This window comes from Vibrio sp. C8 (assembly GCF_054051265.1).
In genome coordinates, this window is the sequence record NZ_JBPAOE010000015.1 from 1 (window position 1) to 57,671 (window position 57,671).

At 44.2% G+C, this 57,671-nt stretch carries 48 protein-coding genes and 1 riboswitch; of the genes, 19 read left to right on the top strand and 29 right to left on the bottom strand.

Annotation, left to right across the window (positions count from 1 at the left end; translation table 11 throughout):
- The first annotated feature begins 445 nt into the window (after nucleotides 1-445).
- A complete protein-coding gene (locus ACRQQK_RS10105; protein ID WP_457511259.1) occupies nucleotides 446-907 on the top strand; it encodes an RNA recognition motif domain-containing protein in 462 nt (153 codons plus the stop codon).
- Here the strand turns inward: ACRQQK_RS10105 and murI are convergent.
- Nucleotides 876-1,676 carry a glutamate racemase gene (gene murI, locus ACRQQK_RS10110; RefSeq protein WP_457511298.1) on the bottom strand — a complete coding sequence of 267 codons (801 nt, stop codon included), beginning with the start codon at nucleotides 1,674-1,676 and terminating at the stop codon, nucleotides 876-878. The two genes, ACRQQK_RS10105 and murI, sit on opposite strands and share 32 nt — an antisense overlap.
- A 117-nt stretch (nucleotides 1,677-1,793) precedes the next feature.
- A complete protein-coding gene (locus tag ACRQQK_RS10115) occupies nucleotides 1,794-3,743 on the bottom strand; it encodes a TonB-dependent receptor (protein ID WP_457511260.1) in 1,950 nt (649 codons plus the stop codon).
- A gap of 49 nt (nucleotides 3,744-3,792) precedes the next feature.
- A riboswitch (cobalamin riboswitch) is annotated at nucleotides 3,793-3,994 on the bottom strand.
- 153 nt (nucleotides 3,995-4,147) lie between these two features.
- Between ACRQQK_RS10115 and trmA the strand changes: the two genes are divergently transcribed.
- On the top strand, nucleotides 4,148-5,257 hold the full coding sequence (trmA, locus tag ACRQQK_RS10120; protein ID WP_457511299.1) for a tRNA (uridine(54)-C5)-methyltransferase TrmA: 1,110 nt from the start codon (nucleotides 4,148-4,150) through the stop codon (nucleotides 5,255-5,257).
- 66 nt (nucleotides 5,258-5,323) lie between these two features.
- Here the strand turns inward: trmA and ACRQQK_RS10125 are convergent, their stop codons facing one another.
- The gene (locus tag ACRQQK_RS10125; protein WP_457511261.1) at nucleotides 5,324-5,698 is read right to left on the bottom strand and encodes a YijD family membrane protein; all 375 of its coding nucleotides are present in this window, start codon (nucleotides 5,696-5,698) and stop codon (nucleotides 5,324-5,326) included.
- Nucleotides 5,698-6,339 carry an HTH-type transcriptional repressor FabR gene (fabR, locus tag ACRQQK_RS10130; RefSeq protein ID WP_042489723.1) on the bottom strand — a complete coding sequence of 214 codons (642 nt, stop codon included), beginning with the start codon at nucleotides 6,337-6,339 and terminating at the stop codon, nucleotides 5,698-5,700. The genes ACRQQK_RS10125 and fabR overlap by 1 nt, the downstream gene beginning before the upstream one ends.
- 281 nt (nucleotides 6,340-6,620) lie before the next feature.
- On the opposite strand from fabR, the gene sthA reads away from it, so the two are divergent.
- Nucleotides 6,621-8,021: a Si-specific NAD(P)(+) transhydrogenase gene (sthA, locus tag ACRQQK_RS10135; RefSeq protein WP_457511262.1), complete on the top strand. Its 1,401-nt coding sequence runs from the start codon at nucleotides 6,621-6,623 to the stop codon at nucleotides 8,019-8,021.
- Nucleotides 8,022-8,278: 257 nt separating this feature from the next.
- Here sthA and ACRQQK_RS10140 read toward each other — a convergent pair whose 3' ends face one another.
- From ACRQQK_RS10140 to ACRQQK_RS10150, 3 genes are all read right to left on the bottom strand, one after another.
- The gene (locus ACRQQK_RS10140) at nucleotides 8,279-9,097 is read right to left on the bottom strand and encodes a class I SAM-dependent methyltransferase (protein ID WP_457511263.1); all 819 of its coding nucleotides are present in this window, start codon (nucleotides 9,095-9,097) and stop codon (nucleotides 8,279-8,281) included.
- 116 nt (nucleotides 9,098-9,213) lie between these two features.
- Complete coding sequence (lexA, locus tag ACRQQK_RS10145) at nucleotides 9,214-9,834, bottom strand: transcriptional repressor LexA (RefSeq protein WP_457511264.1); 621 nt, start codon at nucleotides 9,832-9,834, stop codon at nucleotides 9,214-9,216.
- A gap of 77 nt (nucleotides 9,835-9,911) precedes the next feature.
- Nucleotides 9,912-10,247: a diacylglycerol kinase gene (locus ACRQQK_RS10150; protein ID WP_180980177.1), complete on the bottom strand. Its 336-nt coding sequence runs from the start codon at nucleotides 10,245-10,247 to the stop codon at nucleotides 9,912-9,914.
- Between the two features lie 255 nt (nucleotides 10,248-10,502).
- On the opposite strand from ACRQQK_RS10150, the gene plsB reads away from it, so the two are divergent.
- On the top strand, nucleotides 10,503-12,941 hold the full coding sequence (plsB, locus tag ACRQQK_RS10155) for a glycerol-3-phosphate 1-O-acyltransferase PlsB (protein WP_457511265.1): 2,439 nt from the start codon (nucleotides 10,503-10,505) through the stop codon (nucleotides 12,939-12,941).
- 49 nt (nucleotides 12,942-12,990) lie between these two features.
- Here the strand turns inward: plsB and ubiA are convergent, their stop codons facing one another.
- Entirely contained in the window at nucleotides 12,991-13,845 is an 855-nt protein-coding gene (gene ubiA / locus ACRQQK_RS10160) for a 4-hydroxybenzoate octaprenyltransferase (RefSeq protein ID WP_457511266.1), read from the bottom strand.
- Between the two features lie 13 nt (nucleotides 13,846-13,858).
- Entirely contained in the window at nucleotides 13,859-14,389 is a 531-nt protein-coding gene (locus ACRQQK_RS10165) for a chorismate lyase (protein ID WP_457511267.1), read from the bottom strand.
- A 167-nt stretch (nucleotides 14,390-14,556) separates the two neighbouring features.
- Between ACRQQK_RS10165 and ACRQQK_RS10170 the strand changes: the two genes are divergently transcribed.
- Nucleotides 14,557-14,961, top strand: a complete 405-nt coding sequence (locus ACRQQK_RS10170) for a flagellar basal body-associated protein FliL (RefSeq protein WP_457511268.1) — start codon at nucleotides 14,557-14,559, stop codon at nucleotides 14,959-14,961.
- Between the two features lie 37 nt (nucleotides 14,962-14,998).
- Here ACRQQK_RS10170 and glpG read toward each other — a convergent pair whose 3' ends face one another.
- The 6 genes from glpG to ftsY form a co-directional block, all read right to left on the bottom strand.
- Nucleotides 14,999-15,850 carry a rhomboid family intramembrane serine protease GlpG gene (gene glpG, locus ACRQQK_RS10175; protein WP_457511269.1) on the bottom strand — a complete coding sequence of 284 codons (852 nt, stop codon included), beginning with the start codon at nucleotides 15,848-15,850 and terminating at the stop codon, nucleotides 14,999-15,001.
- An 8-nt stretch (nucleotides 15,851-15,858) separates the two neighbouring features.
- Nucleotides 15,859-16,179 carry a thiosulfate sulfurtransferase GlpE gene (glpE, locus tag ACRQQK_RS10180; RefSeq protein WP_457511270.1) on the bottom strand — a complete coding sequence of 107 codons (321 nt, stop codon included), beginning with the start codon at nucleotides 16,177-16,179 and terminating at the stop codon, nucleotides 15,859-15,861.
- Between the two features lie 396 nt (nucleotides 16,180-16,575).
- Nucleotides 16,576-17,433, bottom strand: coding sequence for an RNA polymerase sigma factor RpoH (gene rpoH, locus ACRQQK_RS10185; RefSeq protein ID WP_457511271.1), 858 nt, complete (start codon nucleotides 17,431-17,433; stop codon nucleotides 16,576-16,578).
- A 164-nt stretch (nucleotides 17,434-17,597) separates the two neighbouring features.
- Complete coding sequence (gene ftsX / locus ACRQQK_RS10190) at nucleotides 17,598-18,566, bottom strand: permease-like cell division protein FtsX (RefSeq protein WP_457511272.1); 969 nt, start codon at nucleotides 18,564-18,566, stop codon at nucleotides 17,598-17,600.
- On the bottom strand, nucleotides 18,556-19,230 hold the full coding sequence (gene ftsE / locus ACRQQK_RS10195) for a cell division ATP-binding protein FtsE (RefSeq protein ID WP_042489747.1): 675 nt from the start codon (nucleotides 19,228-19,230) through the stop codon (nucleotides 18,556-18,558). Before ftsE ends, ftsX begins: the two co-directional genes overlap by 11 nt.
- A gap of 79 nt (nucleotides 19,231-19,309) precedes the next feature.
- On the bottom strand, nucleotides 19,310-20,509 hold the full coding sequence (gene ftsY, locus ACRQQK_RS10200; RefSeq protein ID WP_457511273.1) for a signal recognition particle-docking protein FtsY: 1,200 nt from the start codon (nucleotides 20,507-20,509) through the stop codon (nucleotides 19,310-19,312).
- Between the two features lie 217 nt (nucleotides 20,510-20,726).
- Here ftsY and rsmD point away from each other — a divergent pair, with 217 nt between their 5' ends.
- Both rsmD and ACRQQK_RS10210 read left to right on the top strand, forming a co-directional pair.
- The gene (gene rsmD / locus ACRQQK_RS10205) at nucleotides 20,727-21,326 is read left to right on the top strand and encodes a 16S rRNA (guanine(966)-N(2))-methyltransferase RsmD (protein ID WP_042489751.1); all 600 of its coding nucleotides are present in this window, start codon (nucleotides 20,727-20,729) and stop codon (nucleotides 21,324-21,326) included.
- Nucleotides 21,323-21,589: a DUF1145 domain-containing protein gene (locus ACRQQK_RS10210; protein ID WP_457511274.1), complete on the top strand. Its 267-nt coding sequence runs from the start codon at nucleotides 21,323-21,325 to the stop codon at nucleotides 21,587-21,589. The genes rsmD and ACRQQK_RS10210 overlap by 4 nt, the downstream gene beginning before the upstream one ends.
- A 41-nt stretch (nucleotides 21,590-21,630) precedes the next feature.
- On the opposite strand, the gene fhuB is transcribed toward ACRQQK_RS10210, so the two are convergent.
- From fhuB to ACRQQK_RS10230, 4 genes are all read right to left on the bottom strand, one after another.
- Nucleotides 21,631-23,598 (bottom strand): Fe(3+)-hydroxamate ABC transporter permease FhuB, encoded by a 1,968-nt coding sequence (gene fhuB / locus ACRQQK_RS10215; protein WP_457511275.1) that lies wholly within the window; start codon nucleotides 23,596-23,598, stop codon nucleotides 21,631-21,633.
- On the bottom strand, nucleotides 23,595-24,527 hold the full coding sequence (locus tag ACRQQK_RS10220; RefSeq protein ID WP_457511276.1) for an iron-siderophore ABC transporter substrate-binding protein: 933 nt from the start codon (nucleotides 24,525-24,527) through the stop codon (nucleotides 23,595-23,597). The genes fhuB and ACRQQK_RS10220 overlap by 4 nt, the downstream gene beginning before the upstream one ends.
- Nucleotides 24,518-25,303 carry an ABC transporter ATP-binding protein gene (locus ACRQQK_RS10225; RefSeq protein ID WP_457511277.1) on the bottom strand — a complete coding sequence of 262 codons (786 nt, stop codon included), beginning with the start codon at nucleotides 25,301-25,303 and terminating at the stop codon, nucleotides 24,518-24,520. The genes ACRQQK_RS10220 and ACRQQK_RS10225 overlap by 10 nt, the downstream gene beginning before the upstream one ends.
- 104 nt (nucleotides 25,304-25,407) lie before the next feature.
- The gene (locus ACRQQK_RS10230; protein ID WP_457511278.1) at nucleotides 25,408-27,513 is read right to left on the bottom strand and encodes a TonB-dependent siderophore receptor; all 2,106 of its coding nucleotides are present in this window, start codon (nucleotides 27,511-27,513) and stop codon (nucleotides 25,408-25,410) included.
- Nucleotides 27,514-27,653: 140 nt separating this feature from the next.
- On the opposite strand from ACRQQK_RS10230, the gene ACRQQK_RS10235 reads away from it, so the two are divergent.
- Complete coding sequence (locus ACRQQK_RS10235; protein WP_457511279.1) at nucleotides 27,654-29,483, top strand: ABC transporter ATP-binding protein; 1,830 nt, start codon at nucleotides 27,654-27,656, stop codon at nucleotides 29,481-29,483.
- A 143-nt stretch (nucleotides 29,484-29,626) separates the two neighbouring features.
- On the opposite strand, the gene ACRQQK_RS10240 is transcribed toward ACRQQK_RS10235, so the two are convergent.
- Nucleotides 29,627-29,941, bottom strand: a complete 315-nt coding sequence (locus tag ACRQQK_RS10240; protein ID WP_457511280.1) for a DUF3630 family protein — start codon at nucleotides 29,939-29,941, stop codon at nucleotides 29,627-29,629.
- Nucleotides 29,934-31,769 carry an ATP-dependent DNA helicase RecQ gene (gene recQ, locus ACRQQK_RS10245; RefSeq protein WP_457511281.1) on the bottom strand — a complete coding sequence of 612 codons (1,836 nt, stop codon included), beginning with the start codon at nucleotides 31,767-31,769 and terminating at the stop codon, nucleotides 29,934-29,936. The genes ACRQQK_RS10240 and recQ overlap by 8 nt, the downstream gene beginning before the upstream one ends.
- A gap of 313 nt (nucleotides 31,770-32,082) precedes the next feature.
- On the opposite strand from recQ, the gene rarD reads away from it, so the two are divergent.
- Together rarD and ACRQQK_RS10255 are read left to right on the top strand one after the other, a co-directional pair.
- Nucleotides 32,083-33,000 (top strand): EamA family transporter RarD, encoded by a 918-nt coding sequence (gene rarD / locus ACRQQK_RS10250; RefSeq protein WP_457511282.1) that lies wholly within the window; start codon nucleotides 32,083-32,085, stop codon nucleotides 32,998-33,000.
- A 24-nt stretch (nucleotides 33,001-33,024) separates the two neighbouring features.
- Entirely contained in the window at nucleotides 33,025-33,684 is a 660-nt protein-coding gene (locus ACRQQK_RS10255; protein WP_457511283.1) for a LysE family translocator, read from the top strand.
- Nucleotides 33,685-34,416: 732 nt separating this feature from the next.
- Here ACRQQK_RS10255 and uvrD read toward each other — a convergent pair.
- Nucleotides 34,417-36,591, bottom strand: coding sequence for a DNA helicase II (uvrD, locus tag ACRQQK_RS10260; protein ID WP_457511284.1), 2,175 nt, complete (start codon nucleotides 36,589-36,591; stop codon nucleotides 34,417-34,419).
- Nucleotides 36,592-36,901: 310 nt separating this feature from the next.
- Here uvrD and ACRQQK_RS10265 point away from each other — a divergent pair, with 310 nt between their 5' ends.
- The 4 genes from ACRQQK_RS10265 to ACRQQK_RS10280 all read left to right on the top strand — a co-directional run bounded on the left by ACRQQK_RS10265 (nucleotide 36,902) and on the right by ACRQQK_RS10280 (nucleotide 39,362).
- Complete coding sequence (locus ACRQQK_RS10265) at nucleotides 36,902-37,162, top strand: BufA1 family periplasmic bufferin-type metallophore (RefSeq protein WP_167412582.1); 261 nt, start codon at nucleotides 36,902-36,904, stop codon at nucleotides 37,160-37,162.
- 100 nt (nucleotides 37,163-37,262) lie between these two features.
- A complete protein-coding gene (bufB, locus tag ACRQQK_RS10270) occupies nucleotides 37,263-38,108 on the top strand; it encodes an MNIO family bufferin maturase (RefSeq protein ID WP_457511285.1) in 846 nt (281 codons plus the stop codon).
- Nucleotides 38,105-38,887 (top strand): HvfC/BufC N-terminal domain-containing protein, encoded by a 783-nt coding sequence (locus ACRQQK_RS10275; RefSeq protein WP_457511286.1) that lies wholly within the window; start codon nucleotides 38,105-38,107, stop codon nucleotides 38,885-38,887. The genes bufB and ACRQQK_RS10275 overlap by 4 nt, the downstream gene beginning before the upstream one ends.
- A gap of 10 nt (nucleotides 38,888-38,897) precedes the next feature.
- Nucleotides 38,898-39,362, top strand: a complete 465-nt coding sequence (locus ACRQQK_RS10280; protein WP_457511287.1) for a DoxX family protein — start codon at nucleotides 38,898-38,900, stop codon at nucleotides 39,360-39,362.
- On the opposite strand, the gene ACRQQK_RS10285 is transcribed toward ACRQQK_RS10280, so the two are convergent.
- Together ACRQQK_RS10285 and prlC are read right to left on the bottom strand one after the other, a co-directional pair.
- Nucleotides 39,334-39,543 carry a hypothetical protein gene (locus ACRQQK_RS10285; protein ID WP_457511288.1) on the bottom strand — a complete coding sequence of 70 codons (210 nt, stop codon included), beginning with the start codon at nucleotides 39,541-39,543 and terminating at the stop codon, nucleotides 39,334-39,336. The genes ACRQQK_RS10280 and ACRQQK_RS10285 overlap by 29 nt on opposite strands.
- A gap of 102 nt (nucleotides 39,544-39,645) precedes the next feature.
- Nucleotides 39,646-41,688, bottom strand: coding sequence for an oligopeptidase A (gene prlC / locus ACRQQK_RS10290; RefSeq protein WP_457511289.1), 2,043 nt, complete (start codon nucleotides 41,686-41,688; stop codon nucleotides 39,646-39,648).
- Nucleotides 41,689-41,894: 206 nt separating this feature from the next.
- On the opposite strand from prlC, the gene ACRQQK_RS10295 reads away from it, so the two are divergent.
- The 5 genes from ACRQQK_RS10295 (at nucleotide 41,895) to ACRQQK_RS10315 (ending at nucleotide 50,991) form a co-directional block, all read left to right on the top strand.
- Entirely contained in the window at nucleotides 41,895-42,734 is an 840-nt protein-coding gene (locus ACRQQK_RS10295) for a 23S rRNA (adenine(2030)-N(6))-methyltransferase RlmJ (RefSeq protein WP_457511290.1), read from the top strand.
- Between the two features lie 129 nt (nucleotides 42,735-42,863).
- Nucleotides 42,864-44,219, top strand: a complete 1,356-nt coding sequence (gene gorA, locus ACRQQK_RS10300) for a glutathione-disulfide reductase (protein ID WP_457511291.1) — start codon at nucleotides 42,864-42,866, stop codon at nucleotides 44,217-44,219.
- A 296-nt stretch (nucleotides 44,220-44,515) separates the two neighbouring features.
- Nucleotides 44,516-46,216 carry a chromosome partitioning protein ParA gene (locus tag ACRQQK_RS10305; protein WP_457511292.1) on the top strand — a complete coding sequence of 567 codons (1,701 nt, stop codon included), beginning with the start codon at nucleotides 44,516-44,518 and terminating at the stop codon, nucleotides 46,214-46,216.
- A 494-nt stretch (nucleotides 46,217-46,710) separates the two neighbouring features.
- Complete coding sequence (locus tag ACRQQK_RS10310; RefSeq protein ID WP_457511293.1) at nucleotides 46,711-47,862, top strand: efflux RND transporter periplasmic adaptor subunit; 1,152 nt, start codon at nucleotides 46,711-46,713, stop codon at nucleotides 47,860-47,862.
- Nucleotides 47,863-47,865: 3 nt separating this feature from the next.
- Nucleotides 47,866-50,991: an efflux RND transporter permease subunit gene (locus ACRQQK_RS10315; protein ID WP_457511294.1), complete on the top strand. Its 3,126-nt coding sequence runs from the start codon at nucleotides 47,866-47,868 to the stop codon at nucleotides 50,989-50,991.
- A gap of 72 nt (nucleotides 50,992-51,063) precedes the next feature.
- Here ACRQQK_RS10315 and ACRQQK_RS10320 read toward each other — a convergent pair whose 3' ends face one another.
- The 5 genes from ACRQQK_RS10320 to ACRQQK_RS10340 all read right to left on the bottom strand — a co-directional run bounded on the left by ACRQQK_RS10320 (nucleotide 51,064) and on the right by ACRQQK_RS10340 (nucleotide 57,639).
- A complete protein-coding gene (locus ACRQQK_RS10320; RefSeq protein ID WP_457511295.1) occupies nucleotides 51,064-51,996 on the bottom strand; it encodes an SPOR domain-containing protein in 933 nt (310 codons plus the stop codon).
- A gap of 185 nt (nucleotides 51,997-52,181) precedes the next feature.
- On the bottom strand, nucleotides 52,182-53,120 hold the full coding sequence (locus ACRQQK_RS10325; RefSeq protein WP_042489789.1) for an ABC transporter permease: 939 nt from the start codon (nucleotides 53,118-53,120) through the stop codon (nucleotides 52,182-52,184).
- 2 nt (nucleotides 53,121-53,122) lie between these two features.
- Nucleotides 53,123-54,100 carry an ABC transporter permease gene (locus tag ACRQQK_RS10330; RefSeq protein WP_102964137.1) on the bottom strand — a complete coding sequence of 326 codons (978 nt, stop codon included), beginning with the start codon at nucleotides 54,098-54,100 and terminating at the stop codon, nucleotides 53,123-53,125.
- Nucleotides 54,101-54,269: 169 nt separating this feature from the next.
- Nucleotides 54,270-55,829 (bottom strand): ABC transporter substrate-binding protein, encoded by a 1,560-nt coding sequence (locus tag ACRQQK_RS10335; protein ID WP_457511296.1) that lies wholly within the window; start codon nucleotides 55,827-55,829, stop codon nucleotides 54,270-54,272.
- A 94-nt stretch (nucleotides 55,830-55,923) separates the two neighbouring features.
- Entirely contained in the window at nucleotides 55,924-57,639 is a 1,716-nt protein-coding gene (locus ACRQQK_RS10340) for an ABC transporter ATP-binding protein (protein WP_457511297.1), read from the bottom strand.
- Nucleotides 57,640-57,671 lie beyond the last annotated feature (32 nt).

Sequence of the window (57,671 nt, forward strand, 5' to 3'; positions counted from 1 at the left end):
AAGAGAGAAGACTTAACTTTGATTTTCATCAACGAGTGCCCACACAGATTGATAGGTTTAAATTGTTAAAGAGCTTTTCTATCGATTCCAGCCGTTAAAGCCTCATCTCTAGGGGTGCGTATAGTACGCTTTAATTTTTGAGAGTCAATGTTTATTTCAAACTTAACTTTTTCTCTTAATCGATACGTTGTGATATTCGTCTCACTCCGTGTCGGTGTGGCGGCATTATAGGGAGGTACGAGATTAAGACAAGCACTTTTTTCAAATAAATTTTCGTTCGATTAAAAAGCAAGCAAAGCACTGTTTATCGAATAAAATTTCAACATTTGAGGGGGGTCACAGCAATTGGTTGGAAAAAACTCAAGCATGTACGTAAGATTGATGTATCTATTTTGTTAATCATAGATACGCATCTAATTTTTATTCTTACAAGTAGTATTCTTTTATGAACTTAAATAAACCAATGTTTTTAAATATCGCGATTGCGATTATTGGCGGTGCAATAATTTCTCTAATTCCAAGCATTCCTTCAGCTGTAAGTTTTATTGTGGGTGTTGTGGCAGCAACTATTGTATTTAAACTTTTCCTATCAACCCCATCTATTACTAAAGAAGAAGATGATGATTCAGCCTTACCAACCAAGACACTTTATGTAGGCAATTTGCCATACAAAGCAAACGAATCTCATGTACGTGATTTATTTGCCCAGCATGGTGATGTGTTTGCGGTTCGCCTAATGAAAGATAAGCGAACAGGTAAACGTCGAGGATTTGGCTTTGTAGTTATGGCGGCAACACATGCTCAATCTGCGATTGATGCATTAAATGAGCACGATTACATGCAGAGAACGCTTAAAGTTAGAATTGCAAATGACCCTAAACACTCAGAAGAGGATATGGACGAATAGCAGAGAACCCAAGCTGTTCTAATCTTTCATTCAGTGCACTTTCTTCCCAAGGCGGTGCACTAGAATAAATGGTGTGTTTGTTCTCTGAGCAAACACTTCCTTCTATACCAAGTAATGATTTTACTCTTCTCGCAATAGCCTCACCTGAATCCACCAGCAGTACATCCCTTCCTAACACCTGCTGGATCTCATCCCTGATTAGAGGGAAGTGAGTACACCCCAGTACCGCGACATCTATATGGCTGATAAGTGGACTTAAGATATTTTGCAGTTCCTGCAAATCAATCTCTTTGCCTCTCAGTTTTTCTTCAGCCATATCAACAAGGCGTGTCGAACCCAGCAACTCAACATTTTTATCCGCTGAGAAGCTTCGAATAAGATCATGTGTATATTGGCGAGTAACAGTAGCGGGGGTGGCAATTAACCCAACAGCTTTATTCGCTATAGAAGAAGCGGGTTTAATCGCAGGAACAACACCTACCACGGGTATAGACAGTTTTGAACGTAATGTAGGAAGTACTATGGTACTTGCTGTATTACACGCAATGACCACTATGTCGAAACCCTCTTCCTCTACTAGCCCTGTTATTAACCGTTCAACTCTTTGTAATAAGACTTGTTGGTCTAGCTCTCCGTATGGATAGGCCTCGTTATCAAATAAATAGGTATAAGAAAGCTGCGGCAGGCGCATTTCAATTTCTCTATAAACAGATAAGCCACCAACACCAGAGTCGAAAATTAAAACTTTAGGAACAGATTGATTAGACACAATGGGAACCAGATAGAACAACGATAACGCAGCGATCATACTCGCTCTATATCAATTGGCAATGATTGTTAAAACACCAAATAGCGAAAAACCGCCCGAAGGCGGTTTAAGGATTCGTTAGAACTGGTATGCAGCAGTCAGTTTATACTCACGTCCACTACCAGGGTAATAAGAACCATAGCTATTCACACTGGCTGCATACCCTTCATCAAAAACATTATCTACTCGTAATTTAAATGATAACGAGTCTTGTACATAGTTTATCGCCAAGTTACCTAGCCAATAATCATCCAATTTACCAAGAGTATTACTCTTATCGCCGTCTTTATATTTATCACCAACATAAACGCCCTCTAACCACAAGTTCCAGTCAGCCATAAACTCATAATTAACGAACCCGCGCCCTGTATGCTTAGCGACCCACGATAGCTGCTTTCCTTCGTTATCTCCTGTTGTAAACTCAGCATCAACGTAGCTATATTCCGCACCAACTAAAATAGTATCGGTCACATATTTATCAACATACAAGCTACCACCTAGGCGCTCAGATTCATCTGCATTCACATTCGCGCCTGACGTAGACCCTGACCCACTTGGAGCTGGAGCGCTAGGATCATAAACAATTTCATCTTTCAGAGTCAGACGATAAAAATCAACTTTGACTGAATAACCATTAATGACGTAATCCGCTCCGGCTTCCAGAGAAAGTCCTCGCTGAGGTTTTAAACTGTCCACATCATCCGGAGTGTAATTTTGTTCATCGACATCAGCAAAACGGAAGTTGCTTTCACCACGGAAATAGAAACGAACATTCTGGTTAGGTTTAACGTTGATACCTAGCTCCAATGCCGAAGCATCTTCTTTTAATGTTTCACCATCAGAATACGTTGTGGCGTTTTGGATTTGATCTTCAACTCTACTGTAGCGACCACCAGCAATAAGAGTAGTAGTTTCTAGTAGAGGATAATTCAATTGAGAATAGACATTCCGTTGGTTTTGCGTATTGGTTACCGTTCCACCACGTTCTGCAACATAATCGCTATTATTCAACTCAGTACCAAATAGAAAATTACCTTCTCCTGCATCCGTACTAATAGATTTTTCAATAGCCAGTTGAAGTTCCAACAGATCACTTTCTATCGCACTCTTTGATACACCCCAAGAGGATGTCAACAGACTATCAAGCTCCGTGTCCGAATAACTGATATTTCCTTTTACTGACCAATCTGACGCAAATGATTGCTGATAACCGGCACGAAATGCTGAAGTAATTTCATGCCCATAATCAGTATCGGTCAGAGCTTGTTTAGGCTCTTCATTATATTGCTGTTCTGTTAAAGCACCGGCGTATTGTCGATAGTTATCGTAGTAACTCGCTTCCACATAAAATTTCTTATCTTGCTGATTGAAATCGAGACGACCAAGCACATTCCCTGTCTCGCGTGTATTATGATCACGATAATTGTCACTATTATCCTGACTCGCGCTAACAGAAATACTCCAATCATCATTTAATTGATTAGAGACAAAAACACTACCAGCATATGAATCATTATTTCCGACAGAACCACTTACTTCTCCGTGTGACTCAACATCTTTTTTGGTAATGATATTAATAACACCACCTACCGCCTGATCGCCATACAGCACTCCAGCACTGCCTGAGAGAATTTCAATTCTTTCGATTTGGCTAAGTAGAATAGAAGACAGTTGAGGAGCAGATTGATCAGGTTTATTCAGCTTACGTCCATCCACTAAAACCAATGTAGTATGCATGGCTTGAGATCCTGAAAAACCTCGCATTGAAAGGGATGCTCCTGAGTTTGTATCAGAAACTTGGATGCCCGCTCTACCTCTCAGCAGTGATGTCAAAGACGATGCACCACTTCTTTTTATATCGTCCTGATCGATAACAAAAATATTCGCTGGAATGTCAGAGATAGAATTCACATTGTCGCTTTTCGCCGTTACAACAATAGTCTCATCAGCTGTTGCTTCTTGTGCGTATGAAAAAGAGGTATGAGAAAACAGCGACGCCACTGCCACCGCTAGAAGGGATTTATTCATTATATTGTCCTAAATCGCGTTAATCCTACCGAGCATGGGTCCATCCCATTGATTTGCTCAGCTGCTGGCAGGTGTTCGGACTTGAGAGCTGTTAACCTACTAACTCGACTTCCCACAAATTGCAGTGTCATTTGAGTATTCGTTCTCTCTTACCGCTGCGCGTCAGTTCTGGATTTTCACCAGATTCCCTTTTAAGTTTGTTTATTTAGCCATCTAGGCTTCTAAATAACACCAGCTTGCGGTTGATAGTATTGAGCAATCGATAACTTGTCTAGCTTAGATTGGTATAAGCTATAGTTTTTACGATCGATAAAGCTATCAATTTAGTCAGAGTACTGGACATGAGCGGGAGATTGAATAAAATCTGCGCTCTTTATTTGAACGTACCAGAAAAAGGTAAAGCAATGGCGACTCTTGATGTAAACCCAGACAACTACCAAGCGCAACTGGATGAGAAGATCACTCGACTAGGAGAGATGTTTGAATCTTATGGTGTGCCTGAGTTGGAAGTCTTTGAGTCCCCGGCTCAGTTTTACCGTATGCGCGCTGAGTTTCGTATCTGGCATGAAGGTGATGATATGTACTACATCATGTTCAACCAGCAAACTCGCGAAAAATACCGTGTTGATCAATTCCCTGCAGCAAGTCGCCTTATTAATGACTTAATGCCACTGCTGATAGACGCCATGAAAGGCAACGACACTCTGCGCCGTAAACTTTTCCAAGTGGACTTCTTATCCACTCTGAGTGGTGAAGTTCTGGTATCTCTTCTCTATCATCGCCAACTTGATGAAGAGTGGATTACAGCAGCAAAAGCACTCAAACAAACACTACAGAATGAAGGTTTTAATCTGAACGTTATTGGCCGTGCACGCAAAATGAAGATTGTGCTGGATCAAGATTATGTAGTTGAGAAGCTGAGTGTGAACGGTCAACCTTATATCTACCAACAAGTTGAAAACAGCTTTACTCAACCAAACGGTAAAGTTGCAGAAAAAATGCTGGAGTGGGCTGTCGATTGCACTCAAGAAAGCAAAGGCGATTTGCTAGAGCTTTATTGTGGTAACGGGAACTTCTCATTGGCACTGGCTCAGAACTTCGACCGCGTCTTGGCAACTGAGTTGGCCAAACCATCAGTACATTCAGCACAATACAACATTGCTGCAAACAAGATCGACAATGTACAAATCATCCGCATGTCAGCAGAAGAATTTACCGAAGCGATGGAAGGCAAACGTGAGTTCAACCGCCTGAAAGATGCAGGTATTGATTTAAAAAGCTACAACTGCAACACCATCTTTGTCGATCCGCCTCGCTCAGGGATGGATATTGATACCTGTAAGATGGTTCAGGGCTATGAGCGCATTCTCTATATCTCATGTAACCCAGAAACACTAAAAGAAAACTTAGATGTTTTGTGTGAGACACATAAGGTGACTCGCTTTGCATTGTTTGACCAATTCCCTTACACCCACCATATGGAAGCGGGAGTGATGCTGGAGCGAAAAGCGTAATTCACCAGTTTACAAATAGAAAAACGAGCCAATTGGCTCGTTTTTTTGTATTTAGCTGATGTGTACTTATTCAGAATGGCCAATAAATCCTAGCTTCTTTCCAACCCATAACAAGAGTACTAAAGCTACGATTATCGAAAAGAAGTTAGACCCCGCTTCTGGATACTGAGCCTTAACAAATGCCGAGTGACCAAAAGCACCGACAAAGAAGCACGCCAAACCTACTAATGGAATGTCTTCCGCAACAGGATTACGTAAGTACTCCTGATACAGCGCCTGCACAGACAGCACCAAAGCGATAACAGGGAAAATAGAAAAAGAGACTTCACTGATGGTCATCCAAGACAGTAAAGCATCACCACACATACCCGCGATTAAGGCAAGTATCAGTGTTTTACGTTCTGAACCATGATTGATTGAGCCGCTACTTTCATTTGACATTAATTCATCCCGCCTTTTAGTCGATTTCGTTCACGTTCTTTGCGATACCAGAAAGCCCCTTTGGCTATCATTCGCAGTTGCATGATCAGACGTTCTGCGAGTTCATCGCGATCACGTCGATCTAAGTCTAATGCTTCTGCACCAGAGCTAAATACTAATGTGACTGAAGCACCCGCTTGAGTGATGGCTTCTTCACGATTCATACCTGTCGCTATCAGATATTCAGAAAGTTCGGCAGAAAAATGCTGAATCTCACGCGCTACTGCCGCACGAAACTCAAACGAAGTGCCAGAGCGTTCCCGCAATAATAGACGAAACACGTTTGGGCTACTTTCGATGAACTCCATAAACGTTTCTACGGATGTGCGAATCACACTTCCTTCTTTAACAATACGCTGGCGTGCTTGACGCATGAGCTGGCGCAGTAACAATCCGCCTTCATCAACCATGGTCAAACCCAATTCATCCATATCTTTAAAGTGGCGATAGAAAGAGGTTGGGGCTATCCCCGCTTCTCGTGCGACTTCACGTAAGCTTAAGTTCGAAAAACTACGATCAGCACTTAATTGGCTAAATGCCGCATCAATCAGCGAACGACGCGTTTTTTCTTTCTGTTGTGCGCGAATTCCCGTGGATTTCATTTTAAGCCAAGCCCTGCCAAGTCAGTCACTAAAGTCGCCTACTATAGCGCGATTAACCAACATGTCTAAGAGGCAAAACAGACCATTTTGAAGCATCAGACAATTTCCTAACATAACCGTTGCATTTTTCATCAACTGCCCGACTTAAGCGTTAAATCAGCGATATTTGTTTTAATCTCGTGATCCTCTCCACTCTATAAGGGGTTTAAGTTTCACGCTTAGCACATATCAGTTAAAATCTCGCTATCGCAATGTTAACCAAATTATAACAAGGATCATCTATGGCACTGAATAACCACTTTGACGTCATCGTAATAGGTAGTGGACCTGGCGGTGAAGGTGCAGCAATGGGGTTAACCAAAGCGGGGATGAATGTCGCCATTATTGAAAAAGAAAGCAGCGTAGGCGGTGGTTGTACACACTGGGGAACTATCCCTTCCAAGGCATTGCGTCATGCGGTTAGCCGTATCATCGAATTTAATAGCAACCCTTTGTTCTGCAACAACAACTCCAGTCTTCACTCAACTTTTTCTACTATCCTTGGTCATGCTAAAAACGTTATTGATAAGCAAACGCGTCTACGCCAAGGCTTTTACGATCGTAATCAGTGCAGTTTAATCTTTGGCAAAGCACGTTTTATCGATGCCAATACTGTTGCAGTGACAAAAAGCGATCACACGGTTGAAAATTACACCGCAGATAAATTTGTTATTGCTACTGGCTCACGCCCTTATCGCCCAGACGATGTGGATTTTAGTCACCCACGCGTTTATGACAGTGACTCTATCTTGAACCTTGAACACGACCCACAACACATCATCATTTATGGCGCGGGTGTCATCGGCTGTGAGTATGCTTCTATCTTCCGTGGTTTAGGGGTTAAAACAGACTTAATTAACACACGCGACCGCTTGCTTTCGTTCTTAGACAACGAAACATCAGATGCATTGTCTTACCACTTCTGGAACAGTGGCGTGGTTATTCGTAACGACGAGACATACAGCAAAATCGAAGGCACTGAGGATGGTATTATCGTTCACCTGAACTCAGGTAAAAAGATGAAAGCTGACTGTATGCTTTACGCAAACGGCCGTACGGGTAATACAGACAAGCTGAATCTTGAAGTAGTTGGACTGAAAGCAGATTCTCGTGGTCAGCTAAGTGTTAACAGCAACTACCAGACAGAAGTAAGCCATATTTACGCTGTGGGTGATGTAATTGGTTATCCAAGTCTTGCAAGTGCCGCCTATGACCAAGGTCGTTTCACTGCTCAAGCGATTTCTCAAGGACAAGCCACAAACAAACTGATTGAAGATATCCCAACAGGCATTTACACCATTCCAGAAATCAGTTCAGTTGGTAAAACAGAGCAAGAATTAACAGCCGCGAAAGTGCCTTATGAAGTGGGTCGTTCTTCATTCAAGCACTTGGCACGAGCACAGATCTCAGGCAAAGATGTTGGCAGTTTGAAGATTCTCTTCCACCGTGAAACGAAAGAGATTTTAGGTATTCACTGCTTTGGTGAGCGTGCTGCGGAAATCATCCATATCGGTCAGGCCATCATGGAACAAAAAGGGGAAGCAAATACCATCGAGTATTTCGTCAATACCACTTTTAACTACCCGACAATGGCTGAAGCATATCGCGTAGCTGCATTGAATGGCTTAAATCGCCTGTTTTAGCTTTCATAATTGAGCGGAAAAATCAGTTAAATAAAAAATCGCAGCTCTATGGGCTGCGATTTTTTATTTGGATCAGAAAATAACAGTGTTAAACAAAGAAGATGCCCCGTTTCCACTGCCCTACCAAAACCATAGCCAGACTTAGTCCACGAATTATCATAAAACTGAGCATGGCCAACCATAAAGAATGCCACGACTTTGCTCCTTGCATTAGAGAACAAAATGTAACTAAGTTAAGGACTATCGACTACGGCCGCCTACCAACGCACTTGTACAACAACCGGAGTAAATCGTTGTTTTAACCCAGCAAATTTACTCAACACTCGTTGCCAAAACTTCCAACGCCCACAATTGCTATCGAGAGGGGACGCAATTTTCACTTGTCGCGCCCAAGGTAAACAGTTCATTACCGCCTGTTTTGGTGTGGCAAAACCATGAGCATAAGTGCCTGAACCCATTTTCTGTCCCAAATGGGTACATGTTTTATCTCCTGCCAGCACAAGACAAGCGCTCGCATTAGCAAAACTGAGCCCTAGAGATCGAATAAATCTCGACGCTTGTATCGAATCACAATCAAGTAGCGCATGTTCACATAGAATTAAAACTGGTGCGTACTCTGGGATTGGTAAACGCTCTAACCAATCAATTTCCCCGACACTGCCACACTGATGTAAATAACGTTCACTGCGGTGAAACAGTTTTTGTCGCCACACCAGATTCTCAGTCACATCCAACTCAATCCAATGACAGCGTCCGTTATCAATTCGGTAGAAACGTGTATCCAGACCGGCACCGACGTTAATAATCCATCCATCAGGATGTGCTTCTAAAAATTGATTTACTTGCTTGTCACACAGTTGGGTGAGAGTGACATGAAGAAGTTGCTTCTGATCGATATCGCCACTGATGCAATCCGGCGCTAAATGACAACGTTGGCAGGCGGTGGCTGCAATAGGATCATAAACAAGGCCGTTATCGACCAAACTTTCACGACTACGTAGCCAAAGAGGTTGAACCAAACTGGTAGGGATTTGATAGCGTTGTGAGTTTTGCTTGTGGGGGGAGCGCATCATCATCTTCCTTGTATCGCGACAAAGAAGATGATAATGAATATCAATTAGATTTGCAAACCTTTAAATTTCGGGTACATCGCGCAGATGTGAAACCTAAAAATAACGCCAGAAAGGTATGATTACATCCAGTCAGTATTGCGAATAATACCAACCGCAATACCTTCGATAGATAGATTCTGACAGGTTAAATCGACTTCAATTGGAGAAAACTCTTCATTCTCAGCATGAAGTAGTACTTTTGAGCCGTGACGCTCCAAACGTTTAACCGTCACATCATCTTCAACTCGAGCCACAACAACTTGTCCGTTACGCACGTCTTGAGTTTTATGCACAGCAAGTAAGTCGCCATCCAAAATACCGATGTCCTTCATGCTCTCACCGTGAACGCGTAATAGAAAATCAGCGTGTGGACGGAACATGTTTGGATCCACTTGGTAATGGGATTCTACGTGTTCTTGAGCCAAAATAGGCTCACCAGCCGCAACGCGACCAATCAGCGGTAAACCTTGATCTTCTTCGTTCGCCGCTTCCAGTAGAATACGGATACCACGAGAAGCTCCCGGCACGATTTCAATTGCTTGTTTACGAGCAAGAGCTTTTAAATGTTCTTCTGCTGCATTTGCAGAACGAAAACCCAGTTCACGTGCGATTTCAGCACGAGTCGGTGGCATTCCTGTTTCATCTATTTTGCTTTTGATTAGATCAAAAACTTGTTGCTGGCGTGGCGTTAACGGCTTCATAGTTCACCTGTTTTTTTATACAGTTGACTGTGAGTATATCCAGTAATTAATTAAATGCAAAGCCAATCGATTATTTTTTAGATAAATAGGGCTTCCAGCCAAATGTAACCTGCAATAATCATCGCAATAAATACCGCTGCGGAGCCCATATCTTTGGCTCGTCCTGATAGTTCATGGTGCTCCTGACCAACACGATCGACGACCGCTTCCAATGCGCTATTCAATAGTTCAACCAACACTATCAGTAGCACGCTCGATATCATCAGAATACGCTCGACTTGCGACACATCTAACCAAATGGCGAAAGGAATAGCGACAGCCGCTAGCAATACTTCTTCACGAAATGCCGCTTCATGTTTGAATGCCGCACAAATACCTTTGTACGAATAACCTGTTGCTTTAAAAAGGCGCATTAGCCCTTGGGGGTTCTTTTTATACACACTACTATTCCATGTATTAGCAAAATCAATCTGAGAAAAAATTCAGAATATCCGCGCAAAAAGCAAACATCACTGAATAAAATTAAAAGGTTTGACCAGTTTCTGGTATTCTTGCAGCTCGAAAAATATAGACCTACTTAGGTGCATCTCCATTTTCCTTCTCCTATGGTTTAGGAACACGGAAATACTCTTGAGTTTTTGTACTGATTTTTGAGGCTTTGAACTCTTATGTCTTCTGGACAATCACTATCACGTTCGCTTTTAAAGTTACCGACAACGCTACTCGTCAAAGGGACAGTAATTCCGTCAAATCCGATTGAAGATATCGGCATCGATATTAACAAGCCAATCATTTACGTACTACCTTTCCGTTCAAACATTGATTTGCTGACACTGCAAACTCACGCGAAAGAAGCAGGCTTGCCGGATCCACTGACTCCACTAGACATTCAGGGCAAGACTTTAAAGCGTTACGTGTTTATCTCTTCTCGTCCTACGTTACTACAGAATGATAACCATGTACCAAGCGACTCCATCGCAACTTTCACTGAGCTTCTAGCTCTGCATCACAATGATTTAGAACTTGATGTACAAGTGATTCCGGCTTCGGTTCTGTGGGGAAGAAAACCCGGTAAAGAAGGCAGTGACAAGCCATATCTGCAACCCATGAATGGCTTACAGAAAGCGCAAGCGGTTATTCTCGCTGGACGAGACTGTTTGGTGCGATTTAGCCCAGTGGTATCACTGCGCCATATGGCAAATTCGCACGGAACTGATGAAGCCATTGCACATAAACTCGCTCGCGTGGCACGTATTCACTTCTCTCGTCAGAAACTGGCGGCTTCTGGTCCTAATCTTCCTCAACGAGAAGTACTATTCCGCCGATTGATGCAGTCTCCTGCGATTGATAAAGCCATTCGGGACGAAGCCCAAGCTAAAAACATTTCGATTGAGAAAGCTCGCAAAGCAGCCCATGACATCATGGATGAGATTGCTGCGGACTTCTCATACTCCTTGGTGAAAAAAGGCAGTCGTGTTTTACGCTGGCTTTGGAATCGTTTATACCAAGGCTTAAACATCAACAACGCTTCAACCGTACGTCGCCTAGCACAAGACGGGCATGAGATCGTTTATGTTCCTTGTCACCGCAGTCACATGGACTACTTACTTCTGTCTTACGTTTTGTACAACGAAGGCTTAGTACCACCCCATATTGCCGCCGGTATTAACCTGAATTTCTTCCCAGCCGGCCCTATATTCCGCCGTGGTGGAGCATTCTTCTTGCGTCGCAGTTTTAAAGGCAACAAGCTGTATTCCACCATTTTTCGTGAATACCTAGCTGAGTTGTTTTCTAAAGGTTACTCGGTTGAATATTTCAGTGAAGGTGGCCGTTCACGTACGGGGCGTCTACTGACTGCGAAAACAGGCATGTTGGCGATGACCATTCAAGCCATGCTTCGCGGATTAAATCGTCCCGTAACACTTGTGCCTGTCTATATTGGCTACGAGCATGTAATGGAAGTTAGCACTTACGCCAAAGAACTGCGTGGAAAGCAAAAAGAGAAAGAGAACGCAGGCTTAGTGATACGTACTATTCGTAAACTGCGTAACTTCGGTAAAGGTTATGTGAACTTTGGTGAGCCAATTCCACTGAATCAATTTTTGAATGAGCAAGTACCGACTTGGACTCAAGATATCGATCCTATCGGAGCAACGAAACCACAATGGATGAACCCTGTGGTGAACAAGCTTGCAACTAAGATGATGACGCACATTAACGACGCAGCAGCAACTAACGCGCTAACGTTGTGTGCAACGGCACTGCTTGCTTCTCGTCAACGTGCATTATCAAGAGATACTCTAATCAATCAAATTGATTGCTACTTGAACATTCTGCGCAATGTTCCTTATTCCAACACGTCTACGATTCCTGATGACAATGCGGAAAGCTTGGTAAATCACGCCGAATCGCTCGACAAGTTTGTGATTGAGTCCGATACCATGGGCGACATTATTTCATTAGACCGTAACCAGTCGATTCTGATGACTTACTATCGCAACAATATCATCCACTTACTTGCACTGCCGTCTTTGATTGCTCAAATGCTGATTCGTCAGCAGAAACTCAGCGTTGAGAAAATTCAGGAAAACGTTGCACTTATCTACCCGTTCTTAAAACAAGAGCTTTTCCTAAGTCTTGATAGTGAGCTGTTATCTGAGAAAGTGACACACTACTTGGATGAGTTAGAGCGCCAAGATTTAATCTCAATTTATGATGGTATGGTTACGATCAACCAAGCGAAAACTCAAGTGTTGATGCTACTAGGTCGCACAATTTCAGAAACACTGCAACGTTATGCAATTGCTCTGAACTTGCTGGTAGAGAACCCAGAACTTGGTAAGTCAGATTTAGAAGTGAAGAGCCAAGAAATTGCTCAACGTCTCGGTCGTCTGCACGGCATTAACGCACCAGAGTTCTTCGACAAAGGTGTGTTCTCAGCACTATTTGTAACGTTGAAATCGGAAGGCTACTTAGACAATGATGGTGAATGTAACGTTGAGCAGACAAAACGTCTGGCTAAAAAGTTATACGGCATGCTTTATCCAGAAGTAAGGCTGACCATTCAAGAAAGTATTTATCAATACGACCAACATCTTGTGAAATAAAAATAGCGAAGACAAAAAAGGCATCCACTGGATGCCTTTTGTTTTTAAATCAGAAGTATGAAATCAGCAATCCAGCCGCAACAATCATGCCCACATAGTTATTGTTTAAGAATGCCTGAAAACAAGGCTGTCTTTCTCGGTGGCGAATCAAATGCTGTTGATAAACGAACAACCCACCAGCCACAAGCAATCCCCAATAATAGCTCGCACCCAGCTGATAATAATTGCCCAACATAATCAACATCGCAATCGTCATAAGCTGTAAGCCACCGATGATCATTTTGTCATAGCGGCCAAAGAGAATAGCGGTCGACTTTATGCCAATGACCAAATCATCATCTCTATCGACCATGGCATATTGGGTGTCGTAAGCAACGGTCCACACCACATTAATCGCAAAAACAAACCAGACAATTAACGGCAGTTCATTAGCTTGTGCAGCCCATGCCATCGGGATAGACCAACTGAAGGCTAAACCGAGAAACAGTTGAGGCAAGTGAGTAAACCGCTTCATAAAGGGATAGATGAAGGCAAGCACTAAACCCGCGAAGGAAAGCTGAACTGTCAGTGGGTTCATGGTCAATACCAACAGAAACGACGCAATAGATAACGCGAGGAACAAAATCACCGCCTCTTTTGCTGACACTTTTCCTGATGGTAAAGGACGCTGCGAAGTGCGCTTTACATGTCCATCGACTTTTCGATCGGCGAAATCATTGATCACACATCCAGCCGAACGCATCATAAAGACACCTAAGACGAAAACGATAAGAACCTTGATATCCGGAAAACCTTGAGCCGATAAAATAAGTGCCCAGATGGTAGGCCACAGAAGCAGTAATGAACCAATAGGACGATCCATTCGCATTAGCTGCCAATATGCCTTTGCCTTTACAGCGCTCATTTATACTTGCTCCTTAGAAAAAATAAGCAGGGGAATCACTCAGAAATAATTCAGCCACTAACATAGGTTTATTGTTCATCCATAAACGTGAACGTCGCGCCAAAAGCAAGCCATCTGGTGTTTCAACCCAACCCACTTGCAACTTATCTCGCTTAACATTATCAGTACTGAATACTGTCAGTCCAAGTGGTATTTCACCTTGGTGTTCGAGATTATGCGATTGATCCTGAACTGATGATTTTGGAATCAATGTTCTTCCGACTATCCAAGGCTTACCATCTCCTTGTAGAATGACTTTTCGCAAAAGACACGGTTCTGTTGGCAACAATTCAGATTCACTCTTGTCCAGAAACGAAGACTCCACCCATTGGTTGTGCAGTAGCTCAACCGTCAGTTGTTGACAGTTGTCCGATAATCGACGGGAAAGCGAACCCTGCTCTAGCAACCAAGCTTTTGCATTAGGATCTGGAAATGTGAATTCGTCTGGCGATAACCAGTTCACTTGGCTTAAAGCAGTCAGGTACAGCGAAATTGATTGATTCATACTAATATTCAATACAGCGAGCAGTAGTCTCGAAAGAAAGTCCGCTCATGGTCTCAAACCAAGGACATGAAACCTAATAGAGTATTTTTATTTACAAAAAGATGCTCTATTGTAACAAGACTCGGGCAGTTCGAGTATCTTGAACAGAGAAAAGAATTAATAGACATATGCTTAGAAAATACCTATCTCCGATAATACTCGCATTTGGCCTTTTATTTTCCAGCTTAGCTATTGCTGAAGAAGAAGCACCAAAGCTGGCTTATTTCACTCTCGAGCCGGATGTGACCACGAATTTTTACACCAAGGGTAAAAAGCTGGGGTATATCCAAGTGCGTATTGATGTCATGGTAAGCAACAGCGCCGATTTACCATTGATAGAAAAACACCAACCTTTAATTAGAGATGCGGTTGTCGAGCTATTGGGTAAACAAAACGAAGATGTAATTAAGTCATTAGCTGGTCGCGAAGATATTCGTAAAACCTTAGTAGAGCAGCTGAATAATACGCTATTGCCAGAAACAGGGCGTACCATCATCGCCGATCTGCTGTTCACAAAATATCTATACCAATAGTGAAACGTACAACGAATTATCCCTTAGAAAAAACGGCTCATGAGCCGTTTTTTTGTTTCTTCAGAGAGTATCGACTCGCATCATTGAGCCCTAACAAGACCCCAACCACCAAACCTGCTAAATGAGCACTGTTGGCAATCGCCATAAAGGGTTGCATAAAACCAAGCACCAACCAAACCAGCATAAATGCAACCAGTGGCTTCTGAATGCCTAGCCCCATCTGAGGTACTCGCCAACCTAGCATCCATAAATAACCGACTAAAGCGTAAACCACTCCCGATAGGCCGCCAAAATTAGCGCCTTCTACCCAATATTGCCCAGCACCAGAAAAAGCAGAAGAGACTAAAAAAATCTGCAGTAACTTAAAGCTACCCAAGCGTTTTTCGATATCGCCGCCAAATTGCCACCACCATAGCAAGTTAAACACTATGTGTAAGACAGAAAAATGCAGTAGTGCATGACTTACCCAACGCCACAACTGCCATTGCTGACCGCTTTCTGCTGGGAAATGTAATGCGGAGAACACCGCATCTGACATGCCTATTTGCTGTAAAACAAAGATAACAACACAGACCGTCATGATGGATAGCGTTAATGGACCCGCTTTGGCTTTGAGCATTGCCATCATACTAGGTGAGTGGTACCGGAATTGAGGTTTACGACTTTCTGCCATATCCCAAGACGCAGCCTGATACTTACCGTCATTGGGATTGGCGAGGAACAGCTCTATTTCGTGTTCCACTTCCAGTTGATGTTCATCTTCCATCAACCACAAGGCAAATTGACCACTTCCCTCTGACGTCATTCTTATCTCTATCTGCCGTGACGCCATGTAATCGATAAATGCTTGCGCCATTCGAGGGTTATTTAAAGTGATCAATCTAATCATCTGTTTTTCTAACTCACTTCGACAGGTAAGTTGGCACGATGCCAAGCTTCAAAACCACCATCCACACTATACACCTGTTCAAAGCCTTGGTTAACCAAGTATTGGGCTGCACCCTGGCTACTAATTCCGTGATAGCACATAACCAAAACAGGCTGATCAAATTCAGCCTCTTCCATGAATGAAACGATGCTGTCATTGGTTAAATGGAATGCCGTTTTTGCATGTGCAACAGCAAACGACTGGGGATCTCTGATATCCACTAGCTTGGCATTATTCTGTTCGATGAGGGTTTGAGCGCCCGCTACATCAATGTGCTGAAATTGGTCCATGATTTACTCTCACTTTAGTAATATTTTTTCAGCGCCATTGTAACCTATCCAGAGAATGACAAGTACATGGGCTGAGTAAGGTTATCCACCAGCGATCATTTGTTCATCAACTGTGGATAATCCTGTGGATTGCGGTGATAAAGTGTTTTTCTTAAGATCGATCCACAACATCTAGTGATGATCCTGCTCTTTCTGTGTGTAGATCTAAAAGTATCCCCAAATAAAAAACAGCGTTCATACCTTTATTTACCCTACTTGATGACAGTCAGTAAATAAATTTACCACAGACTTATCCACAGTTAGCGATACTCCGTTAAGGAGCGTTTTCGATCCGGCATAAAAAAACCGAGATCAACAGACCTCGGTTTTTTTTTGTATTTATAGAATGGTTAGGGATTACAACTCGCCTACCGCTTCTTTCAATTTCTTCATCGCATTCTTTTCTAACTGACGAATACGCTCAGCAGACACTTCATACATATCGGCCAATTCCTGAAGGGTTGATTTTTGATCATCCAACCAACGCGAACGCACGATATGTTGACTACGCTCATCAAGAGTTGCTAAAGCAAGACTCAGACGTTTTGTCGTATGTTTTTCCCAGTTCTGCTCTTCTAGGTTGTCGGCTAAATCTGAATGCTTGTCTTCTAGATATAACATTGGAGCCGCGTAAGAGCTGCTGTTGTCATCGTCATCAGCAGAAAACTCAAATGTTGCATCTTGTGCCGCTAAGCGAGATTCCATTTCACGAACTTCTGAAGGCTCTACACCCAGTTCACGAGCAACAGTTTCAACTTCACCGTTGTTAAACCAACCTAAACGCTTTTTCGACTTGCGTAGATTGAAGAAAAGTTTACGTTGCGCTTTTGTTGTCGCAATCTTCACGATACGCCAGTTACGTAATACGTACTCGTGGATTTCAGCCTTGATCCAGTGAACCGCGAAAGATACCAGTCTTACACCCACTTCAGGGTTAAAGCGTTTTACCGCTTTCATCAGACCAATGTTACCTTCCTGAACAAGATCCGCTAATGGCAAGCCGTAGCCAGAATAACCACGAGCAACGTGAACAACGAAACGAAGGTGTGACAGAATCAAGCCTTTAGCCGCTTCGATATCACCTTCATAATGCAACTTCTCAGCAAGCTCTCGCTCTTCCTCTGCGGTCAGCATAGGATAACTGTTCGCTGTGCGGATATAACTATCTAAGCTATCTTGCGAAACAAGCGCTAATTGATATGTTGACGTAGCCATTCAATTCCTCATCAATCTCTGATCTGGAGCCAATTTAATCTAACAATCTTGAACCCAAAATGAACAGTATTCAAGACCGATTGGTTATTATGCATAAACAAATGTTAGTGACAAGTCAACTAGCCCCTCAAATATTGTTTTCACCTAATAATGACAAGGATTCGCTACACAGGTTCAATTTCTTTTAAGTGGCGTTGAGCTGCACTTTTCGCCGCGATACAACCTAAGGCCGTTCCCAGCATAAGTAGTAGTAAAGATTCATCCCAATTTAAACCGATTAACCGGAACTGGCTGTCGTACAACTTAGCTAAATCTTCCACGGCCCCATTCAGCACTATGGTGATAAAGGCTGTTAGTAGCCAAGCAGATACGGCTCCCAAAACACCAAACCACATACCAACGTATAAATAAGGGCGCAGAATAAAGCTATCGGTCGCACCAATCAGCTTCATAGTCTGAATTTCTTCTTTGTTGGCCTGAACGTTAAAACGAAGTGTGTTACCGATAATCAAAAACACCGAAGCCAGCATTAATAATGACAAACTGATAACCACAATCGTAGCTAGATTACGAATAGCATCTAATCGAGCGAGCCAGTCTTCGTCTAAACGTACGTCTGTTACCCCTTCCTGCTCTCGGATGGAATCAGCAATCGCCTTTATTTCCTGGTCCGTTTCCACGTTTGGAGAAACAATCAGCACACCCGGCAATGAATATTCATCGAGCAGACTGATAGCTTGGTCGAAACCTGAATGCTGACTCAAATCCTCAAGACCTTGTTGCGGAGAGATATAATCGACTTTCTCCACTTCAGCACGGCTTTCGATTTCGTCTTTCAACACCATGATTCTTGGCTCAGGCGTATCTTCTTTGATGTAAACACTGATTTGAGAAGGGCTCGCTACATTGCCTGCCACAGACGCAATATTCTTGCTCAGCAAATACATACACGCTGGTAGGGTCAATGCCATAGAGATAACAGCCAATGTGAGAACATTACCCATAGGGCGCTGCCACAGGCTTGAGAAAGAGGCTTTTGCTTGCTTAATGTGCACTTTTAAAAAACCATCGGTTTTCACTCTTTTTGCATCACGAGCTTTGGTCGTTTTTTTGTTTTTAGGATTAACGGCCATAATCTTCAACCTCACTTAAAAAGCCCTGATTTAACTCTAAGTGGCGATACTGAGGGCGAGAATTCACTAAGTTATGATCGTGGGTTGCCAGTAAAATGGTCACTCCAGCGCGGTTAAACTCTTCAAACAGATGCAAGATACGAGTTGATAGTTCTGGGTCCAAGTTACCCGTAGGCTCATCGGCTAATAATAATGTCGGACGATTCACCACGGCTCGGGCAATACCAACACGTTGCTGCTCACCACCTGATAACTGACTCGGCAAACAACGAGCTTTATCCAACAAACCAGTTTTATCTAACGCTGCCGAAACTCGGCGCTTAATATCGTTTTCAGAGATAGACTCAATTCGCATCGGCAACGCAACGTTGTCAAACACGGTTCTGTCCATCAAAAGGCGGTGATCTTGGAAAACAATGCCGATATTACGACGCAAAAAGGGAATATCTTTGTTTGGAATACGTGTGACGTCATGGCCGTTAAAACTGATTTTGCCGTCTGTAGGTCGCTCAATAGCGCAAATGAGCTTAAGCAAAGTACTCTTACCCGCGCCAGAGTGCCCACCCAGAAAGGTCATCTCACCACGACGTAAATGAAAATCGACTTTCTGCAGAGCTTGTCGCCCGCCTCGATATACCTTGCTCACCTGTTGAAACTTGATCACGCATCATTCCTTTTTTGCAGCGAGATACCCAAACGGGCATCTCTCTAGGGTATGTTACTGTTCGTTGTACTTTGGATTATTACTCATCGCGACTAAATAGCGCGTCGATGAATTCTTGCGTTTCGAATGGGCGCAGATCTTCAATACCTTCACCAACACCGATAAAGCGAATCGGAATTTGGAACTGGTCAGCAATCGCGAAAATCACACCGCCTTTTGCAGTTCCATCCAGTTTAGTCAGAGTAATACCCGTGATTGGTGCAACATCGCTAAACAGTTTCGCTTGGCTAATCGCATTTTGACCAGTACCTGCATCCAACGTCAGCATGATTTCATGTGGCGCTGAATCATCAATTTTCTTCATCACGCGAACGATTTTACGCAGCTCTTCCATTAGGTTGGATTTGTTTTGTAAGCGACCTGCCGTATCAGCGATAACCACATCCACACCACGCGCTTTCGCAGCTTCAATCGCATCGTAAATCACGGACGCACTGTCTGCGCCAGTATGTTGAGCAATAACAGGAACATTATTGCGCTCACCCCATACTTGTAACTGTTCAACCGCAGCTGCTCGGAATGTGTCACCCGCAGCCAGCATCACTTTCTTACCTTGTGACTGGAACTGCTTAGCCAATTTACCGATTGTTGTGGTTTTACCTACACCGTTTACACCAACCATTAAGATCACATACGGCGTTTTTGCGGTATCGACAACCAAAGGCTGTTCAACGGTCGACAGAATTTCTGCCAACTCACCTTTCAGCAGATCGTACAGCGCTTCACCATCTTTTAATTGCTGGCGAGATGCTTTTTCTGTCAGGTTTTCAATAATTTTTAACGTGGTATCCATACCCACATCAGCAATAAGAAGTTGCTCTTCTAGCTCTTCAAACAAATCGTCGTCGATTTTTTTGCCTTTGAACAAGCCAAAGAAACCTGCGCCAATGTTTGCTTTAGTTCGGCTTAAACTGCGTTTTAGGCGTGCGAAAAAGCTTTCGGTCGGCTTTTCCTGCTCTTGAATTCGCGGGACTTCAACTAGAGGCTCTTCATCTTCAACAACTTCTGCTTCTGCTTCTGCTTCTGCTTCTGCTTCTGCTTCTGCTTCTGCTTCTGCTTCTGCTTCTGCTTTTTCAGTCTCGACTTCCTCGACCGGCTCTTCAACCGTTTGTTCTGATTCCGTTTGTTCTACTTGCTCTTCGGTTGCTTTTGTTTGGCTTGGTTCTTCATCACCAAAGCCAAGCCATGACAGTAAGCCACGCTTCTTTTTTTCCGTCATCTGAGGATATCCTAGATTTTCTTGTCTGATTATTTTTCTAAACTATGACTCTTTTCTTAAAGAATTATCCTTAAAAAGAAAAGAAAAATGACAAAGCAGTGATAACTTTCTTCTTCACTTGGTAAACTTTGCCATATTTATGAATGCTTATCTTCAGCAAAACTATTATTACTGAAAGGTTGGCTATAGTAACACTTAATTAGCGGTCAAAAAATCTATGGTAAGACGTCGCCAACAAAACCCATCACAAAATCGTGCTCCAAGTGGGCAAGTTCGAATTATCAGCGGCTTATGGCGCGGAAGAAAACTACCCGTTCACGATGCTGAGGGTCTGCGCCCAACCACAGATAGAGTCAAAGAAACCCTATTTAACTGGATTGCTCAAGATGTGCCAAATGCCAAATGCCTTGACCTATTCGCAGGATCGGGCGGTTTAGGTTTTGAGTGTGCATCACGTCAAGCGGAAAGTGTCACCATGCTGGAGATGAACGCTCAGGCATTCAATCAGTTAAAAACGAACATCGCCACATTGAAAGCCACCAATATTGAAGCGATTAATACAGACTCTTTAGCCTATCTAAAGCAAAGCGGATCACCTTTTGATGTCGTATTTATTGACCCGCCTTTTCGTAAAGGTCTGTTAGATGAAACGCTGCAACTGTTGGAGCAGAATGGGTGGCTTGCAGATAACGCGATGATTTACATAGAAACCGAAAAAGAATTATCGTTACCTGAATTACCAGAAAGCTGGCAGCTATACCGAGAAAAAAGTGCTGGCCAAGTATGTTACCGACTGTTTGAAAGGACTACAGAATGAAAGCTCTATTAGTATTAGCGAAAGCTGCGATTGCATTTGTCTGGCTTGTTTTGCTGCTCAACATTGTTATGCCGTTTCCCGGCAAAGCGGCTATCGCGCTTTACATCATGACCGCCTTCCTGCTCATTATGCATGGTCTGCAAATGCTGATTTTTGTCGGCGCATTTGGTGACAAAGTAAAAACCAGCAGTTGGGAAAAATGGTCAATCCTGATTTTCGGCATCTTCGCCCTACTCGATATTCGCCGTAAACATATGATGTAACAAGAGCCCGAACGGGCTCTTTTCTTTTTCTTTCTTTATTTTTATTTAGCTCGGCTAAATACCAGCAGTAACAGAAAATAGCTGCCACCCAAAATTGCGACTATGGTTCCCGCCGCAATCTGCATTGGATAGAGCATCACTTGCCCCAACCAGTCCGCCCATAACATTAACGACCCACCCACTAAACTTGCCATCAAAAGTTGCTGTTTTGCTTTCTGCGCTCCCAGCATCATTGCCATATGTGGCGCGATTAAACCAACGAAAGAGACAGGCCCCATGGTTGCTGTCACCAAGGCACATAATAGGGCCACAACAATCAGCAGAACTAAACTGGCCGTTTGCGGGCTTAAGCCTCGCGCACCGGCAAAACTGCGTCCAATCGAAATCAAAGTTAGCCAACGAGACGTCAGCAAAGCAAAGCAGGACAATCCGACAACGCCGATAGCCAAGTAGAGGCTTTGTGAGGAAGTGACTCGATACGTCGAGCCAGCTAGCCACAGTAAGATTTGATAACTGCCCGCAGTACCTTTTGAAAGACAGAACTGCACTAAAGCTTCTAGCAATGCTGTCATCGCAATACCTGTCAGAATTAAACTAGAAGGCGCGTACTGGTGGCGCTTACCCAACACCAGCAGAGCAATCAACACAATCACACTGCCCAACAGTGCCGTTGCCCAGTTGGTGTTCAACATTGATTGACCAAGAAACAAACTGGCAAACACTAAAGCAAATGTCGCTCCGGAAGAGACACCAAGAATGTCTGGGCTTGCCAATGGGTTATAGATCAAACGTTGTAGAATCGTTCCCGCAATTGCCAAACCAATACCAGCAAACAGAGCGGTTAAAGCACGCGGCCAGCGCAGTTGCCATTGGTATTCACTTGGGAAAACCCAACTCCAACTGTTCTCGCTCACTTGCAAAAAACTGTGTAGCGCTATCGCCACAACAAAAGCGAAAACAAGAAGCGAAACACTGACGGTACTCACATTACTGCGATGATGAGGCAAGCTGATAGCCAATGTATCTTGTGCTTTTAACTGACGGCGACTAAACCAAATTAACGCAGGAGCACCAATCGCTGCGGTGGTAATGCCACTAGGAACGACTTCCGCCGTCCATAAGCTCAACCACATAGAAAGCATGTCGGTACACAGCAGCAGCAAAGCACCAAGCAACATACTGGAATACAGCTCCATCTTTGGTGTTCTTGCCCTCATCGCGCGAGCAATGTTTGGCGTTAATAAACCGATAAAGCCAATCACGCCTACCGCCGTAATGGATGCCGAAACTAGCCAAATGCCCACAATCATCAATAACAAGAAGGCAGGAATAACCGCAAGACCACGAGCTGCGGCGCCTTGATGACCTAATCTCATCAAAGTCAGAATTCTGGGCGCTACGATTAATAACGGAATAGCGACAGCCAAACGCGGAAGAAGCCACTCTAGCCACTCCCAACCATTCTGCGCTAAATCACCAGCTCCCCACATAAATACGTTTTGTGCGAACTGTTCATTAAGCAAAATGATCGCGGTGGCAATAGAACCAAGAAGGATGTTCACAACCATGCCGGACACCACTAAAGGCAAGCCGGTCATATTGTTCACACCCGTGATAAGTACAATCACACCAAATGCACACAACGCACCGACCATTGCTGCAAGCGCACTGTAATCGGCAATTAAGTCTGGAAACCAGATATTAACGACGATTAATGCCAGCCAAGCACCAGAAGATGTGCCCAAAGTCAGTGGTGAAGTCAGCGTGTTCTGAGTCAGTTGCTGCATTAAGCTGCCAACCAGACCTAACATCGCGCCAACAAGAACAGTGATAGCCGCCCTTGGCAATTGAGCATAGAAAAAATTGAAGTCCGCAAAATCTTGCGCTTCAGTGGCTAAAGTTGCGAGGCTCCACTGCATGGACAAACTGAGTTCATTGCCAATCTGCAAACTGAACGCTGCCGCCAGCAGCACGAACAAACCAAGCAGGTTTAAATGACCAAATCTCATGACTTTGGCGCAACCTCAAGCAAACTCTCGGTCAATGCTTCAGCCGTATAAAGTAACGACATGGCTCCGCCGTAACTCCATACGGTACGAACCGCATTAACCTTACCGCTACGGACAAAAGGCATCGCTTTCCACAACATGGATTTATTGAGTTTCTCTAGTTCTGGAAATGGCAAGATATAGAGCACATACCCATCTTTCACGTTCTGTAATTCATTTAAGCGTTTTTGAACGATACCCCAAGGTGTGGCGGGCTGAGGCAACGCCGCTTTTAAGCCTAACTGTTCAATTACGTATTGAGCGCCAGAATTTTCACCATACAAAAACACAGACGTATTACTGGCAAAACGCATTGCGACAACCGATGGAAGCTCTTGACCAAATGCCTGATGCAACGATGTGCTTAATTGCTTAAATCGCCCATTCATGGCAGCGAGCTTCTGTTGTGCTAATTCTTGTTTGCCAAATAACACCGCTAAAGTTTTGAATTGCTCAATCGCAACTTGAGCAGACTGGTCGTTCTGTTCAAAGTTCGATAGATAAATCACAGGTGCAATACGTTCAAGAATCGGAATCAGATCCTTTTGCGGAGAAGCAGCAATAATCACATCCGGCTTTAACGCTGAAATTTTATCGAGATTGGGCTCCGCGCGAGTACCAATATCTTCAACGCCAGCAGGAATCGCTGGTTGAGCAACCCACTCAGTATATGAAGGCAAATTTGGCGCACCGATTGGTGTGATATCAAGCTCCAAAACCTGCTCTAACAGATCCCAGTTAAGCACAACGACACGTTGCGGAGATTGGGAAAAGACTTGTTCGCCACGGCTGTCTTGAATATGAATGTCGGCAACGACCTGACCACAAAGCAATAAACTGAAGAGTACAACTAGGCTTTGAGATGCCTTTTTTAGTGTTTTTAAGCACATACGATGGCGACCTTATTGGTTTTAGATTCAGCAGCGGGCTGCGGGTGTTCAATTAATTTGATGGGAGAGTGGTAGAGATCTGATAGACGCTGCTCATCAAGCAGCAATTCCGCCGCACCTTCAAAAGCTATTCGCCCTTGTTTTAGCGCCACAATATGAGTGGCATAGCGCAGAGCCAAGTTCAGGTCATGAAGAATCACTATGATTCCACAACCTTGTGTTTGATTTAATTCAGCCAATAAAGCCATCAATTGATATTGATGATGTACGTCTAGCGCCGAAGTAGGTTCATCAAGGATCAAAACCGGCGATTGCTGCGCAAGCAACATCGCAACCCAAGCTCTTTGACGCTCACCTCCAGACAGTTCGTCAGCAAGCGTATTCGCAAAGTCTGTAACACCTGTTTTAGCGATTGATTCATCAATAATGGTTTCATCTTCGGCTTTCCAGCGCCCAAGAGCACCACGCCAAGGAAAACGCCCTAAACGAACCAACTCACGAACCGTTAAGCCCGCAGAGGTAGGCAACTTTTGTGGAAGAAACGCGACAAATTTCGCTAACTCTTTTGCGGCTAAAGATGAGAGAGATTGTCCATTTAACTCAACTCGACCTTTATCCGGCGTTTGCTGGCCAGACAAAAGGCTGACTAAAGTCGACTTACCTGAACCATTGTGCCCGAGCACAACCGTTAACTCATTGGTGGGTATGTTCAGTGAATCCACAGACAAGATGGTTCTCCCACCTCGTACCATTTCAACCCCTTGTAAGTGATACATCTCTCTCTCCCTGATTCTGGGAATTCTCAAACAACAAATCCTGCTGGAGCAGGAATAAAACAAACAAAAAAACTCACTCCCTTAAGAGAGTGAGTTTAAAAGGATTACCAACGGTAATTCGCGCTTAGCACAACACTACGAGACTGACCGTAGTAGCACCAATAGTCACAACCTGAGATGTATTCTTTATCAAATAGGTTATTAACATTTAACTGTGCTTGCCAAGCTTTCGTTATGTCGTAAGACGCCATCATGTCGACTAACGTAACGCTTGGAACCGTTAAGTCACTCGATTTAGGGTTGTCTTTTGACTCACCGATATAACGAATACCAGAGCCAAATTTCCAACCTTCAAGTCCCACTTTGTTTGCATCAAAATCTAACCATGCAGAAGCCATATGTTCAGGTATCAAAGCAGCTTGTTTCGTTCCTTTTCCTGACGTTTCATCAGTTTCGGCTTTAGTGTATGTATAGCTCGCAGTTAGCTTCAGACTATCAGTTAGATATCCTGTCGTTTCAATTTCAACACCGTGAGAAGTGACTTCACCGGTTTGAGTTGCCACATAAGTCGTTGGATTAGTAACTAAAGCGTTCTTTTGAGTCATATCAAACAACGCCAAATTTATATAACCATTGTAAAAACTTGGTTCGTATTTAATACCAACCTCAGCTTGGTCACCCTTCAGTGGCTTATATAAATCTCCAGTCGCACTATCGATTGTGCTCAATACATCAAATGATTGTGAGTAACTCACATAAGGAGAAAGCCCCACGCTAGAGATATACATTACACCGGCATCTAGCGAAAACTCTGTATCATTACGGCTTTCACGCTGAGAATTCGAAACGCTCTCGTTATCCGTTTTAACCCAGTCAAAACGACCACCGATTGAAGCAATCCACTGGCTATCAATCTTGATTTGATATTGACCGTATAAACTAGCTTGTTGCTTGGTAATATCACGATCTGCTGCTGAAGATTCGTCAATTGCTGTGTAGTTACCGTACACCGGATTAAATGGGTTAATACTACCAAAGCCATAGTTATCAGCTTCAACACCATCTGTTTTATGATGCTGCAGTTCTAAACCGAGTAAAACTGTGTTGGCAATACGTGATGATTCCCACTTAGCAATGGCATTGTTATCCAAGCTAAAGCTTTCGGTCTTGCCTTCACGGAAAACCAAGCCTTGAGATAAGGTATCTGTACTTGGATCTGCGTTCATAAATGAATAACTGCTACGCAAATACAGCTCGTTGTATCCGTAGTTAAACTTCTGTGTCAGTGACAATACGTCATTTAATTCATGTTCAAGAAGGTAACCAGCAGAAATCTGTTTACGTTCATATTTATCGTAATCAGGCTGTCCCAGATTGGTCGATGGATCAATAGACCCAAAATTTGAATCGGTTAAAGTCCCTGCTGCAGGGAAAAACGGGTTAGTGGGAATACCACTATCCTCTAAGTAACTAGTCAGCAAGGTAAAATGGGTGCGCTCGGAAATATCGATAGCCAGACTTGGAGCAAGATAAAAACGACGGCTTTCGGTTCCGTTTAGCTCACCATCATTCTCTTTCATTAGGCCTACTAAACGGTAGCGTACAGAGCCATCTTCGTTTGCATAGTCAGAGATATCCAAAGATAAAGTACGAAGACTGTTGCTACCGACTTGAACACCCACATCACCTTGAGGAGCGTCTGTCGGTTTCTTCTGTACAGCATTCACCACACCACCCGGAGGCGCTTCACCATAAAGGATTGATGCAGGACCTTTAAGTACTTCAACTTTTTCTAAACCATAGGGTTCAAGCAACCAAGTGTAGTAACTGTTTTTGAATAAACGGCTTCCATCTAAATAGGTCGCGGCATCAAAACCACGAACTTTAATCCAGTCAGTATCGTTATCTGCACCATACGGTTGAGACGCTACGCCAGAGGTATAGCGAAGTGCCTCATCCAGTTTTTGAGGCGCGCGATTGACCAAGTCTTGCTCTGTTACCACAGAAACAGATTTCGGCGTCTCTTGCGCTGGCGTGTCAACTTTCAGCGCAGACGCAGTAACGACTATCGTCTCTACTGCTTGAGAATCTTTTTGAACAACCTCTTCTGCCAATACGCTTTGACTAGTAAGAAGTGAGAATGGTGCCAAGCTAAAACAAAGCGCGGTGCGGATTGCTTGTCCGAGTCTAGTTGGGCGTGTCGTTACCATGATTGGAACCCCCTGCTGTAAAAATTTGAGAATAGTTTTGATTATCATTATTATGCGTACGGCATTTTACTGATAAATACCACAATTGGAAGTGCAAATACGAAGCAATCTCAATTTCATTAATATAGGTCAAATAAAACATGTTCCAATGGTTTGAAAAACTTACCGAGGCATTTCCCAGAGAAGAACCTCAAAAGCCGCCAAAAACCTTGTTTGCTTTTTGCCGTCATTACACTCGTGGTTTTGAAAAACCATTACTGATCATGTCGCTACTCAGTGCCTGTGTTGCTATCGCTGAAGTGACGCTTCTGCGTTATATGGGTCAGCTGGTTGATATTCTAAGCAGCCAAAATCAAGAAACTTTTTGGGTAGACCAAAGCGGTCGCCTCTGGTCGATGGCGATTCTTGTCGCATTAGTGATGCCGTTGCTAGCGTTTCTGCACTCCAACATCATGCATCAGACATTGCTCGGTAATTACCCGATGTCGATCCGCTGGTTAGTGCACCGCTATATGCTGAAACAGAGCGTGGGCTTCTTTCAAAGAGATTTCTCAGGGCGTGTTGCTACAAAAGTGATGCAAAGTGCCCTTGCTGTGCGTGAGACCGTGATGAAAATGGTCGATGTACTGGTGTATATATCCGTCTATTTTGTTTCGATGATCTGGATGATGGGCGAGTCCGATATAGTGCTGATGCTGCCGATTCTGATTTGGTTAATTACCTACATTGTTATTCAGCTCTACTTCATTCCAAAGATGAAGCAAGTTGCTACAGAACAAGCGGACGCTCGGTCTGTAATGACCGGTCGCATCGTTGATAGTTACACCAACATCACCACCGTCAAACTGTTCTCGCACTCGCAACGTGAAATGGATTATGCCGAAGGCAGCATGAAGCTGTTTTTGAAAAGCGTTTATAAACAGATGCGTATGGTGACCTGCCTTCTATTTAGCGTTGATGCAATTAACTACTTGTTGCTGTTTTCCATCGCTGCGCTATCTATCAATCTCTGGTTAGATAACGCCGTTACCGTTGGTGTGATTGCGGTTGCGATTAGTATCGCGTTGCGCGTTCAGGGCATGTCTAAGTGGATCATGTGGGAAGTGAGCGCGCTGTTTGAAAACATTGGTACGGTTGTCGATGGCATGAACACCATCTCCAGCGATGTTGAAATCAAAGACGCTGCCAATGCACCCGAACTGACTGTGACACAAGGCAAAGTCGAATTTAATCAGGTCGATTTCCATTACAGTGAAGATAAACCTGTGTTCCAATCTTTGAATCTAGAACTAAAACCGGGTGAAAAAGTCGGTATTGTTGGACGCTCGGGAGCGGGTAAATCGAGTTTGGTTAACTTGCTTCTGCGTTTTTACGATGTTCAGTCCGGCACAATTTCTATTGATGGTCAGAACATCGCGGCGGTTACACAGGAGTCTTTAAGAAAACAGATCGGTATGATCACGCAAGATACATCGCTTCTGCACCGTTCGATTCGTGAAAACATTCTTTATGGCGATCCAAACGCTGACGAAGAGGCCCTTATCTGCGCAGCCAAACAGGCACACGCTCATGATTTCATTATTGATTTGAAAGATGAACAAGGTCGAACAGGCTACGATGTGGAAGTGGGGGAACGAGGCGTGAAGCTTTCAGGTGGTCAGCGTCAGCGTATCGCGATTGCGCGTGTACTACTGAAAAATGCACCAATCTTGATTATGGATGAAGCAACATCCGCATTGGACTCAGAAGTGGAATCAGTCATTCAAGAAAACCTTGAAGTGCTGATGGAAGGCAAAACCGTTATTGCCATAGCGCACCGACTATCAACCATTGCTGCGATGGATCGCCTGATCGTGATGGATAAAGGTGAAATCATCGAGCAAGGCTCACACCAAGAGCTACTTGCTCAAAATGGGGTATATGCTCAGTTGTGGACTCACCAAACTGGCGGGTTTATTGGCGAGGAATGATTCTCGCTGATTTTAGACTGCGCATTAAAGTGAACGAGCATCAATAAGAAAACCCAATTTGCCATGGACGGCAAATAGGAGCTCCAAGGATGGAATTATGCGTGTTTTCGTTTGCTACCCGTTCGCAACCATCAACAGGTTATTTATCGAGAACAGGGAACTCCGCGAGCTAACAAGCCTGCAATAAAATCCAGTTCTTCTTTGCTCTGACCTTCACCCATTGCTTCTAGCCACACACATTCACTATAGTGCTCTGCACGCAGCATCAATCGACAGCCTTCAAAATCAATCAGCCATGAATGGAGATCGGCATCCTGTTGCTTCTCAACTGCTGTTGCAGACAACAAAGTAAGTAATCGCTCACCCATCACAGGAAAACTATCAAACTCAAACGCCTGAGTTTGAACAATCAGTCGACCTTCTTGTGCCAGATATTCCTTTAAACCGAACTCAGCCATGGTTGGTTAAATGCTCCTGAATTAAATCTAAGAATGGGTCGGCGTATTTTTCCAACTTACGCTGACCAACACCGTTGACTGCCAACATTTCACCGTAAGAGGTTGGCAGAATTTCCGCCATATCAATTAAGGTGGCGTCACTGAACACCACGTAAGGTGGCAAACCGTCTTCATCAGCAATGGATTTACGCAGTTTACGTAACTTGGCAAACAGCTTCTTATCGTAATTCTTGCTCGAAAGCTTATCGGATTTAGCCGCGCGAACAGCGGTGTCGAGACGAGGAACTGCCAGCTCTAACGTCATATCACCACGCAGAAGCGGACGAGCTTCTTCAGTAAGTTGAAGGGTCGAATTTCGAGTGATGTTTTGGCACAACATACCTTTATGAATTAACTGGCGGAAAATACTCACCCAGTAATCATGGCTGTGGTCTCGCCCAATGCCATAGGTGGAAATTTTATCGTGACCATTTTCGCGCACGCGAATATTTTGCATTCCACGCAACACTTCAACCGCATAACCAATACCGAAGTTTTGATTGATACGATAAACACACGACAGCGCTTTGCGCGCCTCATCTGTCGCGTCAAAGTGCTTTGGCGGATCAAGGCAGATATCGCAGTTGCCGCAAGGCTTTTCACGATATTCACCAAAATAATTTAGCAGCACCTGACGACGACATGTCTGCGCTTCAGCAAAGTTACTCATCGCTGTCAGCTTATGGGTTTCAACCTGCTTTTGCGGTCCTTCATCTTTCTCGTCCAACATACGGCGAAGCCAAGAAATATCGGCAGGATCGTAAAGCATCATTGCTTCTGCTGGTAAACCATCACGACCGGCTCGCCCCGTTTCCTGATAGTAAGACTCTATATTTCTTGGGATATCAAAGTGAACCACAAAACGTACGTTCGGTTTGTTAATCCCCATACCAAATGCCACAGTAGCGACAACAATCTGAATATCATCTCGCTGAAAGGCTTCTTGCACATAGGCACGTTCATCGACCTCTAACCCAGCATGATAGCTGGCTGCGCGAATGTGGTTGTTACATAGCTTTTCGGTCAGCATTTCCACTTTCTTGCGGCTGCCGCAATAGATGATTCCACACTGCCCTTTTTGCGTTCCCAAATAACGGATGACTTGAGAAACCGGCTTATGCTTTTCAACTAGCGTATAGCGGATATTTGGACGGTCAAAACTGCCGAGATAGATATGAGGCTCTGTCAGATTCAGACGATGTAGGATGTCGCTACGAGTCGCATCGTCAGCGGTTGCAGTCAGCGCCATAATGGGCACATGTGGAAATAACTGCTTTAGCTGCCCCAGCAAGGCATATTCAGGACGGAAATCGTGTCCCCACTGAGAGATACAGTGCGCTTCATCCACCGCAATCATCGTCAGCGGAATATTATGCAAACGCTCGATAAACTCGTGAGTGAGTACTCGCTCGGGAGAAACATAAATCAGCTTGACCAGTCCCGCATGCATACGATTATAAATGCTGATCAGCTCTTCACGGGTTTGCGTCGAGTTGACACACTCCGCAGACACCCCGTTAGCTTTTAGTTGGTCGACCTGGTCTTTCATCAGCGAAATCAATGGCGAAATCACCACAGTAACACCAGAACGAACCAAGGCTGGAATTTGGTAACAGAGTGATTTACCACCGCCGGTCGGCATAATCACAAGGCTATCATTACCTTGAATTGCGGTATCTATAACTTCTTGCTGACCGTCTCTGAAAGTTTGATAGCCGAATACGTCACGCAAGACTTCTGTCGCAGTCAACGGTGACTCTGAATGTTCAGCAATTAAAGTGGCGGTCATGCAAGCTCTCAGTGATGGGTAAATCCAATGATGCGTTAGCATCAAATTAGCCCGATATTGTAGAGACGTTTAACGGTGAATAAAACCGCTAAATGTATAAGAAAATGGTGAACTCGAAACCGCTGCAAGAAAAGTTCGACAAATCAGAGGTTCTCCGAATGGGTAGTAAAATTCACCTGCCGATAATTCCTTAGCTGCACAGTCGGGTATTTTGTGTATATACTGCACACTCCTTTCGAAACATTCTGTAATACCTAGGTAAATGCTGCCATTTATAACTAGGTATCGAACAACTCTCAATCGAGAATAAACAATGACTCCAGAAGAGCAAACAAACGCTAAAAAAGGCGTATTACTGGCTATCGGTGCCTACACAATGTGGGGGATTGCACCGATCTATTTTAAAACCATTACTTTCGTTCCTGCTCTGGAAATCCTCAGCCATCGCGTTATTTGGTCGTTTTTCTTTTTAGCGATAATCATCCATTTTAGTCACCAATGGCGTAACGTTGTCAGCATTTTCCAGTCAAAATCTAAGATGTTATATCTGTTTGCTACCGCTCTACTCATCGGTGCCAACTGGCTGATTTTCATCTGGGCAATTAACGCCAACCACATGTTGGACGCAAGCTTGGGCTACTACATTAACCCTCTGATCAACGTTGTATTTGGTATGCTATTTCTCGGTGAACGATTACGTAAGCTTCAGTGGTTTGCCGTAGCGCTGGCAGCAATTGGCGTCGCGATTCAAATCGTTGTGTTCGGCTCTGTCCCTGTGGTCGCGTTCGCGTTAGCAGTTAGTTTTGCGTTTTATGGATTATTGCGCAAAAAAGTCAGTGTTAACGGCCAGACTGGTCTGTTTATTGAAACCTTAGTGCTGATACCAGCCGCTTTGATTTATCTGGCTTGGTTTGCCGACTCGGCCACCAGCTCAATGGCAAACAACGAACTTAACCTTAATGTACTGCTGATCAGTGCCGGTATCGTCACTACATTACCTTTACTCTGTTTTACGGGTGCAGCGACAAAACTCAAACTGTCGACCTTGGGATTTTTCCAGTACATAGGTCCAAGTTTGATGTTCTTGTTGGCCGTGCTGATTTACGGAGAAGCGTTCTCGACCGATAAAGCCATCACTTTCACCTTCATCTGGGGTGCGTTAGTGGTGTTCAGCTATGACGGTTTGACCCAAGGCAGAAAGCGCCCAGCAACAGTTGTTACAGCTAAATAACGGCACTTCCAAGGATGAATAACCATGAATGAAGCCAGTATCCTTATCACTCTAGCTGGAGTCCATTTCGTCGCACTGATGAGTCCGGGTCCCGATGTCGCATTAGTGGTGCAAAATGCCACTCGTTATGGCCGTCAAACTGGTATTTACATCGCGCTTGGACTCTCTTTCGGCATACTGCTGCATTCACTTCTTAGCATTACCGGTATCAGCTATTTGGTTCACCAACAGCCTGTCTTGTTTGCTTTACTGCAGCTATGCGGAGGCAGTTATTTACTTTACCTCGGCTTTGGAGCTCTGAAAGCCACTATCGCCAACTGGAACTCAGCAGCAGAGATCGCGCCCGCAGATAAAAATGCGCTGTTACTGGGCAATAAGAAACAGGCCTTTTCTCGTGGATTCATGACGAACATCCTGAACCCAAAAGCTCTGGTTTTCTTTGTCAGCTTAATGTCGACGCTGGTTCCGGCAAGTATGTCGGTGACGGGTAAAGGCTTTGCGCTTCTTATATTATGGGGATTATCGCTGACTTGGTTTGCTTGTCTTGCGTGGATGCTATCCACCGAACGACTACAAACAAAGCTCAACCAAGCAAGTCGCTATATTGATTTACTGTGTGGCGTCATTTTTTCACTGATTGGTGTCACTATTCTTTGGCAATCAATGACCAGCTTCATTCACTAAAACAAAGTCAAAGTGAATTTAAATTCACTTTGACTGCAAATTGAAACAATGAGGACAATAGCTGATCACCCCTTAACCTTGTGCGAGATCTCTCACAAACAGGTGGGGAAATATCTCTTTCTACACTAGAAAAAAGATGCCAAAAATAATTAAGTGAATGATTTTTATAAACAAGTTACTTTTTAGCCAGTAAATATCAGCATGCAAACGATTTCTTTGCGTTGCTGAATGCCTCCTAGTCGGTAATATGAACCCTGTCGGAAGGATGCTGACACGGAATGGATCGCTAAGGATAGTGAACTTCAGGATGAAGTTACGGTTGTTCAGGATGAATAATCGGCATGGAAAGCAAAATGGACATTGAACGGACTCATTCGTTACTAGGATGGTAGCGACAAGGGAATGGCAATGGACACCTCTGGATGAGGTAAGGACTTAGCATCAGGATGATGTCAGGGACACCGCTCAGGGAACAAGTGATGTGAGCTAACGAGGATTGTTAGCAGGTCAGGAAGATCATGGACACCGCTAGGATGGCGATGAAAGGATTGCGCTGAAGGAATACAGCACACTTATCAAGGAATAGATGCAGGGAGCACCTATTAGTAGCTGGATTGCTGCAAGTAAGACTATAACCCCGAAGGGCTCGCGCCCTCGGGGTTTTTCTTTTTCTGCTTCAACTGAATCAAAGACATAAAAAACCTAGCACTGAGGCTAGGTTCTTATCACTGATTACATGCGTTCCAGCTTAGCATAGGCAGTCACAAGCCATTTAATACCTTCACCATTAAAGGCTACCTGTACTCGACTTTGCGGACCGCTACCCTCGAAGTTGATAATGGTACCTTCACCAAACTTAGGATGACGAACGCGAGAGCCGAGCGTAAAGCCAGTCTCATTGAAGTTCTCTTTGACAACCGTCTGGCTAAAGCGACCACTGCTCGCCGGTCGGCTCACTTGAGCTTTCATTCGAACTTCGTCTAAACATTTCTCTGGCAGCTCACGAATAAAGCGCGAAGGTTTGTGATACTTGTCTTGTCCGTACAAACGGCGCATTTCCGCATAAGTGATGTAAAGCTTCTGCATTGCACGGGTCATGCCCACATAACACAAGCGACGTTCTTCTTCTAAACGCCCTGCTTCTTCGGCTGACATCTGACTAGGGAACATACCCTCTTCGACGCCAACCATGAATACCATTGGGAATTCCAGACCTTTCGCACTGTGTAATGTCATCAGTTGAACAGCATCATCAAATTCATCCGCCTGACCTTCACCAGACTCAAGCGCCGCATGAGTTAAGAATGCTGTCAGTAGCGTCATCTCTTCCGCTTCTTCCGGCTTTTCGAACTGACGAGTGGCCGTTACCAGCTCCTCCAAGTTCTCGATACGCGCCTTGGACTTTTCGCCTTTCTCTTGCTGGTACATTTCAAACAGACCCGAGGTTTTAATCACATGGTCAGTTTGCTCATGCAAAGACATTTCAGCGCTGTCATCTTCTAGTGCGTTAACCAATTCAACAAAGCGGCCAAGGGCTGACGCTGCGCGGCCAGTTAACACTTTCTCTTCTAACAACAGAACACTGGCATCCCATAAGGTGCATCCACGGTCACGAGCGGCAAAACGAATGGTATCTAGAGTTTTATCGCCTAAGCCACGAGTGGGTGTATTCACCACTCGCTCAAAGGCTGAATCATCATTACGGTTAGCCATTAAGCGTAGGTAACTTAGAGCATCTTTGATTTCCTGACGTTCGAAGAATCGCATACCACCGTAAATTCGGTATGCCAAACCCGCCTGAATTAATGCTTCTTCCAGTACACGTGACTGGGCGTTGTTACGATACAAAATCGCGGTGTCTTCCAGAGCACCACCATCTTCATGCCACGCTTTAATTTTACCGACCACAAATCGTGCTTCATCCAGCTCGTTATAGGCTGAATAAACTGAGATAGGCTCACCTTCGACACCATCTGTCCAAAGCTCTTTACCCATACGCTCGCTGTTGTTGGCAATCAGAGTGTTTGATGCTTCAAGAATCGTTTTGGTTGAACGGTAATTCTGTTCCAGACGAATCGTATTCACACTTGGGAACTCAAGGGTAAACTTCTCAATATTCTCGATTTTTGCACCACGCCAGCCATAGATAGACTGGTCATCATCGCCCACAATCATCACGTGACTATCTTTGCCCGTCATCAAACGTAGCCATGCATATTGGATGTTGTTGGTATCTTGAAATTCGTCGACCAGAATGTGTTTAAAGCGAGCTTGGTAATGTTCACGAATGTGTTTGTTATCACGCAATAACTCTAACGTTCGCAGCAAGATCTCAGCAAAGTCGACCAAACCAGCGCGATCACACGCATCCTGATAAGCGGTATAAATCTGCACGTAAGTTTGAGTCACAGGGTCGTGATAAGCATCGATATGTGCAGGGCGTAGACCTTCATCTTTCTTACCGTTAATCCACCAAGAAACTTGTTTCGCAGGCCACTGCTTATCATCCAAGTTTTGCGCTTTGATCAAGCGACGCAGTAGGCGTATCTGATCTTCAGAATCAATAATTTGGAAATCTTCTTGCAGTTTCGCATCCAAATAGTGAGCCCGAAGAATTCGATGACAAATACCGTGGAAAGTACCATTCCACATGCCAGAAGCACTACCCATCATCAGCTCTTCAATTCGACCACGCATTTCAGCAGCCGCTTTATTGGTAAAAGTTACCGACATAATTGAGAACGGTGACGCCTGCTCTACCGATAATAACCAAGCAATACGGTGTACGAGCACCCGAGTTTTACCACTGCCCGCACCAGCCAACACTAGTAGGTTTTCAAGTGGTGCAGCAACTGCTTCGCGTTGTTTGTCGTTTAAACCGTCGAGTAAAAGAGAAGGATCCATCATGGCTAGGCTACTGGTTATTTATACATAATGACGACGATTATAACCCTAAAATCCACCGAGATGCTCGTTAAACAAGCCATTTTCTTCCCAGATGTTTCTGACTAAAGAAAAAATAATTGAAGTTTTTTTGCACATATATTGCTAAAGAATTCATTCGCTTAACGATTTTTAAACCTCATTTCTCCCATTTTTCATTCCATTCATTGAAAGTTTTTTTTAGTAACACCTCTCTTTTCTAATAAGCAAGTTCAATGATTAACAAGTTATTAACTTGCTACATCAGGTAAGAATAATTCATGAGGAAGTGATGATGAAAAAATCAAATTTGGCAGTAACAGCAGCAGTAACAGGCTTACTTGCATTAGGCGGCACAATGCTAACAGCAACATCTGCGTTCGCAGCCGACCAGGAAAAATGCTACGGAGTGGCGAAAGCGGGTCAAAACGATTGTGCGACTAAAATGAGCTCGTGCGCGGGTACATCGAAAAAAGATGGTCAAAAAGATGCCTTTGTTGTTGTGCCTAAAGGTCTTTGCGGCAAACTTTCTGGCGGGAGCACTATGTCCTCCTAATAGCTTCAACACACAACTGAGTGGTGCACTGAGCTCAACAAGTGCACCACTATTCTTTCCATCGCGATAGCAAACCCACAATAAAATGAATGGAGGCTTCATGCTACATAGCCAGGTAGGTGTAGGATTGCGCTCTCCCCATATCAACTATTTTGTCGAACAAACACCACAAGTGAGTTGGTTAGAAATTCACAGCGAAAACTATTTTTCGCCCCATTCGGTTGCCCGTAATCAGCTGCGTAATATTAGTAAAAACCATCAGATAAGCTGCCACGGTATCGGTCTTTCATTAGGTTCAGTACAAGGCATCAATACCTCTCATTTACAGCAACTTAAAGCTTTGATCGACGAAATTCAGCCACTTTTTGTTTCCGACCATTTAAGCTGGAGTGAGAATGGTGGTCACTATTTTAATGACTTACTGCCTTTGCCTTACACTGAAGAAGCTTTGGAGGTGTTTTGTCGTAATGTGCTTACTGTACAGGACGCCATAAAGCGCCCGATTCTGATTGAAAACCCTTCCAGTTATTTGCAGTTTAACCACTCCACCATTACAGAGTGGGAATTTCTGGTACAAGTACAACAGCGCACCGAATGCCGCTTGTTGCTCGATTTGAATAATGTACATGTTTCTGCTTTCAATCATGGTTTTAGCAGCCAAACCTATATTGATTCTATTCCTGCGCATGCCGTTGACGAAATTCACCTTGCAGGCTTTTCGATTAACACACTTGCCGAAGGGGAAATATGGATAGATACCCACAGCAAACCGGTATCTGCTGAAGTGTGGCAACTCTACCAACTCTGGTGTGAGAAACATGGCAGCCGAAGAACTTTGATTGAATGGGATTTAGACATTCCAGATGTTGAGGTTCTGCTAGCGGAAGCAAACAAAGCTAGCGAGATGCTCACAAGGCTCGACTCGATGAAAAGGAAAGCATCATGAGCTTTGGATTAGCCCAACCACTTGGATTAGCAGAGCTACAGGCAACCTTTGCTAAGGGCTTGCGTTATCAAGCACAGGGAGAGGCGTGCGATATCATAGGTGGACGATTTAGCGCTGAAGAGAGACTCCAAATCTACCGCAATAATTTTGTCATGAGTTTAACGGAAGTCATGCAAGCTACCTACCCAATGCTTAGAGAGGTATTAGGAGATGAATGCTTTAACGCACTATCTCGTGAATACATTCTTCGCTCACCGCCCACAGAAGGTAATGTCAGTCATTACGGAAACCATTTTGATGATGTGATCAGCCAGTTTGAGCAAGTCACCGACCCCGCGCCGTATGCAAGCGATTTAGCGCGTTTTGAATGGACGTTAGATAAAGCTCAACAAACGTTTGGACATAGCGAAAAGCGGTCACTTCAACCACTGGAAGCCATCCATACTCTTTCTGAGCAACAGCACCTCAACGTAATTCTTCATCTTAATTATGGGGTCTTCCCGTTTACATCCGATTTCGCCTTATTCGATCTCCAAAGAGCGTTTAGCCAACAAAATTTCGACAACCTGATTCTGAATAACGCTCAATCAGGAGTCATAGCTTGTGATGAATATGGTCGGCCTTGGACGAAAGAGTTAAACAACCAAGAATACCAATTGCTGTTGAATCTCAGCAGCGAAATGCCACTAGGTAGAATTAAACCCGAAGCACTGGCCGAATTGCCGTCACTGATCGCACTCAATATCGTTGCTGGTTTCTCATTGGCAACCCCTCACTAGGAGTCTCTGTATGATATCCGTCATTGCTCGCCTCAACCAATCTATTGAATGGTTTGCATCACAGCTCCCACCTGTCGTATTGCTGGTCTGCCGCATCTGGGTAAGTTGGGTGTTTTTTAATTCAGGACTGACGAAAATAGCCACGTGGAATAGCACTCTATTCCTGTTTAAGTTGGAGTACCAAGTTCCTTTAATCCCTTGGGAAATAGCCGCTTATCTCGCAACTGCGGCAGAATTGGTCATTCCGATTTTTCTTGTTTTAGGGCTGTTTGGTAGGTTCAGTGCTCTCGCACTTTTCGCCGTAAATGCCATCGCCGTCATCTCATACCCATTGCTATGGGAGAGAGGATTTTATGATCATCAACTATGGGGAATGATGATGCTAACCGTGATGGTATGGGGACCCGGATCTTTATCCATTGATCGATGGATAAATCGGAAATCCGTTATTGTGAGAGCTCATCATGGACACTAATAACGGCATCTCGCGATGCGTGGCCAATTGCTTTGGTGGTATCGCGAGTCGCATGTCCCACCGCTGTTGTCGCGTCGCGTGTCGCGTGTCCAATTTCTTTACCAGCTTGCTTCATCTCAGCACACCCCATCATAAAAAATGTGGCGGTTAAAGAACAAATTAGTAGGTTACGGCGCTTCATTATTCTCTCCTTATCAATACCAAAACCACTCTAACAAATAACCCTGCTTGCTAAAGCAGGGTTATGTTAATTATTGAACTGTATAACTCAAATCATTAGAACTTAAGCAGCAATGCCTGAGTGACGCAGCAAGGCATCAATTTGTGGCTCACGACCACGGAAGCGCTTGAACAACTCCATCGGTTCTTCACTGCCCCCCATCTCTAGGATGTTGTTTAAGAAGCTTGAACCCGTTTCTGCGTTGAAGATACCTTCCTCTTCAAAACGAGAGAATGCATCTGCAGATAACACTTCTGCCCATAGGTAGCTGTAGTAACCCGCACTGTAGCCACCAGCAAAAATGTGGCTGAAGCTGTGGGAGAAACGGTTCCACTCAAGACTTGGCAATACTGCTACTTTCTTCTTAACTTCTGCTAAGGTTTCCAGCACTTGAGGGCCAACTTCTGGGTCATAAGTGGTATGCAGAGTGAAATCGAACAGTCCGAATTCAAGCTGACGTAAAATAAACATACCTGACTGGAAGTTTTTCGCTGCCAACATGTTGTCGAGCATCTCTTTCGGTAAAGGTTCGCCTGTTTCGTAGTGACCAGAAATAAACGCCAGAGCCTCTTCTTCCCAGCACCAGTTTTCTAGGAACTGACTTGGTAGTTCAACCGCATCCCAAGGCACACCGTTGATACCTGAAACAGAGCTAACATCTACCTGAGTCAGCATGTGGTGGATACCGTGACCCGTTTCGTGGAACAGAGTCACCACTTCGTCATGAGTAAACAGTGCAGGCTTATCCCCCAAAGGACGGTTAAAGTTACACGTCAAATAGGCCACTGGCGTTTGTAGTTCGCCATTAGCATTGATACGACGAACGCGACACTCGTCCATCCATGCCCCACCGCGTTTATGTTCACGAGCGTATAGATCAAGGTAGAAGCTGCCACGCAGCACATCATTGCTATCAAAAATATCGAAGAAACGCACCGACTCATGCCAAGTATCGACACCTTCGCGCTTTTGAACTTTCATACCAAATACGCGATTCAGTACTTCAAACAAGCCAGAAACCACTTTGCTTTCTGGGAAGTAAGGACGTAGCTCTTCATCAGAAATCTTAAACAGTTTCTGTTTTTGCTTTTCGCTGTAGTAAGCGATATCCCACAGTTCAAACGAAGTCACACCAAACTCTTGCTCGGCAAATTCACGCAGTTCTTGAACTTCGCGTTCACCTTGTGGTTTCACTTTCGTTGCTAGGTTGTTCAAGAAGCTCAGAACCTGATCTGGCGTTTCCGCCATTTTGGTTGCCAGTGACTTTTCGCTGTAAGTGTTGAAACCCAGCATACGAGCCACTTCATAACGCAGTTTCAGCAACTCAGCGATGTTCTCTGTGTTATCCCATTTGCCCGCATTCGGACCTCGGTCAGAAGCTCGCGTTACGTAAGCTTCGTAAAGTTCTTTGCGCAGCGCTTGGTTATCACAGTAAGTCATTACTGGTAGGTATGAAGGGATATCCAACGTTAACAGGTAGCCTTCGAGACCTTTTCCTTCCGCTGCTGCTTGAGCCGCCGCCAGCGCCGATTCCGGCATGCCCGCTAGCTCATTTTTATCGGTAATGTGCTTAGTCCAACCCATAGTGGCATCAAGCACATTGTTCGAGAACTTAGAACCCAGCTCAGACATACGCTTGCTGATCTCACCATAACGCTTTTGTTCTGCTTTAGGTAAACCAATACCTGACAATTCAAAGTCACGCAGTGCATCTTTGATGGTTTTCTTTTGCGCCTGACTTAGCGTAGCAAAAGCCTCACTGTTCTTGATTGCTTTATAGGCTTCAAACAAACCTTTGTGTTGACCAACCCAAGTACCGTATTCAGAGAGAATTGGCAGGCAACTTTCATAAGCTTCACGCAATTCGTCACTGTTCATCACAGAGTTCATATGGCTCACTGGTGACCATAAGCGGCTCAAGCTGTCATCCACTTCTTCGATAGGTGCAATAACATTTTCCCAAGTTGGTTGTGTATTACCTTCAAGTACCTGTTCAATCTTTGCACGGCAATCTTCTATTGCCTGTTCAACCGCTGGCTTTACGTGCTCCGGCTTAATCTCTGAAAACGGAGGCAAATCCGTAAAGCTAAGAAGTGGATTAGACATAAAACGTTCCTTTTTATGAAAAATAGTGAGGATGAAATATCCTCGTCTGTTAGGTTAATAAATATAGGTAGGAAGGTGAATTTTCAAGAGTAGCGTCAATTCAATACAATTCGAAATGTGTCTAGACCCACCTCAACATACAATTTTGGGTGTATAATTAGCCGCATTCGTTTTTCCATATTCAGCCATAAGTTAGAGAGCGACACTTGTTAAGTTATCGACACAGTTTCCATGCAGGAAACCACGCAGATGTAGTGAAACACATCGTACAAAGCTTAATCCTCAATGCACTACAGCAAAAAGATAAACCATTTGTTTATCACGATACTCACTCCGGTGTGGGCCGCTACGACTTAACTCATGAGTGGTCGGAAAAAACAGGTGAATACAAACAAGGTATTGCGCGTATTTGGCAACAAGATAATGTGCCAGAAGACATTCAAAGCTACCTTGATGCAATCAAAGTTCTTAACCAAGGCGATGAACTGCGTTACTACCCAGGTTCGCCTCGCGTGGCACGTGCTCACCTGCGCCCGCAAGACCGCATGGTATTAACCGAGTTACACCCGAGTGATTACCCGCTGTTGGAACAAGAGTTCGATCGTGATCGCCAAGTGTCGATTTACAAAGAAGACGGGTTTCAACGCCTGAAAGCAAGCTTGCCACCGCAAGAGCGTCGTGGCCTGGTGCTGATCGACCCACCTTACGAACTGGCTAAAGAGTACCGAGACGTGGTGAATGCCATTGCACAAAGCTACAAGCGCTGGGCAACGGGCATCTATGCGATTTGGTATCCGGTGGTTAACCGCTGTGATATTGAAGATATGATTGAAGGTCTGGAAAATTTAGGTATCACTAAAATTTTGCAAATCGAGCTGGGTGTCTCTCCTGATACCAACGAGCGCGGCATGACAGCATCGGGCATGATTGTAGTCAACCCACCGTGGAAACTTGAAAGCCAAATGAAAGAAATCCTGCCGTTTTTGAAACAAGCTATTGCGCCAGCGACAGGTCACTACAAAGTGGAATGGATTGTTCCGGAATAACTTGCTCAAGTTTTTCCATGGGGTAACTTGTGATCTCACGGTTTACCCCAACTATTTAGCTATGCCCTAATAAATAATGGCTCCCTGCTTAATCTTACTGGCGAGCGATCAAGAAAAATGGAGAAAGTAATGGCAACGCATTTTGATTACATCTGTATCGGTGGCGGTAGCGGCGGTATCGCTTCAGCAAACCGTGCAGCTATGTACGGCGCAAAAGTCGCGCTGATTGAAGCGAAAGATCTTGGCGGTACGTGTGTCAACGTAGGTTGTGTGCCGAAGAAAGTTATGTGGCACGGTGCTCAAGTTGCTGAAGCAATGAACCTATACGCGCCTGATTATGGCTTCGACGTTGACGTAAAAAGCTTCAACTGGGCAAAAATGGTTGAAAATCGCCAAGCTTATATTGGCCGTATTCACCAATCTTATGACCGTGTTCTTGGTAACAACAAAGTAGAAGTGATTCGCGGCTTTGCTAAGTTCGTTGACGCAAAAACTGTAGAAGTTAACGGTGAGCACTACACGGCAGACAACATTCTGATTGCTGTCGGTGGTCGTCCGACTATCCCTAACATTCCGGGTGCGGAATACGGTATCGATTCAAACGGTTTCTTTGATCTGGCTGAACAACCAAAACGTGTTGCCGTGATTGGTGCCGGTTACATCGCTGTTGAGATTGCTGGTGTTCTCAACGCACTTGGTACAGAGACTCACCTGTTCTGCCGTAAAGAATCTCCGCTACGTAGCTTTGACCCAATAATCATCGAAACATTGGTTGAAGTGATGAACGCTGAAGGCCCAACGCTACATACTCACAGCGTGCCAAAAGAAGTGGTAAAAGAAGCCGACGGCAGCCTAACTCTTCACCTAGAAAATGGTGAAAGCCAAAACGTTGATACCTTGATTTGGGCTATCGGTCGCCACCCTGCAACAGATGCGATCAACCTAGCAGCAACTGGCGTTGCAACTAACGAGCAAGGCTATATCAAGGTTGATGAATACCAAAATACTAACGTGGCTGGCATCTACTGTGTCGGTGACATCATGGAAGGCGGTATTGAACTGACTCCAGTTGCGGTTAAAGCGGGTCGCCAACTGTCTGAGCGCTTATTCAATGGCAAAACCAACGCGAAAATGGATTACGACCTAGTTCCTACCGTGGTATTCAGCCATCCACCAATCGGCACTATCGGCCTAACTCAGCCAGAAGCGATTGCTAAATACGGCGAAGAGAATGTGAAAGTGTACACTTCAAGCTTTACGGCTATGTACACAGCCGTCACTCAACACCGTCAACCATGTAAAATGAAGTTGGTTTGTGCAGGTGAAGAAGAAACCGTAGTTGGTCTGCACGGCATCGGCTTCGCAGTTGATGAAATGATCCAAGGCTTCGGCGTCGCTATGAAGATGGGCGCAACCAAAGCTGACTTCGACTCAGTGGTAGCTATCCACCCGACTGGCTCAGAAGAATTCGTTACTATGCGTTAGTAACCAGTTGTTAGAGCAAAGCCCTGCAAAACTCGCGGGGCTTTTTTATTCAGCCAAAACTTTAACAAATTTATTTTTATTCAAATGGTTACAATAAAAACCCGAGAAATACTATTGATAAAATTAGAACTAATATCATAAAAATAAATGATCATAGTCTTATTGTTCGCATAAATGAGAAAAAAACGACCAAGAAAAAAGCAGTTGAATCCGTACTGTATACAACAAGTAGAGCAATCACTTTATTATCCATACCCCACTTCAATGGGATAATAACAATTATTCAGGATGATAATATGAAAAAAGTTGGCTTAAGCTTGATCGCTCTAGCAATCTCTACCGCACTTGTTGGCTGTGGTGGCAGTGATGATTCAGGTACTAACCCTGGTAACAAGAAAGAGTATTCTGTTCCATCATCAGGCTCATTCGTCGATGCGAAAGTTGAAGGTCTGTACTACGTTTCAGGCACTAAATCTGGCTACACAAACAGTGATGGCGTCTATAATGTAGACACTGACAAAGCCGTTGTAACATTCTATCTAGGTGGCGAAAACGGTTTAGAAATCGGTACGATTTCAGCTCGTGAAATATCAACACCTTTTGAAGCAGCAGGGACTTATGAGCGCTCAGTAAACCTGGCGCGTCTTCTACTGACTATCGATGATACTAGCGATGAGAGCTATATCGTTATACCGACCACTCTTCAAGGTGTTACAGACGGTTCAAATATCTCAACAGCATTGCAAAAGATCTCGCTTGATGATGCAGAATTTGAAGACTCGATCGCTGATTTATTATCAGCTCTTGGTATCAGTTCAATTGTGAATGCTGATGACGCTATCGAACACATGGACGGTTCTTTAAGCAATTTAACGCGTGGCCAAGACATAACACTGAGCGATTGGGCAAAAGGTTCAAACGGTGTGTTTGTTTCTCGTAGCGCTATTCAGCGTATTAAAAACAGCTCATCGGCTTCCTATGATTTTGCAATCCATGGTGATAACACTCAAGGAAGTACGGTTTTCAACAAGACCTCAGGTATGTTGAGTCAAACTTATGTCCTTGGCAGTGACAACTTCGTGACTAAGAGCGGTTCAAACGATTCTTTCTTCAGTGGTTCAACAGCTCAAACTTACTTAGAGTGTGTTGTAGACGGTGGCTCATACACTAAAGACAGTGGCTGTGATAAAGCTACGACAACGAGTATGAGCCTTTCTGGACCTTATCAATATGTGTTAAATAACCCTCAGAAAACACTAACCAGCGACGCAAGTTATAGTTGGACTGAAGTGGCAGGAATGGGCGGTGCATATGAATGTATGGCCAACGGATCATGCAGTGAATTAACGCTAACTAAATACCAAGTGGTTAAAGGTCGAGACGATTCTGACGCTAAAGATGGTTCAGAAATTCTGGATGAGGTGCTCTCTGGTTCTTATGACCCAATTACCGGTGTTTATACTCAAGTACGTAGTAAGGAATTCAAAGACCCAAGTAGCTCGATTGGTCGCGTAGAAGAGCTGATTGAATTTATTTATCAAGTAAATGCTGTTGGTGAAGACAAGTATGTTGACTTCATGGGCACATGGAAAGCTATTGCTACTATGCCTGGTGGCTGTAACAAAGTAGCTGAATCTACTTATGTATTTACATCAACAGGAGCCACCGTCAGTGGTCAAGAGCTGGGCGGTTCAGGCAGTAGTTGTACTCTAGAAGATATAAGTGAAAGCCTAACTTATGAAGAACTTGCTACTAAGGATTACTGGTGGTTCACAACTAACAGTGCTGGTGATTCTAAAGCGACTCTCGATCAGCTAAACACAACAATTCGTTGGAATGACAGAGACGATGGCGATACGTCCGATTACTTCAAAATCAACCGCTTCAGCTACATTCCAGCTGGATCTGATTGGGACCAAGGAACGTTAGTACGTGATACGTTAGATAATAGCGGTAACAAAGAAGCAACCGTTATTATGAGAAAAATATCTCAGTAATAGCCAGCTCTGCCCCGCTAATGCGGGGCTTTTTTATATCGTCACTCAACGGCGATAAGGTTCAACAGATTTAAGGCGATCCATTTCTAGCCAACAAGCGCCTATGCAGCATTAACTCTTCAATTGTGAAGCGCTTTTAATAATAAGTGGCATCAAACACAACGCGCAGATAGTTGCTATGTTAACCAATGCGGTCATCTCCTTGTCGTATTTATTGTTCAAACACTCACCAAACATATAGTTCAACCTTTTTCATTATTTTTAATGATGAATTGCGTGTAAGGTCTTGTCCAACTGTACAATAAATGACAAAGTCACTCTTAGAATGCGTAACAAACTGATGTCTTAACCGATTATTAACTGTTGGTTATTTACACTATCAATATTTGTATAAGTAAATTCGAGTTCCAATTCACGTTCTGCCCATCAATTACCTTTAAAGAATAAATAAGGAAGCGTGCAGGATGAGTTCTAGTGGTAAAGGAGAGATCAATATGGGCCAAGGTAGATCCTTGTCAAAAACGTGGTTGACCACGATTGCTGCTGCAATTGTGCTTGCCGGTTGTCAACCAGACGCCAAACCAGCGGCGGTCAATAGCGGTGCGGCGCCTGCTGTCGCAGTAGATGCCATCAAAGTCACAACCCAGTCAGTTGAGGTAACAAGCACCTTACCTGGCCGTACTAATGCTTTCCGAATCGCAGAAGTTCGCCCTCAGGTTCGTGGTATTGTCACTGCACGCAAATTTGTGGAAGGTAGTTTAGTTGCAAAAGGCGATGTTCTGTTTGAACTTGACGCTTCAACTTACCAAGCTTCATTGGCAAGCATGCAAGCTAATTTAGCGAAAGCGGAAGCAACGCTAAGTCGTACAGAGCTTCAAGCAAAACGCTACAGCGAACTGGTCAAGAAGAATGCTGTAAGCCAACAAGCTTATGAAGACGCACAAGCCACTTATAAAGAAGCTTTGGCATCTGTGAAGGCGGCGCAAGCGAACGTTAATGCTGCGCAGATTGACCTTGATTACACACATATTAAAGCACCGATTTCAGGTCGTATCGGTCGTTCACACGTTACCGAAGGTGCGTTAGTAACCGCTAACCAAACCGATGTAATGGCAACGATTCAACAACTTGACCCACTTTATGTTGACCTTTCTCAGCCAAGTAATGAGCTTTTGAAACTGCGCCAAAGTACCGGTAAAGAAAAAGGCGAACTGAAAGGCATTAAGCTGTTCCTCGATGACGGTACGCCAATTGAGCAGAAAGCAACGCTACAATTTGCTGAAGTTTCTGTGAATGAAAACACAGGCACAGTCAACGTCCGTGCAACACTGCCAAACCCAGATCAATTCTTACTTCCGGGTCTTTATGTTCGCGCTCAACTGCCAATTGAAGCTCGTTCTGACGCCATTCTTATTCCGCAAGCAGCTCTAAGCCGTAATGCACGAGGTGAAGCTTCTGTGTTGGTTGTAAATGCAGAAAATGTGGTTGAAAGCCGCGCAGTCGTAGCAAGTCATACTGTGAATTCACAATGGTTGATTGATTCAGGCTTAGAAGCTGGTGAGACCGTTATTGTGGCAGGCCTACAAAAAGTACGTCCTGGCAGTACGGTAAATCCGCAACTGATGGAATCATCTAAGGAACAATAAGATATGGCTCGATTTTTTATAGATCGCCCAATCTTTGCTTGGGTGATTGCAATAATCATCATGCTTGCTGGTGTGTTATCGATCATGACACTACCGGTATCTCAGTATCCGGATATCGCACCGCCAACAGTTATTGTGTCTGGTACCTATCCAGGTGCTTCGGCTGATACCGTTGAAAACAGTGTGACACAGACGATAGAACAAAATATGAACGGGATTGATAACCTGATTTATATGTCGTCTCAAAGTAGTTCATCCGGTGCATTCAGCATTACGCTTACTTTTGAAAGCGGTACTGATGCGGATATTGCTCAGGTACAGGTGCAGAACAAGCTTGCACTTGCCGAAGCAACGCTACCAAGTGAAGTAAAACAACAAGGTATTACCGTTTCAAAATCATCTAGTTCATTCTTGATGGTTGTCGGCTTCGTCTCATCAGACGGCAGCATGGACAACACAGATCTTTCTGACTACATGATTTCAAACGTCAAAGATCCATTAAGCCGTGTTCAGGGTGTCGGTGAAGTTCAGGTGTTCGGTGCTCAGAACGCAATGCGTATCTGGTTGGATCCAAACAAACTGAATAAATATAGCCTGAGTCCTGCTCAGGTGAAATCTGCGGTCAGCGCCCAGAATACTCAGGTTTCTGTTGGTCAGTTAGGTTCAACGCCTTCAATAAAAGGTCAGCGTCTAAATGCCACGATTACGGCACAAAGCCGTATGAGAACCGTGTCTGAGTTTGAAAACATCTTACTGCGAGTAGACACCGATGGTGCGCAAATTCGTTTGAAAGATGTGGCTCGTGTTGAGTTAGGTGCCGAGAGTTACCAAGCGGTTGCTTTATATAACGGAAAATACGCTGCGGGTATTGCGATTAAGCTGGCTACTGGTGCCAATGCGCTGGAAACCTCTAAGTTGGTGAAAGCTCGTATTCAAGAGATGTCGCCAACCTTCCCAGACAACATTGAAGTTATTTATCCATACGATACAACGCCATTTGTTCAGATCTCTATCGAAGAAGTTGTACATACGCTGATTGAAGCCGTCGTACTGGTGTTCCTCGTAATGTATTTGTTCTTGCAGAACTTCCGTGCAACGTTAATTCCAACCATCGCGGTTCCTGTTGTTCTGTTAGGTACTTTTGGTGTTATGGCGGCGTTTGGCTTCTCAATCAACACCCTGACAATGTTCGGTTTGGTGCTGGCGATAGGATTGTTGGTTGACGATGCTATCGTTGTGGTCGAGAACGTTGAGCGGGTAATGTCAGAAGATGGTCTTCCGCCACGTGAAGCTACGCGAAAATCGATGGGGCAAATTACTGGCGCACTAGTCGGTATTGCAATGGTACTGAGTGCGGTATTCATCCCTATGGCGTTCTTCGGTGGTGCTGCAGGTGCAATTTATCGCCAGTTCTCTCTGACTATCGTATCGTCTATGGTGCTGTCTGTATTGGTGGCAATGGTTCTGACACCGGCTCTCTGTGCGACTTTGCTAAAACCGATGCACAAAGGTGAACACCATGTTCGCCGTGGTCCGCTCGCTTGGTTTAACAAAGCGTTTGACCGTGGTACTAACGGCTATAAAAACGTCGTGAGTAAAGGCGTGAACCAGCGTATTCGCTACCTTGCGATGTACGTCATTATCGTTGGCGTGTTAGGTACGCTGTGGACTCGTCTACCAACCTCTTTCGTTCCTGAAGAAGACCAAGGTATTTTCCTTTCTATCATTCAATTACCAGCAGGCGCAACTCAAGAGCAAACGCTGAACGTGATGGATAAAGTTGAAAATCACTTTTTGCAAAACGAATCTGACTCAGTTCAGTCTGTGTTCACTGTTTCGGGCTTTAGTTTCGCAGGTCAAGGTCAGAACATGGGTATGGCGTTTGTTCGACTCAAAGATTGGGATGAACGTACAAATCCAGCGATGTCAGTCAACGCGATTGTTGGCCGAGCTTGGGGAGCATTCTCTCAAGTGAAAGAAGCGAACATCTATACCTTTAACGTTCCTGCGATTATGGGCTTAGGTAACGCGACTGGTTTTGACGCTTACATCACCGACAATGCGAACTTAGGTCACGATAAGTTAATTCAGGCTCGTAACCAACTGTTGGGTATGGCTTCACAAAACCCTAACCTGACTGGTGTTCGTCCAAACGGTATGGAAGATACCCCACAGTTCCGCATTAACATCGACTACGAAAAAGCGATGGCAATGGGTCTGTCTGTTTCGGATATCAACAGCACGCTATCAACTGCACTGGGTTCAAGCTACGTTAACGACTTTATCGATAACGGCCGCGTGAAAAAAGTATACGTACAAGCAGATGCTGAATACCGTATGACCCCTGAAGATCTGCGCCTATGGCATGTAAAAAATAACCTAGGTGAAATGGTTCCGTTTGATGCCTTTGCGACGACTGACTGGACTTACGGTTCACCGCGCCTAGAGCGTTACAACGGTGTTCCTGCAGTCAACATTCAAGGTTCGGCAGCAGCGGGTAAGAGTACTGGTGATGCCATGCAGGCGATCAGCGACATTGTGGCTCAACTGCCTCAGGGTATTGGTCTGCAGTGGACAGGTGCTTCTTACCAAGAAGTACAAACTGGCTCACAAGCTCCGCTACTTTATGCGTTGTCTATTCTGATCGTATTCCTGAGCCTTGCAGCTCTATACGAAAGCTGGAGTGTACCGTTCTCTGTCATCCTGATTGTTCCACTAGGGGTATTTGGTGCTATTGCAGCAGCAACAGTGAAGTCGCTCTCTAATGACATCTACTTCCAAGTGGGTCTGTTAACGACTATCGGCCTGTCAGCCAAGAATGCCATCTTGATTGTAGAATTTGCGAAAGCACTCTACGACGATGGAAAAGACCTTATCAGTGCAACGGTAGAAGCGTGTCGTATGCGTCTGCGTCCAATTATGATGACGTCATTTGCCTTTATCTTGGGTGTACTTCCACTAGCACTGAGTACTGGTGCGGGTGCCGCGAGCCGTAACGCAATTGGTTGGGGTGTTGTGGGTGGGATGTTCGCCGCAACGATACTGGCAATTTTCTTCGTTCCGGTATTCTTTGTGATTGTGATGAAGCTGTTCCGCACACAACCACATAAGATCCCTGAAGATGCTTAATCTTATCTAGCAATAAAAAAACCCAGTGGCATTCACTGGGTTTTTTATTCTCTTAAATCAGTAAACTTTGACCTACTTTACGCAAAGCACATTGAGAAGAGAGGTGCCTTTTAAAGTATTAACCTTACCAGTGGTAAAGAAACCTTTACTGCTCTCACCCCAATAAGGCAAGTAAACTGGCCACTTATCTTTTTCCATCAATTTAGAATCAAGTAACTGCTTCCATTCGGCTTCTGTGGCTAAACGCATTTTTTGTTGCTGGCAACGTTTCTCTGCGTCGGCATAACTTAAGCGATTCCACGCCAAATCATGCTCCATATAGAACTGCTCCTTCTCATCCATCACGTAGGGCACCACGTAATGAATACCACTCAACGTTGCTTCACGTCGAATGGTGATACTAGGCATTTGTTTGGTCGCCTTTGGCGCAGCTTTAGTTACTGCTGGAGTTGCTGCGGGTTTTGCTTTTGGCGCTGGCTTAGGTTTCGCTGCGACGGTTTTTTTAGGAGCATTCTTGGATTTGGATACTGTTTTTTTCTCAGTAACAACTGGAGCATCCTGCTCGCCTTTGCGCACTTCGCGAATGAATGCTTCCTTGTAAAGTTTCTCGCTTCTTACCCCTGCGAGTTCTTTTTTGGCTGTCGCATAGTTGTCGTACGGACCAATCAAACAACGCAACGCTTTACCCTCAGGCTTCATCCATACATCGGTCGAAATATGCTTATAAAGCACTTTAGCGCGGCTTAACGGCATTGATTCATTCAATAACCCACATTGAATCCAGAAAGAAGAATCTTTCCCTTTAGGTGCAGAATTCCCCCACAGTCCCTTACCAATTGGGCAATTGCTGTTTAATTGAGGAAGCTCATTGGTTGAAGCTTGAGTTCCACCACACAAAAACTGATCAGGCTCTGCGGCCAAAAGTGTTTGAGAAGTAAAACAAAAAGGCAATCCAATCAAAAGAAGGTGAGAAAGTTTTGGCATTGCGGCCCCTTTAATATCCATACGCTCTCCGTTCAGGTGACTATGGTTACTGTCAATACTCGACCTGAGCTTGTATCTATCTGACTATTTATGGTTGTGAGTAAAAATTTTCAGTTATTGCAAGAAAAGATAAGCAAAAAAAGAGCCGTAAATCACTTACGGCTCTAGTTTAGGTAGATTATGTCAACAAAATCAATCGACGAGGATCACCCTTTATAGATTTTCGGGTTAAATACATCACGCAGCCAGTCACCGAGCAGGTTAATCACCAATACTAAAGTTACAAGCAGCACACCTGGGAAGGCAGTGATCCACCAAGAGCCTGAGAAAATATAGTTGAAACCGATACTGATCAGGGCACCCAATGATGGTTGGTCAACTGGCAAACCTAAGCCTAGGAATGATAATGCCGCTTCTGACATGATGGCATTTGCCACCTGTACCGTTGAAATAACCAAAATTGGCGACAAACAGTTAGGCAGAATGTGACGGAACATGATGCGAGGCGCTTTAAAGCCCATCACGCGAGCCGCTTCCACATACTCTTTCTTCTTCTCAGCTAATACAGATGCACGAATAGTTCGTGCATACTGAGGCCATTCAGCCACACCGATAATCACCACCAGCATTAACACTGCGTATTCGCTATAGAACTCGCTACCGAAACTCGCTTTGAAAATTGCCGATACAATGATTGCCACCATCATGGTCGAGAACGATAACTGAACATCGGCAAAACGCATTAAGTAGCTATCAATACGACCACCAAAGTAACCAGAAGATAGACCAATGATAATGCCCAAGAACAGCTGTAGCGCTACCGCTAGGAAACCAATCGTCAGTGAAAGGCGTGAGCCGTAAAGCATGGTCGATAAAATATCGCGCCCCTGCTCATCAGTACCCAGTAGGAAACGTTCATCACCGCCATCCATCCAAGATGGTGGAAGTTCTGCGTCCATAATGTCGATGGATGACATATCGTATGGGTCTGTCGGTGCAATAAGCGGCGCTGCTACTGAAAGCACTAAGAAAATCATACAAATGGCAAAGCTGAACATTGCTACTTTGTCACGTAAGAAGTAGTACAGAAAATCTGACTGTTTAAAACGCTCCCAGCGTGAAGGAGCTGCTGCAAATTCGCTCATGATTATGCTCCTTTTCCTGTTAAGTCTACGGTTGGGTTAATCAATCCGTATAACAAATCAACCACGGTGTTGGTTACAACGAAGATTAAACCGACGAAAATAACGTAAGCAGTAATCAAAGGTGTATCTACACGGTTAATGGCTTCAAGGAATAGGAAACCTGTACCCGGCCACTGGAATACTGTCTCAGTCAAAATGGTATATGCCACCATAGTACCGATCTGAACACCACCTACCGTGAGTACTGGCAACATTGTGTTTTTCAAAGCGTGTTGAAAATAGATTTTCTTCAGCGGTAAGCCTTTTGCAGTGGCAAATTTAATGTATTCAGAACTCAGAACTTCGAGCATTTCAGAACGAACCAAGCGAATAAACAGCGGTAACATGATTGAAGCCAGAGAGACACAAGGCAGAATCAAGTGCAACAAACCATCAACAGTGAAGTAGCCCGATTCCCAACCCAACAGGTTGTAGGTTTCACCACGTCCATAGGATGGTAACCAACCTAATTCAATTGAGAAGATATACATCAGCATAATTGCTGTTAAGAACACCGGAATTGAAATACCGATGCTACTACCGGCCATCACGACTTTCGTAAACAGACTTTTTGGTTTTATTGCCGTATATACCCCAATTGGAATAGAGCAAACAATAATGATTAATGAAGCGCCAAATACAAGCTCCAAAGTCGCGACTAATTTATCAAGAATGACTTCAATAGCTGGGCGTTTAAAGAAATAAGATGTGCCTAAGTCACCCTGCACCGCAGCAGTAACAAAGCGAGTATATTTGGTAATGAAGGGATCGTTCAGACCAAGTTCATCGCGCAGCGCTTGGCGCTCAGCTTCTGAAACAGATTGGCCGACAAGCTCACGAAGCGGGTCACCCAAGTTATCTTGGATGGCAAACGCCACTAAACTGATCACAAACATCACTATCAGTGCCTGAAACAGGCGCTTGACCAGAAACGTAAACATTCCTTGCCCCTTAACTTTCCATGCAAAATTCGGAATACACACGAGGTGCGAAAATACTCAGCCTAAAAAACGACACTTTATCCGACTGAAAAAATAAACTGCCTAAGTGTTAAAACACGCCTTCGATGTCAAACACCGAAGGCGTGGTGTTACTTGTTAATGCTCAATCTTACTTCTCGTCAACCACTAGGTCGCCGAAGTAAGGGAAGTCCATTGCGTTCACGATTTCTTTCGCGTGTACGTTAGACTTCGCACCCCAAGCAAGGTTTTGCCAATGTAGAGGAACGAATGCTGCATCGTTGTACAGAGTCGCTTCTACTTTCTGTAGCATTGCTGAACGTTTAGCAGAATCTGTTTCAACGTTCGCGTCTTCAACTAGCTTGTCTACTTCTGGGTTAGAGTAGTGACCACAGTTGTACTGACCTTTACCAGTCTCTTCGTTACGAGTCATAGTCAGGAATTCAGAGAAGTTCGCTGAATCTTCTGTATCTGAGTGCCAACCGATCATCAGCATATCTGCTGAACATAGGTCGAACTCTGGCCAGTATTGCGCTTTAGGCATTGTCTTCAGATCAACTTTGATACCGATCTTAGACAGCATTGCAGAAACAGCTTGAGCTACTTTTGCATCGTTCACATAACGGTTGTTTGGAGCGATCATAGTAAGCGTGAAGCCTTTGTCGTAACCTGCTTCTTTCATTAGCTCTTTTGCTTTTTTCAGGTCAAAGCGTGGAACTAGCTCAGGGTTATAACCTGCGTAGCCTTTAGGGCTTTGTTGACCAGCCGCTGTTGCGAAGCCTTTCATGATCTTATCAACGATACCTTCGTTGTTAATCGCATGAACGATAGCTTGACGAACACGAACATCTTTCAACGCTTCGTTGCTAGATTGGTTCATTTGGAACGTGATGATACGAGTACCTGGAAGAGTGATTAGGTCAACGCCTTTCGCTTCTTCAACACGTTTGTGATCATTAGGCGCTACAGGAGCAATCATATCTACGTCGCCAGAAAGAAGCGCAGCAACACGAGTCGCGTCTTCTTTAATTGGCACTAAAGTTAGTTTGTCTACGTTACCTTTAGACGCTTTATCCCAGTAGCCGTCAAAACGTTCAAACTCAACTTTTACGCCTTGTTCACGAGAAGTTACGATGAACGGACCTGTACCTGATACGTGAGTAGAAGCAAAAGAGTTACCGTGTTTCACGATTTCAGCTTTGTCTTTACCGTCTTCACCAGTACCAGAGTAGAACTTGCTGTCCATTGGGAAGATGTAAGTCGCTGTTTGAAGAACAAGCGGGTATGCACCTTTTGACACTAGATCAAATGTGTAATCATCTACTTTAACGATTTTTTCAAACGGTTCGAAAATCGCTTTGAAATCTGGAGAAGCTTGTAGACGGTCGAATGTCCAAACTACATCGTCAGCCGTTAGTTCGTTACCAGAATGGAACTTCACACCCTTGCGTAGATGAAAACGTACTGTTTTGTCGTCAATACGTTCCCATTTTTCTGCTAGGCGAGCTTCAAAATCCAAATCTTGTGTGTAACGAACTAGTGGATCAAATACCATATGAGACATCTGAAGCGTACCACCTGAAAGTTGTTCATGTGGGTCCAGAGACACTGGGTCTGCGTCGTACGCTACTTTGATGTCTGCTGCGCTAGCTGCAAAGCTTAACCCAGCGGCCATTAAAGCTAATGCTAATTTGCTTTTCATGGTTTTCATTGCATAACTCCTTATGCGGGAATCCAAATCCCTAGTTGTTGTATTTGCTTCTGCTTAAAATGCCAAACAAGAACGTTTGGTAATGGTTACGGCTTTAGGCCGTTTCTACTTCTTCTCTTAATCCTGTGAATTCAGGCATCAAAGAAATCAGTTGTTTACTGTACTCGTGCTGAGGAGAGTTGAAAAGCTGCTCCGTTGGCGCAACTTCCAGTAAGGTCCCCATTTTCATCACACCTACGCGATCACACATCTGGCGAATCACAGGTAAATCGTGACTGATAAACAGCATCGTTAGGTTCAGTTCATCTTGAAGATCTTTGAGAAGGTTCAAAATCTGAGCCTGTACAGATACATCCAGAGCGGATGTTGGTTCATCACAAATCAATAAGCGCGGGCGCGTTGCTAACGCACGAGCGATGGAAATACGTTGGCGTTGGCCACCTGAAAACTCGTGCGGATATTTCACACCTGCCATCTTGCCTAAACCAACATGTTCTAGAAGGTCATTAACGACTTGACGCGTTTCCGCTTCACCGCTGGTCAATTTGTGGAAACGAATCGGTTCGGCAACAATATCGAATACTCTCATACGTGGGTTCATCGACGTATAAGGGTTTTGGAATACCATCTGCATTTGACGACGCATCGGGCGACGTTCTTTCTCAGATTTCAACGCAGTTAGGTCGATACCTTCAAACGTAACTCGCCCATCATTTGGCGCGTACAAACCCGCGATAACACGCGCAATGGTTGATTTACCCGAACCAGATTCGCCAACCAAACCAAAGGTTTCGCCTTCATACACTTCAAAACTCACATCGTTTGAAGCTTGAACGTATTCACGACGGCTTTCGAATAAAGAATCTTTGGTCACAAAACGTAAGTTAACGTTTTCTACTTTCAGCAACGGACCTGTGTACGCTCTGTCATCCTGACTCTTGCCTAACCAATGGTTTTTAATATCAATCGATTTTGTCTCTTCCGCCTGTTCGATATAAGTCACTAGCGGGAAACGGTCGAGTTTCTTATCAGAACGCGGTACTGCTGAAATCAGGCTGCGTGTATATTTGTGGTCAGGGTTACCCAGCACTTTAGCTGTTGGCCCGAATTCAACCAGATCACCACGATACATAACCGCTACACGGTCGGTAACGTTTGAGACAACACCCATATCGTGTGTTACCAACATACAACCTACGTTATTCTTGATACATAAATCACGAATAAGACTTAGGATTTGATCCTGAATAGAAACATCCAGCGCCGTTGTTGGTTCATCAGCAATAATCAGATCAGGCTCACCAGCAAGGGCGATAGCAATAACCACGCGCTGACGCATACCACCAGAAAACTGGTGAGGATATTGCTTTAGACGGTTTTCAGGCTGAGGAATGCCCACTTGTTTCATTAAAGAGAGCGCTCGTTGATACGCTTCTTCATCGGAAACCTTCATGTTGGCATGAATGGTTTCTGTTAGTTGATGCTCAACAGTAAATAACGGGTTCAAAGACGTCATTGGGTCTTGGAAAATAAAGCCAATTTTAGAACCACGCACTTTGCGCATTTTCTCAGGTGATAAACCGGAAATTTTTTCACCATCTAGGAAAACTTCACCACCAGCAATCGTACCTGGAGGGCTAAGCAAATCAATAACAGCATTACCAACGGTAGACTTACCCGCACCAGATTCGCCAACCACACCGACAATCTCACCCCGCTCAATGTTGAATGAAAGTGATTTTACTGCCGCATGTACACCATGACGTGAAGGATATTCAATACGAAGGTTTTTTACTTCTAAAAGTGACATTTACACCAGACCTCTACTGCTCGGCAGTTTTC

Excerpts from the sequence above, each read along its gene's own strand:
- ACRQQK_RS10105 (WP_457511259.1), top strand. The coding sequence starts at position 446 with ATGAACTTAAATAAACCAATGTTTTTAAATATCGCGATTGCGATTATT.
- ACRQQK_RS10115 (WP_457511260.1), bottom strand. The coding sequence starts at position 3,743 with ATGAATAAATCCCTTCTAGCGGTGGCAGTGGCGTCGCTGTTTTCTCAT.
- trmA (WP_457511299.1), top strand. The coding sequence starts at position 4,148 with ATGGCGACTCTTGATGTAAACCCAGACAACTACCAAGCGCAACTGGAT.
- ACRQQK_RS10125 (WP_457511261.1), bottom strand. The coding sequence starts at position 5,698 with ATGTCAAATGAAAGTAGCGGCTCAATCAATCATGGTTCAGAACGTAAA.
- fabR (WP_042489723.1), bottom strand. The coding sequence starts at position 6,339 with ATGAAATCCACGGGAATTCGCGCACAACAGAAAGAAAAAACGCGTCGT.
- sthA (WP_457511262.1), top strand. The coding sequence starts at position 6,621 with ATGGCACTGAATAACCACTTTGACGTCATCGTAATAGGTAGTGGACCT.
- ACRQQK_RS10140 (WP_457511263.1), bottom strand. The coding sequence starts at position 9,097 with ATGATGATGCGCTCCCCCCACAAGCAAAACTCACAACGCTATCAAATC.
- lexA (WP_457511264.1), bottom strand. The coding sequence starts at position 9,834 with ATGAAGCCGTTAACGCCACGCCAGCAACAAGTTTTTGATCTAATCAAA.
- ACRQQK_RS10150 (WP_180980177.1), bottom strand. The coding sequence starts at position 10,247 with ATGCGCCTTTTTAAAGCAACAGGTTATTCGTACAAAGGTATTTGTGCG.
- plsB (WP_457511265.1), top strand. The coding sequence starts at position 10,503 with ATGTCTTCTGGACAATCACTATCACGTTCGCTTTTAAAGTTACCGACA.
- ubiA (WP_457511266.1), bottom strand. The coding sequence starts at position 13,845 with ATGAGCGCTGTAAAGGCAAAGGCATATTGGCAGCTAATGCGAATGGAT.
- ACRQQK_RS10165 (WP_457511267.1), bottom strand. The coding sequence starts at position 14,389 with ATGAATCAATCAATTTCGCTGTACCTGACTGCTTTAAGCCAAGTGAAC.
- ACRQQK_RS10170 (WP_457511268.1), top strand. The coding sequence starts at position 14,557 with ATGCTTAGAAAATACCTATCTCCGATAATACTCGCATTTGGCCTTTTA.
- glpG (WP_457511269.1), bottom strand. The coding sequence starts at position 15,850 with ATGATTAGATTGATCACTTTAAATAACCCTCGAATGGCGCAAGCATTT.
- glpE (WP_457511270.1), bottom strand. The coding sequence starts at position 16,179 with ATGGACCAATTTCAGCACATTGATGTAGCGGGCGCTCAAACCCTCATC.
- rpoH (WP_457511271.1), bottom strand. The coding sequence starts at position 17,433 with ATGGCTACGTCAACATATCAATTAGCGCTTGTTTCGCAAGATAGCTTA.
- ftsX (WP_457511272.1), bottom strand. The coding sequence starts at position 18,566 with ATGGCCGTTAATCCTAAAAACAAAAAAACGACCAAAGCTCGTGATGCA.
- ftsY (WP_457511273.1), bottom strand. The coding sequence starts at position 20,509 with ATGACGGAAAAAAAGAAGCGTGGCTTACTGTCATGGCTTGGCTTTGGT.
- rsmD (WP_042489751.1), top strand. The coding sequence starts at position 20,727 with ATGGTAAGACGTCGCCAACAAAACCCATCACAAAATCGTGCTCCAAGT.
- ACRQQK_RS10210 (WP_457511274.1), top strand. The coding sequence starts at position 21,323 with ATGAAAGCTCTATTAGTATTAGCGAAAGCTGCGATTGCATTTGTCTGG.
- fhuB (WP_457511275.1), bottom strand. The coding sequence starts at position 23,598 with ATGAGATTTGGTCATTTAAACCTGCTTGGTTTGTTCGTGCTGCTGGCG.
- ACRQQK_RS10220 (WP_457511276.1), bottom strand. The coding sequence starts at position 24,527 with ATGTGCTTAAAAACACTAAAAAAGGCATCTCAAAGCCTAGTTGTACTC.
- ACRQQK_RS10225 (WP_457511277.1), bottom strand. The coding sequence starts at position 25,303 with ATGTATCACTTACAAGGGGTTGAAATGGTACGAGGTGGGAGAACCATC.
- ACRQQK_RS10230 (WP_457511278.1), bottom strand. The coding sequence starts at position 27,513 with ATGGTAACGACACGCCCAACTAGACTCGGACAAGCAATCCGCACCGCG.
- ACRQQK_RS10235 (WP_457511279.1), top strand. The coding sequence starts at position 27,654 with ATGTTCCAATGGTTTGAAAAACTTACCGAGGCATTTCCCAGAGAAGAA.
- ACRQQK_RS10240 (WP_457511280.1), bottom strand. The coding sequence starts at position 29,941 with ATGGCTGAGTTCGGTTTAAAGGAATATCTGGCACAAGAAGGTCGACTG.
- recQ (WP_457511281.1), bottom strand. The coding sequence starts at position 31,769 with ATGACCGCCACTTTAATTGCTGAACATTCAGAGTCACCGTTGACTGCG.
- rarD (WP_457511282.1), top strand. The coding sequence starts at position 32,083 with ATGACTCCAGAAGAGCAAACAAACGCTAAAAAAGGCGTATTACTGGCT.
- ACRQQK_RS10255 (WP_457511283.1), top strand. The coding sequence starts at position 33,025 with ATGAATGAAGCCAGTATCCTTATCACTCTAGCTGGAGTCCATTTCGTC.
- uvrD (WP_457511284.1), bottom strand. The coding sequence starts at position 36,591 with ATGATGGATCCTTCTCTTTTACTCGACGGTTTAAACGACAAACAACGC.
- ACRQQK_RS10265 (WP_167412582.1), top strand. The coding sequence starts at position 36,902 with ATGAAAAAATCAAATTTGGCAGTAACAGCAGCAGTAACAGGCTTACTT.
- bufB (WP_457511285.1), top strand. The coding sequence starts at position 37,263 with ATGCTACATAGCCAGGTAGGTGTAGGATTGCGCTCTCCCCATATCAAC.
- ACRQQK_RS10275 (WP_457511286.1), top strand. The coding sequence starts at position 38,105 with ATGAGCTTTGGATTAGCCCAACCACTTGGATTAGCAGAGCTACAGGCA.
- ACRQQK_RS10280 (WP_457511287.1), top strand. The coding sequence starts at position 38,898 with ATGATATCCGTCATTGCTCGCCTCAACCAATCTATTGAATGGTTTGCA.
- ACRQQK_RS10285 (WP_457511288.1), bottom strand. The coding sequence starts at position 39,543 with ATGAAGCGCCGTAACCTACTAATTTGTTCTTTAACCGCCACATTTTTT.
- prlC (WP_457511289.1), bottom strand. The coding sequence starts at position 41,688 with ATGTCTAATCCACTTCTTAGCTTTACGGATTTGCCTCCGTTTTCAGAG.
- gorA (WP_457511291.1), top strand. The coding sequence starts at position 42,864 with ATGGCAACGCATTTTGATTACATCTGTATCGGTGGCGGTAGCGGCGGT.
- ACRQQK_RS10305 (WP_457511292.1), top strand. The coding sequence starts at position 44,516 with ATGAAAAAAGTTGGCTTAAGCTTGATCGCTCTAGCAATCTCTACCGCA.
- ACRQQK_RS10310 (WP_457511293.1), top strand. The coding sequence starts at position 46,711 with ATGGGCCAAGGTAGATCCTTGTCAAAAACGTGGTTGACCACGATTGCT.
- ACRQQK_RS10315 (WP_457511294.1), top strand. The coding sequence starts at position 47,866 with ATGGCTCGATTTTTTATAGATCGCCCAATCTTTGCTTGGGTGATTGCA.
- ACRQQK_RS10320 (WP_457511295.1), bottom strand. The coding sequence starts at position 51,996 with ATGGATATTAAAGGGGCCGCAATGCCAAAACTTTCTCACCTTCTTTTG.
- ACRQQK_RS10325 (WP_042489789.1), bottom strand. The coding sequence starts at position 53,120 with ATGAGCGAATTTGCAGCAGCTCCTTCACGCTGGGAGCGTTTTAAACAG.
- ACRQQK_RS10330 (WP_102964137.1), bottom strand. The coding sequence starts at position 54,100 with ATGTTTACGTTTCTGGTCAAGCGCCTGTTTCAGGCACTGATAGTGATG.
- ACRQQK_RS10335 (WP_457511296.1), bottom strand. The coding sequence starts at position 55,829 with ATGAAAACCATGAAAAGCAAATTAGCATTAGCTTTAATGGCCGCTGGG.
- ACRQQK_RS10340 (WP_457511297.1), bottom strand. The coding sequence starts at position 57,639 with ATGTCACTTTTAGAAGTAAAAAACCTTCGTATTGAATATCCTTCACGT.